The following is a 56,298-nucleotide window of genomic DNA, read 5'->3' on the forward strand; positions in this document are numbered from 1 at the left end:
CGACCGGGGTGACGGTGCTGGTGCCGGCCCTGTTCGCCGTGCTCACGCACGGCTGACCTCAGCCGCCCGGGACCGTCCCGGGACGGGTGGTGGCCCGCGGCGGTGTGCACACGGTGCCCGCCGCCGGCAGCGTGGTGTCGAGCAGCGTGGCCTCCACCGCTGCGTCGACGCAGGGGTCGGTGCCGTACGAGCCGTGCCCGACACCCTCGCGGGTCAGCAGGACCGCCCGGTCCAGGGTGTCGGCCGTCCGCTCCGCCCAGGTGTGGGGCGTGACCGGGTCGAGCCGGCCGCCGACCACCAGCGTCGGCGGGGCGCCCGTGCCGGTCAGCGGCGCGGTGACCCGGTCGGTGTTCGGCGCGGGCCACACCGCACAGGCCAGCGCGCTGTAGGCGGCGCGGGTGCCGATCCGCGGTGCGTGCTCGACCGCCCGCTCGGCGGCCGCGGTGTGCGCGGCGACGTCGGCCGGGGTGCTCCAGTCCGCGCAGCGCACCGCGGTGTGCTGCTCCTGCGTCGCGGTCGGGACACCGAACGGCGAGACCGTCAGGGTGCGGTAGAGCAGGTGGGCGAGGGTGCCGTCGCCCTGCTGCGCGGTCGCCAGCGCCGTCGTCAGCACCGGCCAGAGGGTGCGGTCGCCCGCCGCGCCGCGGGCGGTCTCCAGCAGCATGGCGCCGTCGACGACGCCGGCCGGGGCGAGGCCCTCCACCGCCCGGGCCGGGGCGGGGCGCCGCTCGAGACCGGCGACGAGCGCGTCGAACGCGGCGGCCGGGTCGCCGTCGCCGAACGGGCAGACCGCGGCACCTTCCGTGCGGCAGGTGTCGAACCAGGCATCGAGGGTCCGCTCGCTCGCGACGGCGACCTCGTCGAGGAACTCCAGGGGGTCCCCGGTCCACAGCGTGGTGTCGACGGGCGCGTCGAGGACCATCTGCCGGACCCGGTCCGGGAACAGGGTGGCGTACATCGGGCCGACGACGGTGCCGTAGGAGATGCCGTAGTAGGTGATCGTCTCCTCGCCGAGCGCGGTGCGGAGCCGGTCCAGGTCGCGGGCGACGTTGTCGGTGGACAGGCTCGCCAGGAACGCCGGGGTCCGGTGCGCCGCGCAGCCCTCGGCCAGCGCCCTCGCCTCGGCGAGCAGGGTCGGCAGCGGGGCGCCGCCGGGGACGGCGGGGTCGGCGGCGGTGCTCGCGGCGGCCGTGGCGCGCTCGGCGTCGGTGCGGCAGCGCACCGCCGACGAGGCGCCGACGCCGCGCGGGTCCATCGCGACGACGTCGAAGCGCGCCAGCACCTCCGGCCCGAACGTGCCCGGCGACCCCGGGGTGGCGGGCATCGCGCGCAGCGTGTCGGTCGCGGCGACCCCGGGGCCGCCCGGGTTGAAGAACAGGGTGCCGATCCGGCGCTGGGGATCGGTGGCACGGTGCCGCATCACCGCGAGGGAGACCCGGGGGCCGTCGGCGTCGGTGTACTCCTGGGGGACCTCGAGGGTGCCGCACTCCAGGCCGGGGCCGCACGCGCTCCAGGTGACCGGGTCGGGTGGCGGGACCGCGGGCGCGGACGGCACGGCGGGTGCGGCGGCGGCACAGCCGGTCGGGGTCAGGGCGACCACGGCCGCGAGGACGGCGAGCGGCCGGAGGAGTCGGTGCAGGGCGTGCATGCGGTGGAGTCTGGGGAGGCCGTCCGGCCGTCCGGATCCGTCCGGGGGAGAGTTCTGCCCGGCCGGGGTCCGTCCGAAGGATGAGCGCGTCCGGGTCGTGGGACGGAGGCGTCCGCGCCGGTACGGGTCCTAGCCTCGGCGGCATGACCGATGTCGCGGCGTACCGGCGGTGGGTCGTCGACGGCCTGGTGGTCGTGGTGACGGCCCTGATCGGGCTGCTCATGGCCCGGTTGCGGGTGGTGTCGTCGCCGGGCGGACCCGAGCTGCTGCTGGGTGTCGACGTCGCGGCGGGGATGCTGGCCTGCGTCGCGCTCTGGTGGCGGCGCCGGTACCCGCTGCCGGTGGCCGTGGGCGTCGTCGTGCTGTGCACGTTCTCCGAGGTCGCGTCCGTCCCGGGGCTGGTCGCGCTGTTCGCGGTCGCCGCCCGCTGCCCGGCCCGGGTCTCGGCCGCGGTGTTCCTGGGCAGCTTCGCGTCGTTCGCGGTGTACTACTCCTGGCGGCCCGCGCCGGAGGCCCCGCTGTGGCTGCTGGTCGGGGCGCTGGTGGCGGGACACGCGGCGGTGTTCGGCTGGGGGCTGCTCGTGCGCAGCCGCCGGCTGCTGGTCGAGTCGCTGCGCGAGCGGGCCGCGATGGCCGAGTCCGCCGCGGCGCTGCGGGCCGAGCGCACCGCGCACGAGGCGCGGGAGGCGCTGGCCCGGGAGATGCACGACGTGCTCGGGCACCGGCTGTCGCTGCTCAGCGTGCACGCGGGGGCGCTGGCGTTCCACCGCGACGCGCCGGCGGAGGAGACCGCGCGGGCCGCCGAGGTCGTGCGGGCGAACGCCCACCGCGCCCTGCAGGACCTGCGGGAGGTCATCGGGGTGCTCCGGGCGCCGGTGGGGGAGCTGCCGCTGCCCGGGATCACCGACGTCGGCGAGCTGCTCGAGGAGACCCGCCGGACCGGGACCGCGGTCGTCCTGCACGACGGGCCCGGCGTCACCACCGGGGAGCACCCGGTGCCCGAGACCGCGGGGCGCACCGCCTACCGGCTGGTGCAGGAGGCCCTCACCAACGCGCGCACGTACGCGCCGGGTGCCCCGGTCACGGTGACGGTGACCGGCGGGGCCGGGGACGGGCTCGTCGTCGAGGTGGCGAACCCGGCACCGGCCCGGCCCGCCCGCGCCGACCGGCCGGGGGCCGGGCAGGGGCTGCGGGGGCTGGCCGAGCGGGCGACGCTCGTCGGGGGCCGGCTGGACCACGGCCCGACCCCGGACGGCGGGTGGCGGACCGGGATGCGGCTACCGTGGCCGTCGTGACCGCCTCCGACCCCGTCGCGGTGCTCATCGTCGACGACGACCCGGTCGTCCGCTTCGGACTGTCGATGATGCTGCGCGGCGCCGACGGCCTGACCGTCGTCGCCGAGGCCGGGGACGGGGCCGAGGGGGTCGCGCTGGCCGAGCGGCACCGGCCCGACGTCGTGCTGATGGACATCCGGATGCCGGGCACCGACGGGCTCACCGCCACCGAGACGCTGCGCCGCCGCCCCGGCGCGCCGCAGGTCGTCGTGCTCACCACCTTCGACGCCGACGCCCACGTGCTGCGCGCGCTGAGGGCCGGCGCCGCCGGGTTCCTGCTGAAGGACACCCCGCCCGACGAGCTCGTGCTCGCCGTCCGGCACGCCGCCGCGGGCCGTCCGGTGCTCTCGCCGGAGGTGACCCGCCGGCTCATCGACCGGGTCGCCGAGACCGACCGGGACAGCACCCGGGCCGCGGCCCGGCGACGGCTGGAGCGCCTCGCCGAGCGGGAGCGCACCATCGCCCTCGATCTCGGCGCGGGCCGGTCCAACGCCGAGATCGCCGCCCGTCACCACATCAGCGTGGCGACGGTGAAGACCCATGTCTCGGCGATCCTGACCAAGCTGGACCTGAACAACCGGGTCCAGGTGGCGCTGCTGGTGCACGACGCCGGGTTGTCCCCGCCGGTCTGACCCGGTGTCAGCCGGGCGGCTGCCCGGGGGCCGCCTCCAGCTCGTCGAGGCGGGAGCGCAGCCGGCGGAGCTCGGCGAGGAGTTCGGCCCAGGTGGCCGGGTCGGGGGTGCCCGGCCCGGCGGGGTCGGGCTCGTCGTGGCGGGCGGCCTCGGTACGGGATCGCTGGATCTGCTCGGTGAACCAGCTGGCGATGGTCGCGGTCACGGTGCCCAGCACGGCGATCCCGGCGATCATCAGGCCGGCCGCGACCAGCCTGCCCTCGGTCGTCACCGGGTAGCGGTCGCCGTAGCCGACGGTCGTGATCGTGGTCAGGACCCACCACAGGGCGTCGGCGAAGGTCGTGATCGTTGCGTCGGGCACGTCGCGTTCGGCCTCGTAGACGCTGAGCGCGGCGACGAACCCCAGCAGCGACACGGTGACGACGAGGTAGGCGCTGACCCGGCCGCGCAGGTCGTCCCGCAGCGTCCGGGTCAGCACCGACACCGCGCCGACCAGCCGGACCAGGCGCAGGAACCGCAGGAACGGGGCGAGCAGGACCAGGACGTCGAGGGGGTTGTCGAGCAGGAACCGCCACCGGTCGCGGGCCAGCCACAGCCGGATCGCGACGTCGGCGACGAACACCGCCCACAGCACCCACAGGAGGGTCTCCAGGGCCCGCCACGCCGGCGACCCGGGGCGGGTCAGCAGCACCTCGCAGGCGTAGAGCAGCAGGAACCCGGCGGAGAGCACCGTCAGACCGACATCGGTCCGTGCTTCCCACGCCCGCAGGCGTGGTTCCGGTCGGGGCGCGGCACGCGTCATGGGCGGAGACTACGAGGCCGGGACACCGCGGTGCGGCCCGAAACGGAACGCCGGGTGCGACCGCTCGCGGGTCGCGCGGGCGGCGAACCCGTCCAGGACGTGGTCGACCTCCCGCCAGGCGACCTGCGTGGGCACGGCGTCGTCGCCGAACGGGGCCAGGACGTTCACGCAGTACGCGGCGTCGCGGCCGCGGACGGTGTCGGCGACGGCCGGGGCCCGCCCGGCCCTGCCGCCCAGGTGCCGGATCCCGGTGACGACCATCGGACCGGTGCGGGAGACGACCCGCTCGAGGCCGTCGCGGTCGAGCCCGTCGACCAGCACGTCGTCGCCGAGGTAGGCGTGCGGGAACTCCGGCTCGGCGTACACCCGGGCCGACGCGCGCGGGTCCAGCGGGGCGACGGTGTCGTCGTCCCAGGCGACGGCGGCGCGCAGCGGCGCGAGCAGCGCGTCGGTCCGGCCGGGTCCGCCGGTGCCGACGACCCCGACCCGCAGGACGCGACGTCCGCGCAGGGGGGCGGGCAGGAACGGCAGGTCCGGGTAGGGGACGACGGACACCCCGGAGGTGACGTCGTCGGGCAGGGCCGAGGTCCAGTCCGCCCAGGCGTGCAGTGCGGCCGGGTCGCCGGGGGTGTCCGCGTCGCCGAGGACGCGCACGAGCCCGCCGCCGACCAGGCCGTCGGAGCCGAGCAGCCCGACGACGACCGCGGTGACGACGTCGCCGTCGTCGGGGCCCGTGCCGCGCAGCCGGGCGAAGTAGCGGGGGTCCGACGCCGCGGACACCCGGACGGTGCCGCCGGCGCGGGCGAGCTCGACGGCGTGGACGTGGTCGGCGGCCCAGCCGTCGGCGCGGACGGCGAGGCCGAGCCCGCCGCCGGACAGGTACCCGACGACGCCGACCGACGGTGCGCTGCCGTGCGGCGGGCGCAGGCCGTGCGGCGCGGCCGCGGCGACGACGTCGCCCCAGGTCGCGCCGGCCCCGGCGCGGGCGGTGCGCGCGACCGGGTCGACCGTCACCTCCGCCATCAGCGCGGTGTCGATCAGCAGGCCGCCGTCGCACGGGCGGCGCAGGCCGTGCCCGGTGGCGTGCACGGTGACGGCGAGGCCGTCGTGGCCGGCCCGGGCCAGCGCGGCGACGACGTCGTCCGCGCCGGTGACGGTCACGACGGCCGAGGGGCGGTGGGTGATGCCGGTCTGGAAGCTCCGCGTGCTGGTCATGGCTCCGAGCCTGGGCCCGCCCGCGGCAGAAGTCGAAGAGATGGATCGTCTACCGGTTAGCATCGCTGCTTATGGAACTGCGACACCTGCGCTACCTCGTCGCGGTCGTCGACTCCGGGACCGTCACCGCGGCCGCCGCGGCGCTGCACGTCGCGCAGCCCGGGGTGAGCGCGCAGCTGCGGCAGCTGGAACGCGAGCTCGGCGCGCCCCTGGTCGAACGCGGCCCGCGCGCGGTCACGCCCACCGAGGCCGGGCTGGCGGTGCTGCCGCACGCCCGCGCCGCGCTCGCCGCCGTGGAGGACGCCCGCGACGCCGTCGCCGCGCTGCGCGGGCTGCTGCGCGGCCGGGTCGCGGTCGGCATGGCCACGTCGTTGCCCGACACCGTGCTCGCCGACCCGGTCGGGGCCTTCGCCGCCGCACACCCGCAGCTGGAGGTGACGCTGCGGGAGGGGACCACCGACGAGCTGGTCGACGAGCTGCGGGCCGGGCGGCTCGACGTCGCCGTGCTGGGGTTCCCGCACGCCCCGCCCGACGGCCTCGACGGACGGGTGCTGGTCGAGTCCCCCCTGGTCGCGGCGGTCGCCGCGGACGACCCGTTCGCCGGACAGGCCGCGGTGACCCTGGACGAGCTCGCGGCCCGGCCGCTGATCTGCCTGCCCCGCGGGCACGGTCTGCGCGCCGCGCTGGACGCGGCACTGGCGGCCCGGTCGCTCACCGCCCGGGTGGGGTTCGAGTCCGGCGCGATGACATTGCTGCTGCGCCTGGCCGCGCGCGGGGCGGGGGTGGCGGTGGTCCCGGAACCCGCGCTCGGCGCGGCCGGGGTGGCGGCCCTGGCCCGGCCGCCGGTCGCGGTGCCGATCACCCCGGAGATCCGGACGCGGCTGCACCTGGTCTGGCGCTCGGGCGGGCCCGGCGGACCGGCGGCGCGGGCGCTGCTGGAGTCGCTGCTCCGGTGACGCCCGGCGCGGGCATCAGCGGGGGACCGACACCAGGACCCGGACGGCCTCGGCGACCGCGGCGCGCCGGGCGACCCGCACCGCGGTGGCGATGGGGCGCAGCGCGTCGGAGCGGGCGACGGCCGCCGACGCCGACAGCGCGCCGCCGGGCTCGTCGCCGGAGGCGGCGGACAGGATCGCGTCCACCTCGTCGGCCTGCTGCAGCACCCGCAGCGCCTGCGGGGGCATCCCGCCGGGCCACAGCGCCTGCGGGCGGCGGCGCAGCCAGGCCGCGATCTCCTCGCGCACGCCGGGCCGGTGCCGGGCCACGCCCAGGTCGGTCAGCGCCGCGGCGGCGGCCCGCACCTGGCCGCGCAGCTCCCGTTCGGCCTCGTTCAGCGCCACGTACTCGGGGACCGGGCCGGGGTCGGCGACGGCGTGCGCGGTCCAGCGGACCACCCCGTCGGCGATCGGTGACGGCACGACGCCGAACCCGGCGTCGGCGAAGAGCACGCCCTCGCCCGCGGTGATCGCGGCGTCGGAGAACGGGCCCGGGCCGGGCAGGCCGCGCACGTCCCCGGGGGCCGGCAGCACCAGCCGGGCCTGTCCGCGCGGGGCGCCGCGGCGGACGGCGGCCAGCAGCATCGCCGTCGAGGTCGGCGCCGACCCGGGGCCGGGCAGTCCGGTCGTGGCGGCGGTGACGTCGTCGGCGGCGAGCACGTCGTGCGCCTCCGACCACGGCGCGAGCGCGTCGAGGACGTCGTCGGGTGCGGCGGACCCGGCCAGCCAGGCCGAGGCCCACACGGCGAAGGTCGTGGAGGCACAGGACACGGCGGTCAGGCTAACGGCCCGTCCGGCGTCGCACACCCGGCACGTGGGTGACGCAGCGCTACGAGGGTCACGCTGTGCGTGACCACCGGAGTGTGGGCGTGTCGTGCCGCGGTCACCGACCGGCGTCGACCGATACTGGCTCACCATGAGCCGGACCCACGATTACCGGGGCATGTTCGACACCGCGGGCACCCGTGCGCCGCGGGAGAGCCGGGTGACCGAGGTCGCCGCCGAGCCGGGCCTGGTCGTCGAGGACCCGGCCAGCGGTTTCTGCGGTGCCGTGGTGACCGTCACCGGCTCGGAGGTGACGCTGGAGGACCGCTTCGGCGGCCGGCGGATCTTCCCGCTGCGCCCCGCCGGTTTCCTGTACGAGGGCCGCCCCGCGACGCTGGTGCGTCCGCGGGCCGCCCCCGCGGGCCGCACGTTGTCCGCGTCCGGCTCGGTGCACGTCGCGAACCTGAAGGCGCGCACCGCGCGCGCCGCCCGGATCTGGGTGGAGGGCCTGCACGACGCGACACTGGTCGAGCAGGTGTGGGGGCACGACCTGCGCGTCGAGGGCGTGGTCGTGGAGCCGCTGCACGGCGTCGACGACCTCGCCGCCGCGGTCCGTGACTTCGACCCGGGCCCGCACCGGCGCCTCGGCATCCTCGTCGACCACCTGGTGGAGGGCACCAAGGAGACCCGCCAGGCCCGCGAGGCCTACCGGGCGACCCGCGACGCGCAGCAGCACGTCCTGGTCACCGGCCACCCCTACGTCGACGTCTGGCAGGCCGTGAAGCCCTCGGTCGTCGGGATCCGCGAGTGGCCGGTGATCCCGCGCGGCACCGACTGGAAGACCGGGGTCTGCGCGGCGCTGCGGTGGGGCGAGCCCGCCGACGGTGCCCGCCGGGTGCTCGGCGCGGTCCGCAGCTACCGCGACCTGGAGACCCCGATGATCGGCGCGGTCGAGCGCCTCATCGACTTCGTCACCGCCGAGGGGGCCTGACCCCGACACCGGGGGCGGACTCCGGCACCGACCGGTAACGATCGGGCCAAGCGGTGCGGAGCATACCGACGAAACGCCGACAGGGAATCGGACATTCTGGCACCCTGGGGCGATGGATCCGGCACTGATCTGGCTGCTCATCGGTCTCGTACTGATCGGCAGCGAGGTCGTGTCCGGGGAGCTGTTCCTCGTCATGCTCGGCGGCGGCGCACTCGCCGCGGCGGCCGGGGCCGCACTCGGGTTGACGCTGCTCCCGGCAGCCGGGGTGGGCGGCGCCGTCGCGGTACTGCTGCTGCTGGCCGTGCGACCGGTGGCGAAACGCAGGCTGGCCGAGCACATGGGCACGTTCGAACGCCACCAGGACCGGTTCGTCGGCGCCTCCGCCGAGGTCGTGCAGCGCGTCGACGGCGAGCGCGGGCAGGTGCGGATCGGACACGAGGTGTGGTCGGCGCGGTCGATGGACGGGGTGGAGGTCCTCGAGGCCGGCGCCACCGTCACGATCCTGCAGGTGACCGGGGCGGCCGTGCTCGTCACCGGTCGGGGGGAGCTACCGCCGTCCTGACCGCCACCGCGGCGGGACGGCCACGACGCCCCGGGGACTCCGGGGCGACACGGGCGCCGGTTCTCCGGCGCGCAGGAGGGGAGAGCACATGGGCGCCGAGTTCATCATCGGCATCGTCCTGCTCGTGCTGGTCGTGACGATCGTCGTCAAGTCGGTCGTCATCGTCCCGCAGGAGTGGGCCTACATCATCGAGCGGCTGGGCCGCTACCACAGCATCCGGGAGGGCGGCCCCGCCATCCTGGTGCCGTTCGTCGACCGCACCCGCGAGCGGGTCGACCTGCGTGAGCAGGTCGTGTCGTTCCCGCCGCAGCCGGTCATCACGCAGGACAACCTGACCGTCAACATCGACACGGTCGTGTACTTCAAGGTCAACGACGCCAAGGCGGCGGTCTACGAGATCGCCAACTACATCGCCGGTGTCGAGCAGATCACCACCACGACGCTGCGCAACGTGGTCGGCGGCATGACGCTGGAGCAGACGCTGACCTCGCGCGACCGGATCAACACGGCGCTGCGCGGCGAGCTGGACGAGGCGACCGAGCGCTGGGGCATCCGGGTCGCCCGGGTCGAGATCAAGGCGATCGACCCGCCGCCCTCGATCCAGAACTCGATGGAACAGCAGATGAAGGCCGACCGCGAGAAGCGGGCCATGATCCTCACCGCGGAGGGCCAGCGGGAGTCGGCCATCCGCAGCGCCGAGGGCAACAAGCAGTCCCAGATCCTCACCGCGGAGGGCGCCAAGCAGGCCGCCATCCTCGCCGCCGAGGCCGAGCGGCAGTCGGAGATCCTGCGGGCGCAGGGCCGCCGGGCCGCGCTGTACCTCGAGGCGCAGGGTGAGTCGAAGGCGATCGAGAAGAAGTTCGCCGCGATCAAGGCCGGCAAGCCGACCCCGGAGCTGCTCGCCTACGAGTACCTGCAGACGCTGCCGCAGATGGCCGAGGGCGAGGCCAGCAAGCTGTGGGTCGTCCCGTCCGACTTCGGGAAGGCACTGGAGGGCTTCACCCGGATGCTGGGTGCGCCCGGCGAGGACGGCGTCTTCCGCTACGAGCCCAGCCCCGACGACGGCACCGTCTCCCGGCCCGCCGAGGACGACGGCGTCGAGGACTGGTTCGACACCTCGTCCGACCCGGAGATCGCCAAGCAGGTCGCGGCGGCCACCGCGGCGGCCCAGCAGGAGGTCCCGCCGGTCGGCTCGGATGTCCCGCCGGTCCCCGGCACCGAGGCCGGCAACGGCGGCGGTGCGGCCCCGGCCCAGCTGGAGGCCTCCCGCGAGGTCCCCGGCATCGGATCCCCGGGCGCCGTGCAGGGCCACCCGAACGGCCAGGAACAGCGCGGCTGAGCCACCCCGGCCGCACGTCACCGTCGACGGTGACCGCACCGCCCCAACCGGTTCGCCGGGTGGGGCGGTGCCGTGTACGACGGCGTCCGGCCGGTCGCCCTCGGCGCACCGGCCGTGACCCTGACGGCGGTGCTCGGGCTGCGCCGCCGGGTGGGCCGGGATCAGGCGAGCACGAAGCCGTAGGGCAGCTCCAGGCGGTGCCGGGCGAGCAGCTCGGCGTCGGCCAGCAGGTCGCGGGTCGGCCCGTCGGCGACGACGGTGCCCCCGTCCAGCACGACGCTGCGCGGGCACAGCTGCAGCGCGTACGGCAGGTCGTGGGTGACCATGAGCATGGTCCGGCCCAGCCCCAGCAGCACCTCGGCCAGCTCACGGCGCGCCACCGGGTCCAGGTTCGACGACGGCTCGTCGAGCACCAGGATCTCCGGGTCGCACGCCAGCACCGTGGCCAGCGCGACCCGGCGGCGCTGCCCGCCGGACAGGTGCAGCGGGGAACGGTCGGCGGCGTCGGCCATCCCCACCGCGGCCAGGGCCTCGTCGACCCGCTCGCGCAGCGCGGGCCCGCGCAGCCCGAAGTTCGCCGGGCCGAAGGCCACGTCCTCGGCGACGGTGGGCATGAACAGCTGGTCGTCCGGGTCCTGGAAGACGATCCCGACCCGGCGGCGGATCTCGCGCAGGTGCCGCTTCTCCACCCGGAGCCCGCCGACCTCGACGGTGCCCGCCGCGCCGTCCCCGCCGCCGAGGATCCCGTTGAGGTGCAGCACCAGCGTGGTCTTCCCGGCGCCGTTCGGGCCGAGCAGCGCGACCCGCTCGCCGGGGGCGATCGTCAGGTCGACGCCGAACAGCGCCTGGTGGCCGTCGGGGTAGGCGAAGGCGAGGTCGGTCAGCCGCAGCGACGGCGGGCTCATGCGGCCACCCAGCCGGACCCGGCCAGCAGCACCGCGACCCCGGCGACGGTCAGCCCGGCCAGCCACTGCCGTGAGGTGGTCGGGGCGTCGCCCGACGGCGGCATGGTGCCGGTCCAGCCGCGCGACAGCATCGCCAGGTGCACCCGCTCGCCGCGCTCGTAGGACCGTACGAACAGCGAGCCGATCCCGCGGGCGGTCGCCCCGGCCTGCCACAGGAACCGCGGGTCGTGGCCGCGGGAGATCCGGGACAGCCGCATCCGGCGGGCCTCGCCGGTGATCACGTCGGCGTAGCGCAGCATCAGGGTGGCGATCGTGGTGACGATCGCCGGGGCGTGCAGGCGCTGCAGGCCGACGAGCAGGTCGCGCATCGGCGTCGTCGCCGCGAGGGTCAGCGAGGTCAGGACGCCGAGGGTGCCCTTGACCAGGATGTTCCACGCCCCGAGCAGTCCCGGCTGGGACAGCGTGAGGCCGAGCCAGTCCAGCGTCGGCGCCGGGCCGGTGAACGGCAGCAGCACCGCGAGCACCACGAACGGCAGCTCGATCACCGAGCGCCGCAGGATCCAGCCCGGGCGCACCCCGGCCAGGCCCCACACCGCGGCCAGCAGCAGCGCGAACCCGCCGAACACCGCGAACGCCTCGCGCGGGGTCGCGACCACGCACACCACCACCAGCAGCGCCGAGACGACCTTCACCTCGGGGGGGAGCCGGTGGACGGGGGAGTCGCGGTGCAGGTACAGCGGGTGCGCGTGTCCGGCGCCCATCAGCCGTCCCGGCGGCGCAGCAGCAGGAACACCCCGCCCGCGACGACGACCGTGACCAGCACCCCGGCCACCCCGGCGACGCCGGTGGTGCCCTCGCCGCCCACGACCGAGTACCCGGCGAGCGGGCTCGACGCCATGGCGTGGTCGCTCTCGTGGGTCGCGATGCAGGTGCCCTCCAGCCGCTCCTCGCCGTCCGGGGTCGCGACGGCGGTGCAGCCGTCCCGGGCGACGGTGTCCAGGCCGTCGGGGTCGGGGGAGGCGAAGGACGAGACCAGCCCGGCCACGACCAGGGACACGATCAGGAACCCGGCGAAGAACAGCAGCGGGCGACGGCGGGCGGTGGCGCTCATCGCGCACCCTCCTCGGAGGTCGAGCGGCGGGCCAGCGGGCGCCCGGTGCCGCGCAGCAGGTACACCAGGTCCGGCCGGGCGGCGGCCACCGCGCCCACGGTGGCCGCGGTGATCACGCCCTCACCGATGCCGATCAGCACGTGCAGCCCGCCCATCAGCGCGAACACCGTGCCGAGGGTGGCGCCGCCGGCGCCTCCGATCGCGTACTCCAGGACAAAGCCCATCGACGCGACGACGGTGTTGAGCAGGGCCGCGACGAAGGCGACGGCGACCAGCCCGCCGCGGGAACGCACCGCGAACCGGCGCAGCGAGCGCGCCACCAGCCAGCCGACGACCACCCCGATCACGGCCATGTTCGTGATGTTGAGGCCCAGTGCGGTGATGCCGCCGTCGGCGAACAGCAGCGCCTGCACGACGAGCACGATCGAGATCGCGATCATGCCCACCCACGGGCCGACCAGGATCGCGACGAGCGCCCCGCCCAGCAGGTGCCCACTGGCCCCGGGCAGGATCGGGAAGTTGATCATCTGGACGGCGAAGACGAACGCCGTGACCAGTCCGGCCATCGGCGCGGTGCGGTCGTCGAGGTCCGCGCGGGCGCGCAGGACGGCCACCGTCAGCGCGATCACCGCGACGACGGCGAACAGCAGCGCCGTCGGGCCGTTCACCAGTCCGTCGCTCATGTGCATGGCGACCGCGTGCGTCTGCATCGCGCCCCCTCACCGGTCGGACCGGCCGCCACCCGGCCGGGTGAGGGGATTCAACGCGACAGCCGGGCTGCCGCAAAGGTCTGGCAGTAGATAGGCGACTGCATGTCCCGGATGTCCGGTTTCGGCCCCGCCGATCGGAGAGTCCGGGATGCCGTCCGTCCGGGCGGCGCGCGGTCGGGCGCCCGCGGTCAGCGGGCGTCGGCCGCCGCGGCCTCGTCGCGCTCGGCGATCAGCTTGTCGTCCTTGCGTGCGGCGATGCGCGAGACCTTGAACAGCGCCTTGCGCCGGGCGCGGCCCAGCGGGAGGGCGAGCCGGCCGATCCGCACGTCGATCGGGCGGACGTCGAACACCCCGGAGTCGCCCAGCTCGTCGAACAGCAGCTGCTGCTCCTCGGAGATCTGCTGCTCGAACTCCGAGGAGACCGAGCCGCGGGCGATCCGGAACGCGGCGAGGGTCTCCGGGACGCCGAGGAAGTCGCCGTACTGGAGCAGGCGCATCCAGAGGTCGAGGTCCATGATGAAGCGCCGCTCCGGGCGCCACCCGCCCGCGGTGACGAACTGCTCGCGACGGAACAGGACGTTGCCCGGCTCGCCGATCGGGTTCGCGCCGTTGCGGATGACCCGCCGCGCGACCTCGCTGCCCGAGTGCAGCCCGACCAGGCCGCCGCCGAGGCCGCGGCGCGGGACGATGACCCGGCTCTGCTCGTCGATCATGTGCCGGCGCGAGGCGACCACCGACAGCGACGGGTCGTCGCGCATCGGCGGCACCTGCAGCTCCAGGCAGCGCGGGTGCAGCAGGTCGTCGGCGCAGACCAGCTTCACCAGCGGTGCGCGGCACAGCTCGACGGCGCGGTTCCAGTTGTCGCCCTGCGGCAGGGTCTGCCGGTTGCGCTCGACCCGGATCCGCGGGTCGCGGAACGAGGTCGCGATCTCCCAGCTCGCGTCGGTGCTGCCGTTCTCCAGCACGACGAGCTCGAAGTCCCGCCAGGTCTGCTCCAGCACGCTGCGGATGGTCTCGGCGAGATAGGCCTCGCCGTTGTGGACCGGGATGCAGACGGACACGCTGGGCACAAAGCCGCCGGGCCTCATCGGGTACCTCGCAGGGGTGGAACGGATCGGACGAGCAGGCGGCGAGCCACGCTACCCGCCCCGGTCGGCGGGCCGGACGGCGGCGCGGACGAGCGACGTCCGACCGGGACCATCGGGACGGAACGGATACGCACCGTGATCGTCGGCCGGACGTCCCGCCGCTCGCCGCCCGACGATCACCGCTCGTCGGCCGGGGTCCCGGTGGGCCGGTCCCGCACCGCGGCGGCCCGGACGACGTCCGTAGTATCGGTCGTCGTGTTCGCGTGGTCGTTCCACGCCGCGGCGACGGAGTCCGGAGGCCTTGCGCCGTCCGGGCGACACCCGATGCGGTGCGGGTCACGTAACGCGACCGACGGCGCCGGAGATAAGCCGGATGACCCCCGTTGTGGGGTAACGGATCCGGTCGATGTCGGCATCGTCGTCACGACCGGACACGCACTGCTCGCCAACCGCGCGCCAGGACCGATCGATTCGGGGGAGAGACCGGTGAACAAGCGCCCTGACCACGGACCACGTCGTCCGAACCAACCGAGGGTGTCGGTGATCGTGCCGACCCGCAACGAGGCACGGAACCTCGAGGTGGTCCTGCCGGCCGTCGCGGCCGTGCGTCCCGCCGTGTACGAGGTGATCGTCGTCGACGGCGACTCCAAGGACGGCACCGTCGAGACCGCACGCCGTGTCCTGCCCGGCGTCCGGATCGTCCGCCAGACCCGCAAGGGCAAGGGCAACGCGATGGCCTGCGGTTTCGCCGCGGCCACCGGCGACGCCATCGTCATGTTCGACGCGGACGGCTCGGCCGACCCGCAGGAGATCCCGCGCTTCGTCGCCGCGCTCGTCGAGGGCGCCGACTTCGCGAAGGGCAGCCGGTTCACCAAGGGGGGCGGCAGCGACGACATCACGTTGCTCCGCAAGGGTGGCAACGCCGGTCTGAACCTGATCGCGAACACGCTGTTCGGGACCCGCTACAGCGACCTCTGCTACGGCTACAACGCCTTCTGGGCCGACATCCTGCCGCTGCTGGAGCTGCCCGCGGTCGACATGCCGCCGCACCCGGACGGCGGGATGTACTGGGGCGACGGGTTCGAGATCGAGACGGTCCTGAACTGCCGCGTCGCCGCCGCCGGTCTGTCGATCACCGAGGTCCCCTCGGTGGAGAAGGAGCGGATGTTCGGCGAGACGAACCTGCGCACCTTCGCCGACGGCACCCGCGTCCTGCGGACCCTCGCCGCCGAGCGGCGTCGGGCCGGTCGCGACGACCGGCCCGCCGGCCCCGGCACAGCCGGCCCCGGCACGGCCGTTCCCGGCCCCGCCGCGGTGGTCCCGCCCGCCGGGCACCCGGCGGTGCCCGCCACCCCGGCCACGGCGCCGGTGCCGGACCGTGCCGTCCCGGCGGCGCAGCCGCAGCGCCCGGCCCCGCGGCCGCACGCCGACGCACCGCGCCCGCACCAGCAGCCGTCGCGTCCGGCCCCGCAGCCGCAGCCCGGGGCGGGCCGGCCCGCCCCGCAGCAGCCGGCCCCGTCGCCGGTCGCCCGCGAGCAGCGCCCCGTCGGCGCCGAGCGCGACGGGTCCGCCCGTCCCGAGCGGACCGGTGTGCGGTACGCATGGGGGGAAGAGGCGTCCTGAGCGCCCCGGGACCGGATCGGGCCGGTCCGTGCCCCACCGGCCCACGCCCCACGAGGGGTGTGGCGCCGGGAGAACCACCAGTGAGGAGGAGTGAGCCGCGGTGAGCGTGCAGTCCGCAGCCGAGCTGACCCGCGCGAGGACCGCGCGGCGGTACGTGGCGATCCTGCTCGTCGCCGCCGGCGTCATCGCCTGCGGCCTGAGCATCGCCGGGATCAGCGGGGGCGCGCTGGGGGAGTTCCGCCTGCTGGTCACCATCGGCTTCCTGCTGCTCGGTCCCGGCTGGGCCGCCGCGGGCTTCCTGCGCCGCGCGCCCGCCGCGCACGTCTGGCTGCTGACGCTGGGGGTCGGCACCGCCGTCACCCTGATCGGCGGCCAGCTCATGGTCAGCCTGGGGCTCTGGTACCCGAGCGTCGCCCTGTTCGTCGTCACGCTCCTGTCGGTCCCGTTCCTGCTGCGCCACGCCGTGGTGGCCCAGTGAGCGGGACCTCCCGGTGAGGCCGGTCGGGCCGGCGCGTCCCCGCCCCGCCGCGGGTACGGCCGGTCCCGGCCCCGTCCCCGGACCGCAGGCGGCGGGCGTCGACCCGGACGCCCCGACCCAGCGTCTCGCCACCGCCCACGCCCGGGCGCTCTCGCGCCGCAACGCCGAGCAGCACACCGAGTACCTCCCGCCGCTGGTCGGGCTGCGCGGGCCCGGCGAGAACCCGCCGACCCCGCCGCCCACCCCACCGCCCGGACCGGGCGGCGGAGACGGCGGCGGTGAGGACGGCGAGCAGGTCCCGGACCGCAACGGCGGCATCGGCGACGGCATCGCCCTGACCTTGTGCTCGGGCTTCGGCTCGGTCGCCGGGCTGCTCGGCGTGCTGATCGCGACCCGGATCATGCCGCAGGCCGAGGTCGGCCGGGCCTCGGAGTTCGTGTCGGCCTTTCAGCTGATCGGCGGCGTCGCCCAGCTCAACCTGGGACTGGCGCTGCTGCGCTGGCTCCCCGGGGCCGGCCGCAGGTCGGTCCGGCTCACCTTCGGCTCGCTGCTGCTGATCATGCCGCTGTCCGGGCTGATCGGCCTGATCTACGGCACGCTCGTGCCCCGGGTCGCAGAGGCCGCGGGTGGCGGATCGTTCGGCTGGGGCCTGGTCGTCCTGGTCCTGACCTGCGCCGGCTGGTGCGTGTTCGTCGTCCACGACTTCGTCATGGTCGCCATCGGGCGGCCGTGGGTGGCGGTGTGGCGCAACGGCACCTTCGCCGTGACCCGGATCGTGCTGCTGCTGGCGCTGGGCACCACGCTCGCCTCCGAGGCGCTGGTGCTGTCCTGGGCGATCCCGGTCGTGCTGTGGATCGCCGCGGGCACCGTTCTGCTCTGGTTCATGGTGCGGCGCTTCGCCCGTGCCGGAGGGCCGGGCACGCTGCCGACGCGCCCGGAGATGATCGCGTTCCTGGCGCCGACCGCGCTGGCGCAGTGCGGCAACGCGCTGCTCTACAACCAGGTCCCGCTGTTCGCGAACTTCCGGATGGGCAACGAGATCGGCGCGGTCTTCTTCATCTGCTGGCAGGCGGTGACCGTCATCGACCTGGCCGCGACGTTCTTCACCAACTCGCTGACCGTGCAGACCGCCCGGGAGCCGCACCGCGCCGAGGAGTTCGCCCGCGTCGCCCGGCGCCGGATGCTCCTGCTGTTCGTCCCGGCGCTCGGGCTCGGCGCGGCACTGGGCTACCCGGTGCTGTCGCTGCTCGGCGAGGGCTACGCGCCCGGCGCCCCGGCGCTGGCCGTGCTCATGGGCGGCCTGTTCTTCCGGCTGATCGTCGTGTTCGAGCTCGCCCGCCGCCAGGCCGACGGCGACGGGATGGGCTACGCGAAGATCCAGCTGCTCAACACCGGCCTGGTCGTGGTCTTCGCCGGTCTGGTCCCGCTGCCGGACCCCGGAACCGCATCGGTCAGCATGACCATGCTGCCGGTCGTCCTCGGCTACGTCGGCGCGCAGATCCTCTGCGCACTGGCACTCAGATTCGTCCCGGCGTGGAACCGCCGGAGCACACCGGAGGTGAAGTCGTGACGTCGGAGACCCGCCGGACGGGCGGCCCCGACCCGTCCACCCGCGGCCACCGCGGCGAGGAGCCCGCCGTCGCGCGGACCCGCGTCGCGGAGGAGAGCGCGAGCGAGCGGACCCAGTTCGTCACGCCGCCCGGCCCGGACTCGCCGACCATGGCCGTCCGCGGCCCGGTCCCGCGCCCGCCCGGTGACGGCCCGCCGCCGCCCCCGCCGCCCGCACCCGAGACCGCCGAGCCGCTGTCCCCGTTGTGGGTCTGGGGCGCGCCGGTCCTGGCCGTGCTCGCGGTGCTGCTGCTGCCCGTCGCCGCCGCGACGACCGACCTGTCCGACCTGGACGGCTGGGGCCTGGCCCCGGCGCTGAGCCCGTTCGCGTGGGTCGCGCTGCTGCTCGCCATCGGCGCCTGCCTGCTCGAGCTCTGGTCGCGCCGCCCGCGCATCCCGATGCTGGGTGCCGCGACGGGGGTGCTGCTGCTGTGCTCCACCGGCCTGCCCTCGGTCGTGCAGCCCCAGGCCCGGTTCACCACCGCCTGGCTGATCTCCGGGTTCGTCGACGCGGTCGCCCGTAACAACGGCGTCCCGCCCACCGGCGTGGACGCGCGGTTCTACTGGCCCGCGTTCTTCGCCCAGTGGGCCTGGATCCGCGACGCCGCGGGTGCCGACCAGCTCGACACGATCCTGCGCTGGTACCCGCCCGCGGTCACCGCGGTGTGGGCGATCGGCGTCTACGCCCTGGCCCGCTCGATGCTCGGGGGCACCCGCGCGCCGTGGGTCGCGGCCTGGCTGTTCATCGGCCTGAACTGGATCGAGCAGGACTACTTCTCCCCGCAGGCGACCGCGATCGTGCTGCTGCTGACGGTGCTGACCTTCGCGCTCGGCCCGCTGGCGACCCGCCGCGTCGACAACGCCGGGGTCCCGGGCTGGCCACGGGCCCACCGCGGGGCGCCACCGCTGCCCCGGTGGCGGCGCTGGCTGGTGTCGGCGCTGACCCCGCCGAACACACCGACGCTGCCCGCCCGGCAGCTGCTGCTGATCTACTTCTGCGCAGCGCTGTGCGTCATCGCCGTCGCCCCGGCCCACCAGCTGACCCCGTTCGCCATCATCGGCCAGCTGGCCGTGCTGGCCGTCGTCGGCCGGTTCCGCGGACGCGGGCTGGTGATCGTCGCGATCGCCGCGGTGACGATCTTCGTGCTGATCGGCGCCCGTGACTTCTGGATGAACCAGATCAGCATGATCATCGGTAGCGGCGACGACGGCAGCGCCCTGCAGGCCGGTGTCGCGGACCGCTTCCAGGGCGACACGGGCCAGCTCGTCGGCAAGGGGTTCCGGGTCGCGATGACCGGCCTGACCTACGTCCTCGGCTTCGCCGGTGCCTGGGTCTACTGGCGCCGCCGCCGCGACCTCGTGCCGATCCTGCTGGCGATCATCCCCATGGGGATGGCGGTCGTGCAGAGCTACGGCGGCGAGCTGCTCCTGCGCGTGCTGCTCTACGGCCTGCCGATCCTGTCGATCCTGGCCGTCGACGCGCTGCGGGCCTTCGCCCGCGTCGACCGCAAGCGCGAACGGCTGCTCGCGGTGGGCATGGTGGTCGTCTTCGGTCTGCTGATCTTCATCCGCGGCGGTAACGAGGCCTACACCGACGTCACCACCGAGGACGTCCAGATGACCCGCAAGGCCTACGCCGAGGCGCCGCCCGGGGCGACGGTGCAGCCGTTGTCGACGGTCGGGCCGTACGCCCTGGAGGGCGTCGGCGAGAACAACAACATGGCCTCGGGCGGTCAGGGCTGCGCGGTCCTCGCCGCGGACCCGTTCCGCTGCATCGACCAGGTCCAGCCGCAGACGATCCTGTTCTACCCGGCGATCGAGAAGCAGGGCGTCGTCCTGAACGACCGCGAGCCGGGCTGGACGATCGAGATCCGCAACCAGCTCATCGCGTCGGGCCAGTACCGCGCGACCTACGAGAGCGGCTTCGACGCGATCCTGGTGCGCAACGAGCCGCTCCCGGCGCCGGGCGTCCCGGCACCGGCGACGGCCCCGGCCCCGGCGGCCGGCGGGGAGGTGCCGAACCCGTGAACGGATTCCTCCTGACCTGGCTCGCGTTCGGCCTGATGCTGGCCGTGTTCGCCGCCCGCGCCTGGGTGGTGGAGACCAGCCGTGGCCGGTTGGTCACCAGCGGGTCCGCGCAGCGCGGGCTCACCGCGGCCGCCGTCGCCTCGGTGGCGCTGCTGGTGGTGATGCTGACCCTCAACGGCGGCGTCGAGCTGGTCGAGCTCGTCTCGGGGGGCCGGGCCGACGTGACCCAGCCCGCCGAGCCGGTGCCCGGCCAGGACCCGGCGGTGCCGATCCAGCCGCAGGCCCCGGCCCCGGCGGCACCCGCGGCCCCGGCCAACTGACCGACCCGCGACACACGAGGGCCCCGGCGCCGTACGGCACCGGGGCCCTCGGTCGTGCGTGGGGTCAGCCGCTGTAGCCGATGGCCACGTACTTGGTCTCCAGGAACTCGTCGATGCCGACGGTGCCGCCCTCGCGGCCCAGCCCGGACTCCTTGACGCCGCCGAACGGGGCGGCCGGGTTCGACACCAGACCGGTGTTGAGCCCGATCATGCCGCTGTCGAGGTTCTCGGCGATGTGCAGCGCCCGGTTCAGGTCGCGCGTGTACACGTAGTTGACCAGGCCGAACTCGGTCGCGTTGGCCGCGGCCAGTGCGTCGTCGGCGCTGTCGACGACGGTGATCGGCGCGACCGGGCCGAAGATCTCCTCGTGGTTGAGCCGGGAGTTCACCGGCACGTCGGTGAGCACGGTCGGCGGGTAGAAGTAGCCCGGCCCGTCCTGGGCCCTCCCGCCGATCGCGACCGAGGCACCGGCGGCGACGGCGTCGGCGACCAGGTCGGTGACCTTGTCCAGGCCCTTCGCGTCGATGAGCGGGCCCACGTTCACGCCCTCCTCGGTGCCGCGGCCGACCTTGAGCGCGCCCATCCGCTCGGCGAGCTTCGCGGTGAACTCCTCGGCGACGCCGCGCTGGACGTAGAACCGGTTGGCGGCGGTGCAGGCCTCGCCCATGTTCCGCATCTTGGCGATCATGGCGCCCTCGACGGCGGCGTCGACGTCGGCGTCGTCGAGCACGATGAACGAGGCGTTGCCGCCCAGCTCCAGCGACGACCGCATGACCTTGTCCGAGGCCTGGGACAGCAGCAGCTTCCCGACCGGGGTGGACCCGGTGAACGACATCTTGCGGGCGCGGCCGTCGCGCAGGATCGGCTCCATCACCGCGCCGGCGTCGGTGGCGTTGATGACGTTCAGGGCGCCGTCGGGCAGGCCGGCGTCGGCCAGTACCTGCGCGAACGCGAGCATGGTCAGCGGCGTCTGCGGCGCGGGCTTGATCACCGAGGCACAGCCGGCGGCGACCGCCGGGGCGATCTTGCGGGTGCCCATGGCCAGCGGGAAGTTCCACGGGGTCACGAACACGCAGACCCCGACGGGCTGGCGGATGGTGAGGAAGCGGGTCTGGCCGTTCGGGGCGACCTGGTAGCCGCCGTCGATGCGCACGGCCTCCTCGGAGAACCAGCGCAGGAACTCCGAGGCGTAGACGACCTCGCCCTTGGCCTCGGCGAAGGGCTTGCCCATCTCCAGGGTCATGAGCAGGGCCAGGTCGTCGATCCGCTCGTGGAGCAGGTCGTAGGCGCGGCGCAGGATCTCGCTGCGCTCCCGCGGCGCCATCGCGGCGATCGTGGGCTGCGCGGCGTGCGCGGCGGCGAGGGCGTCCATGCCGTCGGCGGGGGAGGCGTCGGCGACCTCGGTCAGCACCTCTCCGGTGGCCGGGTCCTCCACCTTCGCGGTCGCGCCGTTCTCCGCCGGCCGCCATTGGCCGCCGATGAACAGGCCGGTGGGGACGGCATCCAGCACCCTGCGCTCGTCAGCATTGGTGGTCATGCCCGGAACGTACCCCGGTGAGTCGGCCCATAGACACCGGCGGCGCCGGCGGGGCTGGGTCATGATGAGGCCCGTGGCAGCGACATCGACACCGGCAGCGGCCCTGCCCGAGCTCGTGCCCGACCCGGTCGAGCTCCCCGCCGGGCTGGCGGACCTGCGGGCCGAGGTCCGGTCCTTCCTCGACGACGAGCGCGGCGCCGCCCGCTGGACCCCGCGTGCGGACGTGTGGCTCTCCGGCTGGGACGAGTCGTTCTCGCGGCGGCTGGGGGAGCGCGGCTGGCTCGGGATGACCATCCCCACCGAGTACGGCGGGCACGGCCGGACCGCGCTGGAGCGCTACGTCGTCACCGAGGAGCTGCTCGCCGCGGGCGCACCGGTGGCGGCGCACTGGATCGCCGACCGCCAGATCGGGCCGTCGCTGCTGCGCCACGGCACCGAGGAGCAGCGTCGCGCGTTCCTGCCCGGGATCGCCCGCGGCGAGGTGTACTTCGGCATCGGCATGTCGGAGCCGGACTCGGGCTCCGACCTGGCGTCGGTGCGGACCCGGGCGACCCGCGTCGACGGCGGGTGGCGGCTCTCGGGCACCAAGGTGTGGACCTCCGGGGCGCACCACGCGCACGCGTTCTTCGCGCTGGTGCGCACCGAGCCGCGCGACGACGCGCACCGGCACGCGGGGCTGTCCCAGTTCCTGGTGGAGCTGGACTCGCCCGGGGTGGAGATCCGCCCGATCCCGTTGCTCACCGGGGCGCACCACTTCAACGAGGTCCGCTTCGACGACGTGTTCATCCCCGACGCGCGGGTCTTCGGCGAGCTGGGGAACGGCTGGGCCCAGGTCACCGGCGAGCTCGCGTTCGAGCGCTCCGGACCGGAGCGGTTCCTGTCGACCTACCCGCTGCTGGCGTCGCTGGTCGGCGAGCTCGCCGGTGCCGGCCGTGCCGACGCCGGCACCCGTCGTCGCGTCGGGTCGCTGGTGTCGCGGCTGTGGACGCTGCGGGCCATGTCGCTGGCCGTCGCCGGGGCGCTGGAGTCCGGCCGGGCCCCCGAGCTGGCCGCGGCCCTGGTCAAGGACCTCGGTACCCGCTACGAGAACGAGATCGTCGACGCCGCCCGGCTGCTGGTCGACATCCCGCCGGACCCGGGTGCGGAGTCCGGGTTCGCCCGGCTGCTCGCCGACGCCGTGCTGCACGCGCCCGGGTTCACCCTGCGCGGCGGCACCAACGAGGTCCTGCGCGGCATCGTCGCGCGGGGGATGGGACTGCGCTGATGGCCCGCAACAGCGACCTGGCCGACCTGGCCGCCTCGATCCTCGCCGCCGGCTCCGACGACCGTGACGGGACCGGCCTGGACACGGCGGCCTGGAAGGCGTGTGCCGGGGCCGGGCTGACCTCGCTGACCGACCCGGACACCGGCGGCACCCTCGACGACGCCGCCGTGCTGCTGGAGGTCGCCGGCGCCGACGCGGCCCGCCTGCCGCTGGCCGAGACCGACCTGCTCGCCGGGTGGCTGGCCCGCGCCGCCGGGCTCGCCGTGCCGGACGGGCCGCTGGCCGCCGTCGTCACCGACGCGACCGGCGGGGACCGCCCGGCCGGGACCGCCGGGGGACGGTGACCGGCAGCGGCGGCCCGGCCGGCACGGTGTCGGCGGCCCTGACCCGGGTGCCGTGGGGGCGTTCGCTGGCCGCGGTCGTCGTCCTCGACGGCGACCGGGTCCTCGTGCTCGACACGGGCGCGGCGGCGGTCACCGAGGGCGCCAACCTCGCCGAGGAGCCCCGCGACGGCCTCACCCTCGACGGGGTCACGCCGCTGGCCACCGGCTCCGCCCCGCCGGGGCGGCGGCGGAGCTGACCCTGCGGGCGGCGCTGGCGCGGTCGCTGCTGCTCGCCGGCGCGGCCCGCGGCGCACTGGCCCGCTCGGTCGCCTACGCCGGGGAGCGCACCCAGTTCGGTCGTCCCATCGGCCGCTTCCAGGCCGTGCAGCAGATGCTCGCCGAGGCGGGCGCCGAGGTCGCCGCCGCCTCCGCCGCCTCCGCCGCCGCGACCTCGACCGCGCGGCGCGCGGGGTTCGCCGCCGCGGAGACGGCGTTCGCCGTCGCCGCGGCGAAGGCCCGCTGCTCGGAGGCGGCGACGGCGGTCGCACGGATCGCCCACCAGGTGCACGGGGCCATCGGGTTCACCCGCGAGCACGCGTTGCGGCTGGTCACGACCCGGCTGTGGGCCTGGCGCGACGAGGACGGTGACGAGGCGTTCTGGAACGACCGGGTCGGGGCGGCCGCGCTGGACGCGGGCGCCGACGGGCTCTGGCCGTTGGTGACCGGGCGGCCCTGAACGCCGCCGGTGCGTGCCGGCCGGTCAGGACACCCCGAACTCGCGCAGCTTCCGGTAGAGGGTGTTGCGCCCGATCCCGAGTGTGCGGGCGGCCCGGGTGCGGTTCCCGCCCGCCGCACGCAGGGCGTCGGCCACGGCGTCGCGTTCGGCGGCCTCCAGCAGACCGAGTTCCCGGCGGGCGGTGCGCAGGCGGTCGGGGAGGTCGGCCTCGCCGGCCGTACCGCCGTCGGCGCGGCGGGCCGCCGCCGTGACCACGGTGCGGAGCTCGGCCAGGTCACCGGGCCAGTGCCAGGCCCGGAGCCGGTCCAGGGCCGCGCCGGACAGCCGGGACCCCGACGCGGGCGGGGGCAGCTCCGCGAGCAGCGTCTCCACCAGCGCCGGGAGGTGCTCGCGGCCCGCCGCCAGCGCCGGGAGGCGGACGGTGGTGGCGACCTGGCCGAGGAGGGCGGGGGTGGTGTCGTCGGTGGGGTCGGCGTCGGCGGTGAGGACGAACGGGACGCCGGTCGCGGCCAGGTCCCGCAGGAGCGCCGGGCGCGGCCCCGGTGACAGGTGCACCCGCCGCAGGACGAGCCCGCGACCGGCGGCCAGCGCCGCGCGGGCCGTCTCCCACCACTCGGGCTCCCGGTGCGGCTCGACGACCACGGCGCCGTCGTGGCCCAGGCGGGACAGCACGCGGCGGGCGGTCCGCAGCTTCCCGCTGCCGCCGGGGCCGGTCACGGCGACGGTCTCCCGGTGGGAGACGGCCTCGCGGAGCCGGTGGTCGACCTCCGGGTCGTGGTGGAGCGCGGCTCCCCGGACGGTGGCCGGGGCCGCCACCGCGGGTGCTGCCCGGCGGGGCGCCAGCCGGATGCTGAACGCGGTCCCCCCGGTGCCCTCGACCGGGGCGACGACCGCGTCGTGCGGGCCGTCGGGCATCGGCACCCGCATCCGGCGTGGCCGGTCCGGGCCCCCGTCGCGCAGGAGGTCCCACAGCAGGGTGTGCAGGTCCGGGCCGGCGTGGGCCAGCGCGTGCCGGTCGGCAAGGACGGTGTCGGCGTCGACGACCAGCGCCCCGGTCGTGGCCCGCTCCAGCGCGAGGTAGGCCCGCACCAGCCTGCGACGGTGTTCGCCCGCCTCGTCGAGCAGCCGGGCCTCGATCTGGCGGCCGATGTCGGCGGCCATCACCGCCATGAGCGGGTGCACGTCGCGCACCGCGCAGGCCAGCGAGAGCGAGCCCACCGTCCGGCCGGTCCCGGGCTCGACCAGCGGGGTGCCCGCGCAGGTGAGGTTCTCCAGGAGGGCGTTGTAGTGCTCGGGGCCCCGGACCAGGACCGGGCGTCGTTCGACCAGCACCGTGCCGATGCCGTTGGTGCCCACCGACCGCTCGGAGAAGTCCGAGCCCTCCACCGCGCTCGCCCGGTCCATGAGCGTGCGCTGGCGCCGGACACCGACGTGGCGGCGGACGATGCGCCCGGTCGCGTCGGACAGCACCATGGCCACCGGGACGTCGGCGAAGCTGTCCACGAGCCGCTCCAGCACGGGCGCCGCGGCCCGGCGCAGCGCGGTGTGGTCGTCGCCGGGGTCGGCGTAGCCGATGCGGTCCGGCGCCGTCGGCACCGCCTCGCCGATGCAGCGCCGCCAGCTCTGCTCGATCAGCGGCGGCACGCCCGCGTGGCCGGGCGGCAGCGCCAGCAGCCCCCCGTCGACGAGCGTCTCGCGGCTGCGCCGGATGCGCAGGCGCTGCCCGGCCGACAGGGCCGGCACCGCCGTGTCCTCGTCCCGACGCGTCATCGCCCCGATCCGTCCCTCGCCGCCCGTTGCGGACACGTCCACGGTGCCCCAGGTCACACCATCCTGGCCAGGGGGAGTGGCCGGCGGGCGTTCCAGAACGGAACACCCGCGGTGCCTCCGCGGTGCCCACCATCGACGGCCACGCCACCGCCGGCGCGGCGCCCGCCGTCGCTCCGGCCGACCGGAGGAGGACCGCGATGACGACGGCACCACCGACCCGCCCGACGGGTGCGTCCACGGAGTCCGACGCGCTGCGCGCGCTCTACGCCGACTGGTCCGCCGTCATCGCGGCGACCCCGGACCTGACCACGCGGCTGTTCCGCAGCATCTTCGACGAGTGGCACCAGGCCACCCGTGAACCCGAGGACGTGACCTACCGGGAGGAGTCCCTCGGGGGTGTCCCGGGGATCTGGGCGCTGCCGGTCGGGGCGGATCCCGCGCAGGTCCTGCTCTACACCCACGGCGGCGGGTTCGCCGTCGGCTCGGCGTCGAGCCATCGCAAGCTCGCGGGGCACGTCGCGCGGGCCGTCGGCGCCACGGCGTTCGTGGCGGACTACCGTCGCGCGCCGGAGCACCGGCACCCGGCACAGGTGGAGGACACCGTCGCGGTGTTCGAGGCGCTGCTGGCCCGGGGGACCGCCCCCGCGGACGTGACGACCATCGGTGACTCCGCGGGCGGGAACCTGGCGATCGCCACCGTGCTCGCCCTGCGCGACGCGGGCCGGCCGCTGCCGGGCCGGGTCGTCGCGTTCTCGCCGTGGCTGGACATGGAGAACACCGGCGCCACGCTCGTCACCAACGCCGCCTCGGACGCCCTGGTCACGGTGCCCCTGCTGGAGGGGATGATCGCCGGCGTCCTGGGGGAGGGGCACGTCGACCGGCGGGCACCGCTGGCGAACCCGTTGCACGCCGACCTCACCGGCCTCCCCCGGCTCTACGTCGACGCCGGGGGTGCCGAGGCGCTGCTCGACGACGCCGTCCGGCTCGCCGACCGGGCCCGGGCCGCCGGCGTCGACGTGACGCTGTCGGTCGTCGCGGGCATGCAGCACGTCTTCCCGTTCCTCGCCGGCACCGCGCCCGAGGCGGACGAGGAGCTCGCCGCCCTCGCCGCCTGGTACCGCGGCTGACCCCTCGACACCCACCGGGAGCACACCATGACCACGTCCACCACCCCCGATGTCGACGCCGTCGTCGTCGGCGCCGGGTTCGGCGGGATCTACATGCTGCACACGCTGCGGGACCGGCTCGGCCTGAGCGTCCGCGCCTTCGAGAAGGGCGACGGCGTCGGCGGCACCTGGTACTTCAACCGGTACCCCGGCGCGAAGTCCGACACCGAGGGGTTCGTCTACCGCTACTCGTTCGACCGGGACCTGCTGCAGGAATGGAACTGGAGCACCCGCTACCTGGACCAGCCCGATGTCCTGGCCTACCTCGAGCACGTCGTCGACCGGTACGGGCTGCGCCGGGACATCACGCTGGGCACCGAGGTGACCGCCGCGGTCTACGACGAGGACGCCGGTCTCTGGCGGGTGCGCACCTCCGGCGGCGAGACGGTGCGCTGCCGCTACCTGGTCAACGCCCTGGGGTTGCTGGCCCGCAGCAACATCCCCGCCCTCCCCGGGCTGGACACCTTCGCCGGGCGCACCGTCCACACCAACGCCTGGCCCGACGACCTCGACATCACCGGGCGGCGGGTCGGCGTCGTCGGGACCGGCTCGACCGGCGCCCAGTTCATCGTCGCGGCGGCCCCGCGCGCAGCTCACCTCACCGTCTTCCAGCGCAGCCCGCAGTACAACGTGCCCTCCGGCAACCGACCGGTCACCCAGGACGAGGTCGACCGCACCAAGGAGCACTTCCCCGAGATCTGGGACCAGGTGCGCGGTTCGGTCGTGGCGTTCGGGTTCGAGGAGAGCGCCGTCGAGGCGATGAGCGTGTCCGCACAGGAGCGCGAGCGCGTCTTCCAGGAGAACTGGGACGCCGGCAACGGGTTCCGGTTCATGTTCGGCACGTTCTGCGACATCGCGACCGATCCCGAGGCCAACGCCGCGGCCGCCGCGTTCATCCGGCGCAAGATCTCCGAGATCGTCGTGGACCCGGAGACCGCCCGGAAGCTCACACCGACCGACCTCTACGCCAAGCGCCCGATCTGCAACGAGGGGTACTACGAGACCTTCAACCGCGACGACGTCGAGCTGGTCTCGATCCGGGAGAACCCGATCGCGGAGGTCACCCCGGCCGGGGTGCGCACCGCCGACGGGGTCGTGCACGAGCTCGACGTGCTCGTCCTCGCGACCGGTTTCGACGCCGTCGACGGCAACTACCGGGCGATGGACCTGCGCGGCCGCGGAGGCCGCCACATCGACGACCACTGGACCGACGGGCCGTCGAGCTACCTCGGTGTGTCGAAGGCGGGCTTCCCCAACATGTTCATGATCCTCGGGCCGAACGGGCCGTTCACCAACCTGCCGCCGAGCATCGAGGCCCAGGTTGAGTGGATCGGTGAGCTGATCGGGCACGCCGAGCGCAGCGGCATCGGCACGATCGAGCCGACGGCCGAGGCCGAGCAGGGCTGGTCCCGGCTCTGCCGGGAGATCGCCGACGCCACGCTGTTCCCGAAGGCCGACTCGTGGATCTTCGGGGCGAACATCCCCGGCAAGCCGAACGCGGTGATGTTCTACATGGCCGGGCACAAGGCCTACCGTGAGGAGCTGTCCACCGTGGCCCGCGACGGGTACCGCGGGTTCGCGATGCACGGCTCGGGAGGCTCCCGGTGATCGCCACCGGTGAGGGGTCCGGTGCCGGATCCGGCACCGGACCCCGCACACCCGGTGATCACATCTTGCGGAAGTCCCAGCTGGTGATCTTCTCCGGGCGCAGCCGCAGCCACGCGTGCCGTCCGTCGATCACGACCTGGCCGCCGGTGTAGCGGGCGGCGAAGGCCTGCTCGACCCGCTCCAGCTCCGGGTTCGGCTCGCCGGTGCGGGGCACCTCGCCGACGACCTCGACGGAGCCGCGCAGCTCGACCCCGCGCAGCTCGGCGTAGTCGTGCCCGGCGTCGACGACCACGGCGATCCGCGGGTCGCGCTGCAGGTCCACCCAGCGCTGCGAGCGCGAGAGCGAGGTCAGCCAGAGCGCCTCGCCGTCCCACAGGTACCAGAGCGGGGTGGCGTGCAGGCCGTTCACGCCGTTGGTGGCGACCCGGCAGGTGCGCTCGGCGTCGAGGAAGGCGGTGACCTCCTCCGGGGTCATCGCGATCTTCCGGGCGCGGCGCTGCGGCTTCGGTGCGGTCATCGTCCGAACCTAGATCAGACCCCGGCCGGTGCGGGTGGTGCGGCCGGGGAGAGCATCACCACGTGCACGACCTGAGCCCCGCCCTGGAGCAGCTGCTCGCCACCGACCGTCCCACGCCGTACCTGGCGCTGGACCCCTCCGTCGCCGGCGAGCGGTACCGCGCGCTGGCCGCCGCGTTCGGCGACGCCCGGATCCTCTACGCCGTCAAGGCCTGCCCGGAGCCCGCCGTGCTGCGCGTCCTCGTCGCGGCCGGGGCCGGGTTCGACGTCGCCTCCCAGGCCGAGATCGACCTGTGCCTGGCCGCCGGTGCGGACCCGGCGACGCTGCAGCACGGGAACCCGGTGCGTGGCCCCGGTGCCGCCGCCCGGGCCGCCCGCGACGGCGTCACCCGGTTCGTCACCGACAGCGCCGAGGACGTCGACGCCCTCGCCGCCGAGGTCCCCGGCGCCCGGGTGCAGGTCCGGCTCTCGGTCGACGACACCGGCTCGGCGACGCCGTTCCACGGCAAGTTCGGGGCGCCGCCCGACGCCGCCGTCGCGCTGCTGGGGCGGGTCGCCGACCGCGGCCTGGTCGCCGCCGGGGTCACCTTCCACGCGGGCTCCCAGCAGACCCGCCCCGCCACCTACGCCGGGGCCGTCGCGCTCGCGCTGGCGACCGCCGGGCGGGCCGGGCTGCGCCGTCCCGAGCTCGACCTGGGCGGCGGCTGGCCGGTGGCCTACCGCGCCGCCGTCGCCCCCGCGCAGGACTACGTCGCGGCCGTGCGCGCCGCGGTGGCCACGGCCGTCGACGCCGGGCACGTGGACGGCGCGACGCTGCTGCTGGAACCGGGCCGCGCGCTGGTCGCCCCGGCCGGGGTGCTGCGCGCCCGGGTGCTGCGCGTGTCCCGCCGCCCGGGCGTGGACCACCGCCGCTGGGTGTACCTCGACGTCGGCCGCTACCAGGGACTCGCCGAGACCGAGGGTGAGGCGATCGCCTACCCGCTGCGCGTGCCCGGGCGCAGCGGCCCGCCCGGACCGGTCGTCGTCGCGGGCCCCACCTGTGACGGCGACGACGTCCTCTACCGCCGCACCCCGGTCGCGCTGCCGCTGGACCTGGCCGCGGGCGACGTGGTCGACCTGCTCGGGGCCGGCGCCTACACCTCGAGCTACGCCTCGGTCGGGTTCAACGGGTTCGGCCCGCTCGAGGTGCTCGTCGCGGGGGAGGGGGCGTCACTCCCACATCCCGGTTAACGTGTCCGGACGTGTCATCCTCCACCTCGCCGATCATGTCCGTGCCCGCCGCCGCGGCCGGAGAACTGCATCCGGCCGTCGGGCTCGGGACGGGCGCACCCGCGCTGCCCAGCACGTCGTCACCGGTCGGCAGACACGTCCTGGCCGAGCTCGGTGGCATCGCCCCCGAGATCCTCGACGACTGCGACCGCCTGCGCAGCGACCTGACCGCCGCGCTGACCGAGGCCGGGGCCCAGGTCCGCCAGGTGGTCGTCGAACGGTTCGAGCCGCAGGGGGCGACCGTCGTCGCGGTCCTGGCCGAGTCGCACGCCTCGATCCACACCTGGCCCGAGCACGGCGGCATGCACGTCGACGTGTTCACCTGCGGCGAGAGCGCCGACCCGGTCGACGCCGTGCGCCGCCTCGCCGAGCGTGTCGGCGCGACCGACACCGCGCTGCAGGTCGTGGACCGCGGCGGCGCCCCGCGCACCGTCACCGAGCCCCTCTCGCCCGGCCTGACCCGGCGCTGGGACCTCGGCCGGGTCCACCACGTCGCGTACACCGGGTTCCAGCACGTCGTGGTCGCCGACACCGCGCACGGCGTCACCCTCTTCTGCGACGACGAGCGCCAGTCCACCGAGCACACCCAGCTCACCTACCACGAGGCGCTGGTGTGGCCCGGCGCCCTGCTGGCCCGCGAGCTGGACCGGGTGCTGATCGTCGGCTCCTCCGAGGGTGTCGCGTCGGAGATGGCGGTCGCTGCCGGTGCGAGCCGGGTCGACCACGTCGACATCGACACCGAGGCCGTCCGGATCTGCGCCGAGCACCTGCCCTACGGCTACACCCCCGAGTCCCTCGCCGCGGCCGAGCGCGGCGACGGCCCGGTGCACCTGACCTACGGCGACGGTCGGCAGTTCGTCCTGGAATCCGACGAGCACTGGGACCTGGTGGTCGTCGACCTGCCCGACGAGCGCCCCGACGAGCCCGACGCCCAGATCAACCGGCTCTACGAGGAGGACTTCGTCCGCGCCTGCGCGCAGCGGCTCACCCCCGGCGGGGTCCTGGTGTTCCAGGCGGGCAGCCCGGCGGTGTGGCGGGACGCGACGCTGCGCTCGGCCTGGCAGCGCTTCGCCGCGGTGTTCGGCGAGACCGGCGGGCGCGGGGTCTACATCGGCTGCGAGGAGCACGAGTGGGCCTTCCTCGCCGGTGTCCGCGAGCCGATGGACGACCCCGGCGCGGTCGCCGCCGGGCGGCTCGCGTCGATGCCGTCGCAGCCGGAGCTCTGGGACGCGACCGCGCTGCGGCACCGCCTGGTGGCACCGCTGTCGCTGCGCAGGCTCACCGACTGAGCGAGCCCCCGCCCACGGTGCGTGACGGGCCGGGTCGGACCCGGCCCGTCACGTGCGCCGAACGGGGCGTAACCGGTCGGCGACGATGATCGTTGGTCGGTCAGGACCGGCGTGCCCACGCCGGCGACGTCCGACCGGAGGTCCGAGAGCCCGTGCGCCGTGCCCGTCCGTCCCGGTGGCTCGCCGTGGCGACCATGACCCTGCTGAGCTCGGCGGGGATGAGCGCCCTCGCGCCCGCGCAGGCGGAGGCGCCGACCACGTTCGCCGAGACCACGCTGTCCGCGCGCAACCTCGACACCGCCCCGGTCGGGCGCTTCGTCGCCCTGGGCGACTCCTACGCCGCGGGCCCGCTGGTCCCGGTGCAGCAGGGCACGCCGTCCGGGTGCCTGCGCTCGAACCAGAACTACCCGTCGGTGCTCGCCCGCTCGGCCGGCATCGGCCGCTTCACCGACGTGTCCTGCAGCGGCGCGACGACCGAGGACATGACGGCCCCGCAGCAGGTCCAGGCCGGCCCGAACCCGCCGCAGCTCGACGCCCTCGACGGTTCCGAGTCGCTGGTCACCCTGACCATCGGCGGCAACGACATCGGCTTCTCCGGGATCATCAGCGAGTGCGTGCGCCGCTCCTCGGCGAACCTGTTCGGCGCGGCCTGCAAGGACTTCTACACCGCGGGCGGCACCGACCAGCTCGCCGAGCGGATCGACGGCACCGAGTCCAAGGTGGCCGACGTGCTGGCGACGATCCGCGACCGGTCGCCGGCCGCGCGGGTCGCCGTCGTCGGGTACCCGTCGATCCTCCCGGACACCGGTCCCGGCTGCTACCCGGTCATCCCGTTCAGCCCGGGTGACACCGCCTACCTGCGCGAGACCGAGAAGAAGCTCAACGCGATGCTGGCCGACGCCGCCCGCGACGCCGGTGTCGACTACGTCGACACCTACACCCCGACCATCGGCCACGACGCCTGCACGCTGCCCGGCGTGAAGTGGGTCGAGGGCCTGGTTCCGACCTCGCCCGCCGCGCCGGTGCACCCCAACGCCCAGGGGATGCGCGCGATGGCCGCGGCCGCCGGTGACGTGCTCGGCATCCGGGTCGCCCGGCCCACCTCGCAGCCGGTCCCGGGGGCGACCAACCCGGTGCCGACCGCGTCGCTGCCGCCGCAGGCCCGCACCGCGAACTGAGGTAGGGACCTCCGGGTCGCGGTGCGTGTCAGACTCGCACCGTGACGGGGACGGTCGAGCGGGGACGACGTCTGCCGGTGCCGGCCCGGTGGGGCGAGCTGCGGACGTGGGCGGCCGCGGTCGACCCGGGCCACACCCGGCTGCACCTGGCCTCGGTCGCGACCGCGGCGATGCTGCTGGCCGCGGTCGCCGCGAGCGTGCTGCGCGCCCTGACCGGGCAGCCGGTCACGATCGTGCTGTTCTCCGTGGTGCTGGCGATGATCAGCAACCTGGCGGTGAACGAGAACGACCTGCGGCGACGGCGGGTCACCACCGCCCTGATGGTCGTGCCCGCCGCGGCGTCGGCGACGGTGTCCGCGCTGCTGTCGACGGACCGGGTCGCGGCCGACGTCGTGTTCGTCCTGGTCATGATGGTCGCCGTCGCGGTCCGGCGGTACGGGCCGCGCGGGGTTGCGCTCGGCATGGCGGCGTTCATGCCGTTCTTCTTCGTGCAGTTCCTGCACGCCGGCCCCGGCGAGCTGCCGTTCCTGCTGGCCGGGGCGGTGATCGGCATCGGCAGCACCTTCCTGCTGCGCTGCCTGGTGTTCACCCGCCGCTCCGAGGCCGTGCTGGACGCGCTGTTCCGGGCGTTCGAGGCGCGGCTGCACGCGCTGCTGCTCACCGCGGTCGAGGCGGTGGAGACCACCGCCGGTGAGCCCGACCTCGACCCGCTGGTGCGTGCCCAGGCCCGGCTCAACGAGACCGCGCTGCTGGTGACCGACCGGCTCGACGACACCGACGACGACACCGACGACGGCCCCGACGGCGCGGCCGGCCCCGTCGCGGGCCTGCGGCAGTGGATCATCGACTCCGAGCTCGCCGCCGAACGGGTCGCCATGTCGGTCCGCCGGTCGGTCGAGCACCACGACCCGATCCCCGACGACGACCGCGCCGAACTGGCCGAGGGGCTGCGGGCCCTCGCCGCGGCCACCGCCGTCGGGACGCCCGGCGCGATCGCCGCCCGCCTCTACGACGCCGCACGGTCCGCCGTCGCCGACATCGTGGACCGGCCGGCCGGGGTCGGGCCCGCCGCGCGCGAGCAGCGCATCGGGTTCGCCGTCGTCCGGCTCGCCGACGCGATGCAGACCACCGTAGAGCAGGCCCGTCTGCGGATCGCCGAGCACCACGACACCGACCGGGAGACCGCGGGCGGCGACCCGGCACCCGAGCCCGTCCCCGCACAGCTGCCGCCGCCGGCGGGCCGGGACCGGTTCGGCGGGCTCGCGCTGCACACCCGCCAGGCCGTGCAGGTCGGCGTCGCCACCAGCCTCGCGATCGTCGTCGGCGAGCTGGTCTCCCCGGCGCGCTGGTACTGGGCGGTGATCGCCGCGTTCGTGGTGTTCGCCGGCACCGCCAGCCGCGGCGACGTCCTGAGCCGCGGCTGGGCCCGCGCGGTCGGCACCGCGGGTGGGGTCGTGGCGGGGATGCTGCTGGCGCTGCTGGTGGGCGGCAACGTCGTCGCCAGCCTGGCGCTGCTGTTCGTCTGCGTGTTCCTCGCCCTGTACCTGGTGCGGATCTCGCAGGCGATGATGGCGTTCTGGATCACCGCGGTGCTGGCCCTGCTCTACGGCGTGATCGGCCAGTTCAGCGTGCAGACCCTGGTGCTGCGGGTCGAGGAGACCGTCGTCGGCGGCGCGCTGGGCATGCTCGCCGCCTACCTGGTCCTGCCCACCCGGTCGCGCACGGCCTTCGCCGAGGCCCTCGACGACGCCCTCACCGCCGTCGACGTCTCCCTGCGCACCTCGGTCGACGCGGCGCTGGGCCGCCCCGGCGCCGGTGACCCGCTGGAGAAGGCCCGCGCCGTGGACACCGCGGTGGCCACCGTGCGGACCCGCGCGGTGCCGCTGCAGCACCCCGTCGCCCGCAGGCCGCTGCGCCGCGGGGTGCACCACACCGTGCGGGTCGTCGGCGCCGTCGACCACTACACCCGCCAGCTCGCCGCCCAGGCCGCGACCGCGTCGGTGCCCGGCTGGGCCGCGACCCTGGAGCCCGCGGCCGAGCGGGTCCGCGCCGACCTCGACGGCCTGCGCCGCATCCTCGACGACGCCTGGGGCCCCGCCGACCGGCGTGAGCACCCGAGTGGCGCGGGCCCCGCCGACTACGGCGTCGGCTCCGCGGAGGAGCTGCTCGACGCCGCCGAGGCGGACGCGGCGTCACGGACCGCCGCCGGTCCCGGTACCGAGCGGACGCGCCGGCTGACCGCGGCGCGGCTGCTCCGCCGGATCGACCAGCTCGCCGTCGGCCTGGCCCGGGAGCTGTGCGGGCAGACCTGGAGCGAGCCCGCCCCCGCCGCGCGCGGCGCCGGTCACGCGGACGGGTCCGGGGCCGCGGCGGCGGGTTAGGGTCCGGCCGTGATCTCCGTGAGCACCCACGACGACGTCGGTCTGATCGAGCTGAACCGCCCCGAGCGCCGCAACGCCCTGGACATCGCGACCTGCCGGCAGCTGGTCGACGCCGCGGCCGAGGTCCGCGCGGCCGGCGCGCGGGCGGTGGTCGTCGCCGGGAACGGGCCGGCGTTCTGCTCCGGCGCCGACTTCGGCGAGGTCTACACCGACGAGTTCCTCGACGCGCTCTACACCGGGCTGCACGCGGTCGCCGACCTGCCGATGCCGACCGTGGCCGCGGTGACCGGGCCCGCGATCGGCGGCGGGCTGCAGCTGGCCCTGGCCTGCGACCTGCGGGTCGCCGCCCCGGAGGCGGTGTTCGGGCTGCCGACCGCGCGGCTCGGTCTGGCCGTGGACCCGTGGACGATCGAGCGCCTGGTGCAGATCGCCGGCGGCGGCACGGCCCGCAGCCTGTTGCTGGCCTGCGCCACCGTCGACGCCGTCACCGCCCACGCCCGCGGTCTCGCCGACACCCTCGGCGACCGCGACGCCGCACACGCCCTGGCCCGTGACATCGCGACCATGGCCCCCCTGACCCTGGCCTACAACAAGCGTTCGGTGGACGCGTTCGGCCGTGGCGGCCATACCGACCCGGCGGTGGTCGACGGCCTCACCGCGGAGTTCCGCGGATGCTGGGCCGCGGAGGACATCGCCGAGGGGCGCGCCGCCCGCACCGAGAAGCGCGCACCGGTGTTCCGGGGCCGCTGACCGCGGGACCGGACGACGCAGCGACCGTCCGACGCTTCTCGTGCACCGCCGATCGGCGGTGTCGAACTCGCCCGTTCAGCTCAAGATCATGTTGGGCTACCGTGGGGAACCAGCCGGTCGCACTGTGCTTCCGGTCGGTCCCGACGGGCCGGGGACGTGGGGCGTGCGCCCGGCGGAGGGGCGGACGGATGCGGGCACGGGGACGGAGCCGGACCGCCGGGCTCCTCGCGGTGGGCGTCGCCCTGACCGGGGCCCTGACCGCCGGGCTCCTGGCGGGCCCCGCCCTGGCCGAGCCGTCGGAGCAGCCCGATCCCACCGACCGGCAGGTCGCCACCGGCGAGCTCGTCCCGGGCACACCGTGCACCTCCTCGGCGCGGGCCTGTGTGGATCTGGAGAGCCGCTCCACCTGGCTGTTCGACGCCGGTCGGGTCGTCGCCGGACCGGTCGCGATGCGCCCCGGCGACCCGGAGGCCCCGACGCCGACCGGGACCTTCGCCGTGCAGTGGAAGGCCGAGCAGTGGACCAGCCGGGAGCGGCTGACCCAGATGCCGTGGTCGGTGTTCTTCGCCCAGGGCGGTATCGCCTTCCACCAGGGCGACCTCTCGACCCCGTCGGCCGGCTGCGTGAAGCTCGCCGAGACCGATGCGCGCCAGTGGTTCGACCACCTGCAGGTCGGCGACCAGGTGCAGATCCACTGAGCCGCACCGCGGGTGTGAGCCATCTCCCGCAGGGGTTCTACGCGCAGTAGAAAGGTTCGCGTAGGATGACCTTCGTGACGAGTCTGGGCGAGTTGGAGCGGGCGGTCATGAACGTCCTCTGGGAGACCGACCGGGACATGACCGCCCGTGAGGTGCAGGACCAGCTCGCCGACCGCGACCTGGCCACGACGACCGTGCTCACCGTCCTCGGCCGGCTCGAGCGCAAGCAGCTGGTCCGGCGGATCCGCGACGGCCGCGCCCACCACTACCGCCCGGTGGCCAGCCGGGAGGACCACGTGGCCGAGCTGATGACCGACGCGCTCGACGACGCGTCAGACCGGGGTGCCGCCCTCGCGCGGTTCCTCGGCTCGATGTCGGAGGATGAGCGGTCGCGGTTGCGCGACCTGCTCGGCTGAGCCGCCGGCGTTCCACGAGCCCGTCCGGTCGCGGGGGTGATGCAGCGCCGCGCCGCGCGCTCCGCGACGATGTGAGGCGATGCAGCTGACCGCGCTCGGACTCGGACTGCTCGGCGTACTGCTCGCCGAGCCGGTCAGTCGTGCCCTGGCCCGGGCGCGCTGGCCCGGCCGCGACCCCGTCGGAGCGCTGCTGCTGTGGCAGGCCGTCGGGCTCGGCGGCGGGATCTCGCTGTTCGGTGCGGGGCTGGCCTACGGGCTCGCGCCGATGGGGCACAGCCTGCCCACCGCGGCGGCGGCGCTGTCGGCATCGGTGGCGGCGGGCGAGTGGCCGGACCGGATGGACCCGCTGCACGTGGGTGCCCTGTTGATCGCGCTCGGGGTGCTGGTGCGGCTGCTGTCGGTCCTGGTGATCACCACGGTGCGGACGCTGCGGGCCCGCCGTCGCCACCGCGACCTGCTCGACGTGCTCGCCACGCCGTGGCCGCACGCCTCCGGTACCCGTGTCCTCGACCATCCCGTCCCGGTCGCCTACTGCCTGCCCGGGCGCAGCTCCCGGCTCGTGGTGTCGGCGGGGGTCCTGGACACCCTCGACACCGCCGGGGTCGTCGCGGTGCTGGCCCACGAGCGGGCGCACCTGCGTGAGCGGCACGACCTGGTCGTGCTCCCCTTCGTCGCGTGGGGGGCGACGGCGCCGTTCGTGCGCGGCATGGTGCACGCCCAGCTCGCGGTGGCCCGGCTGATCGAGATGCGGGCCGACGACGTCGCCCGCAGGCTGTGCGACCCCACCGAGCTGGCGACCGCGCTCAAGGCCGTCGGCGGGTCCGCGCCGGCGGCGGCGCTGTCGTCGTTCACCGACGCGCTGGAGGCCCGCATCGACCGGATCACCGCCCCGCCCCCCGCGCTGCCCCGCGTCGTGCACGGGCTGATCCGGCTGGTCGCCCTCGCGCTGGTCGCGGTGCCGGTGTGGCTGCTGGTCGCCCCGTGAGCACTCCGGCGCCCGGCCCGGTCCGTGCGTTCCCCGGGGCGGAGGCGCTGCTGCGGGTGCACGCGGCGTCGCTGCCCCAGCCCGACCAGCTGGCCGGGCCGTTCGTCGCCCGGCTGCTTGTGGCCGCGCTGTCGTCGCTGCCGGCACCGACGGTGGCCGCCTTCGCGCACGCGGCGGGCACCCGGGTGCGGGCCGGCGACGACGTGTCGTCGCGGCCGCCCGGGGCGCCGGCGGACACCGGCTACCTGCGTGGCCTGCCGGTCGCCGCGGACGACGAGCGGGCGGGCACCCCGGTGGCCGGTCTCGGTCGTGCGGTCGAGGAGTTCTCCGGGGAGTCGCTCGCCGCGGTCCCGGCCACGGGGGACTGGACCGCTGCGCGCCTGACCGCGCTGCTCGACGCCGTCACCGCCGTCACCCCCGACGGCCCGGTCGGCGTGCTGGCCGCGCTGCGGACCGGGGAGCTGGTCGCCGCGGCCACCCCGGCCGCCGACCTCGACGCCGGGGGCCGGCCGGGGCCGGACTGGTCGGTCGCGCACGTCGTCGCGCTGTGGGGGCGCCGGGACGGGCCGGGCGGGCCGCTGCTCGCCGTCGCCGACACCTACCCGCAGCTCGGCTCGCCGGACCTCGGGCCGGGGCTGCACCTGCAGCCGACCGACCGGGTCGCGGTCGCGCTGGGCCCCGGCGGCGGCCTGGTCCTGGTCGGGCCGGACCGGCGCCGCGACGCGCTGACCGCGGCCGTCGGGGCCGCCGGGCTGTCCCCGTGCTGGTGGGACGACCCGGCCTGACCTCAGGCGCCGTGCGTCTCGAACAGGGAGGGGCCGCCGCGGTCCTCGGCGAGCAGCGCCCGGGTGGCGGCGACGTTGCGGACCCGCGCGGCCTCCAGCGACGCCGGGCTGCGCCGGACCCACCGGCGCTGCACCGCGACCACCCGCCCCAGGACGGCGACGGCCACCTCCCAGCCGGGGCTGCGCCGCAGGCCCAGCCCGGTGGTCACCGCGGCGCCGTGGAAGCGCCGGGCCAGCGCCTGCAGCAGACGGCGTCCCTGCGGCACGGGCAGACGCAGCGGCTGCACGAGCAGCGCGGCGACGGCCCCGATCAGCGCCCCGGCCAGCGCGCGTGACTCGGATGCCGGCGGTCCGGTGACGGCGGTGACCAGCGCGTCGAGCTCCTCGGCGTCGGCGTGCGAGGCGACGTCGCGGACCAGCTCGGGATCGATGCCGAGCTGGTGGGCCAGCAGCTGCCAGCAGGCGTAGACCTCGGTGGTCTCGGCGGGGGTGAGCCCGAACCCGATCGTCGCCTCGGCCCGCATCGAGACGAGGGTGAAGTCCAGCCAGGTCCGGACCAGGTCGACCTGGTTGACCGGGGTGCCGTGCACGGCCTCGTCGAGGCCGCGGTCGCGGGCGAGCACGCGCATGTGGGCGTGCAGCATGCGGACCTGCAGGGTGCCGACGTAGCCGGGGCTGCCCGGGCGCATGCCGCCGGGCAGGGTGGCGGCGAGCAGCCAGGTGCCGGTCTCGGTGAGGCGGCGCTCGGCGGACTCCACCAGCCGTCCGGTGGTGCCGAGCAGCACCGCGATCGACGGGGAGCCGTAGGTGCGCAGCAGCGCCCCGGCCGACAGGGACAGGGTGTGCACCGCGGGCGGTGCGGTGAACATGGGCCGGATCCCGGTGTCGAGGATCGCGGGGTCGGTGCCCGCGGGCACCGACTCGGCCGAGGTGAGCAGGGCCGCGACGGCGGGGGAGGGCCCGGTCAGCGAGGCGAGCCCGTCGCGGATGCCGCGCTGCAGCGCCGCGGTGAGCGCACGGCCGCCCTCGCGGCCCGCGGCGCGGATCTCGGCGACCACGGCGTCGGCGAGCGGGTCGCCCGCGGTCCGGGCGCGCACCGCGAGGTCTGCCCGCCGGGGCCCGAAACGGGCGGCGAGGGCATCGCGGTCGGGCGCACCGGGGGGTCGGGTGGCGGTCACGGGAACCGGTCCTCCTGGGTCTCGTGCGGGGTCTCCTGCGGGACGGCGCGGTCGTCGTGGGTGGTGAGCCCGGCTCCGGCGAGCAGCCGGGCCATCCGGGCCCGCAGCTCGGGCTCGCCCGGTGGGACGGGGCCGAACACGGCCAGCGCGGACAGCCCGAAGACCCCGGCGAACAGCTCGCGGGCCCGTTCCCGGTTCCCGACGTGGTCCTGGATGAGGTCGACCAGCGCCGCGTCGGGTTCCGCGGCGGCCGGGCCGGTGGCGGTGCCGCCGTGACCCCGGGCGACGCGGACGCGCAGCTCCAGCATCGTCAGGAACACCGGGCGGCGGGGGCCGAGCAGGTCGACCAGGTAGGCGGTGCAGGCGTCGAGCAGCGTCAGGTCCCCGGAGCGGGCCCGGCGGGTCAGCTCGCCCAGCCGTGCGACGGCGTCGTGCTCCAGCTCGACGGCGACCGCCTCCAGCAGCGCGTCGACGGTGCCGAAGTGGTAGGTCGCCGACGCGGCCGAGACACCGGCCCGGTCCGCGACCTGGCGCAGCGTCAGCCGGTCGAAGCCGTGCGCGGTGACGACGTCGACGGCGGCCCGCACCAGCGCACGACGGGTGTCGGCGCCGCGTCGTCGTCGCCCGTCGGGGGTGGGATCGGCCATACCCGACAAACTATCTGTACAACCAGACAGATTCCAGGTCCGGTCCGCGGAACACGGTTCCGCGACGACGCGCTGCAGTCCGGAACCGGGCGTAGCGTGGAGATCGTGCCCGTCACACCTGACCTTCCCCGTACCGTCGGTGCGCTGCGTGCGTCCGGTCATGTACAGCGCCCCGTGAAGCACGAGATCCGCGACAACCTCCTGGTGGCCCTGCGCGAGGGCCGCGACCCCTGGCCCGGCATCGTCGGCTTCGACGACACCGTCGTCCCGCAGCTCGAGCGGGCCCTCATCGCCGGTCACGACCTCGTCCTGCTCGGTGAGCGGGGCCAGGGCAAGACCCGCCTGCTGCGGTCGCTGGCCGGCCTGCTCGACGAGTGGACCCCCGTCATCGAGGGCTCCGAGATCGGCGAGCACCCCTACGAGCCGATCGTGCCCGCCTCGATCCGGCGCGCCGCCGAGCTCGGCGACGACCTGCCGGTCGCCTGGGTGCACCGCGACCACCGCTACACCGAGAAGCTCGCGACGCCCGACACCTCGGTCGCCGACCTGATCGGCGACGTCGACCCGGTCAAGGTCGCCGAGGGCCGCTCGCTGGGCGACCCCGAGACCATCCACTTCGGGCTCGTCCCGCGGTCCCACCGCGGCATCGTCGCCATCAACGAGCTGCCCGACCTGGCCGAACGCATCCAGGTCGCACTGCTCAACGTGATGGAGGAGCGCGACATCCAGGTCCGCGGCTACACGCTGCGGCTGCCACTGGACGTGCTGCTCGTGGCCAGCGCGAACCCCGAGGACTACACCAACCGCGGGCGGATCATCACCCCGCTCAAGGACCGGTTTGGCGCCGAGGTCCGCACCCACTACCCGCTGGAGCTGGCCCCCGAGGTCGAGCTCGTCGCGCAGGAGGCCGACCTCGTCGCCGAGGTGCCGCGGCACCTGCTCGAGGTCGTCGCCCGGTTCACCCGGCACCTGCGCGACTCGTCCGCGGTCGACCAGGGGTCCGGCGTCTCGGCCCGGTTCGCCGTGGCCGCGGCCGAGACCGTCGCCGCCGCGGCGTTGCGCCGTGCCGCGCTGACCGGCGAGGAGACCCCCTACGCCCGGCCCGTCGACCTCGAGTCGGTCCCCGCGGTGCTCCGCGGCAAGATCGAGTTCGCGTCGGGGGAGGAGGGTCGCGAGGACGAGGTGCTCGAGCACCTGCTGCGCCGCGCGACCGCCGACACCGCCCGGTTCGCGCTGCGCGGGGTCGACCTCGACGAGCTGGCCGTCGCGGTCTCGACCCGCCCGGTCCGGACCGGCGAGCGGATCCCGGCGCAGGACGTCGTCGCCGCGCTGCCACAGGTCGACGCCCTCACCGAGATCGCCGCGAAGCTCGGCGCCGCGGGCACCGAGGACCCGGGCCCGATGGCCTCGGCCGCGGAGCTGGCGCTGGAGTACCTGTTCCTGACCCGCAAGCTGGCCAAGGACTCCTCCGACGACGGTGACACGGTGTCGTATGGCTGATCCCAGGCGTCGTCGCCGCCGGTACGCCTACGGCCCCTACGCGGGCGGGCCCGACCCGCTGGCGCCGCCGTACGACATCCGGGCGGCGATGGACCAGATCGGCCGCGACGTCATGGAGGGCTCCTCGCCGCGCCAGGCGCTGCAGGAGCTGCTCCGTCGCGGCCTCGACGGGCGGCGCGGCCTCGACGACCTCACCCGCCGGGTGTGGGAGCGGCGCCGGGACCTGCAGCGCGACAACCGCATCGACGGGACGCTGCAGGAGGTCCGTGAGCTGCTGCAACGGGCGCTGGACGCCGAGCGCGAGGCGCTGGGCAACGAGGACTCCGACGACGCGCGGTTCCGCGAGATGCAGCTCGACGCCCTGCCGCCCGACACCGGCGGCTCGGTGCGGGAGCTGAACTCCTACGACTGGCGGTCCTCCGACGCCCGCGAGGCCTACCAGGAGATCCGCGACCTGCTCGGCCGGGAGCTGCTCGACCAGCGCTTCGAGGGCATGAAGCAGGCCATGCAGAACGCCACGCCGGAGGACGTCGAGCGGATCAACGCCATGCTCGACGACCTCAACGACCTGCTCGACCGGCACGCACGCGGCGAGGACACCACCGAGCAGTTCGCCGAGTTCATGGGCAAGCACGGCGAGCACTTCCCGGAGAACCCACAGAACACCGAGGAGCTGGTCGACGCGCTCGCCGCCCGGTCCGCCGCGGCCCAGCGGATGATGAACTCGATGTCGGCCGAGCAGCGCGCCGAGCTGGCCGAACTGGCCCAGCAGGCGTTCGGCGACCCGCGGCTGTCGCAGTCGCTGGCCCGGCTCGACGCCCAGCTGCAGGGCCTGCGCCCGGGCGAGGACTGGTCGGGGGAGGGCGACTTCCGCGGCGAGAACCCGATGGGCATGGGCGAGGCGACCCGCGCGATGGAGGAGCTGGGGCAGCTCGACGCCCTGGCCGAACAGCTCGCGCAGAGCTACCCCGGCGCGCGGATGGAGGACATCGACCTCGACGCGCTCACCGAGATGCTCGGCCCGGAGTCCGCCGCCGACGCCCGCACCCTCGCCGAGCTGGAACGCGAGCTGCAGCGCCAGGACCTGTTCCGCCGCGCCCCCGACGGCTCGCTGATGCTCTCGCCCAAGGCGCTGCGGACCCTCGGGCAGTCGGTGCTGCGCGACGTCGCCGACCGGATCTCCGGGCGCCAGGGGCAGCGCGACACCCGGCGCTCCGGTGCCGCCGGCGACGCGACCGGGGCGACCCGGCCGTGGGCCTTCGGTGACACCCAGGCCTGGTCGGTGCCGCGGACCCTGCTCAACGCCCAGCTGCGCCGCGCCGGCGGCGACGACCGGGCACTCGACGTGTCCGACGTCGAGATCGTCGAGACCGAGCAGCGCACCCGTGCCGCGGTGACGCTGCTGGTCGACACGTCGTGGTCGATGGTGGCCGAGGGCAGGTGGGTGCCGATGAAGCGCACCGCGCTGGCACTGCACCAGCTCATCTCCACGCGGTTCCGCGGCGACGACCTGTCGCTGATCACCTTCGGGCGGCACGCTCAGACCGTGGACCTGGCCGAGCTGATCGGGCTGGAGGGCGTGTACATGCAGGGCACCAACCTGCACCACGCCCTGCTCCTGGCCCGGGAACGGCTGGCCCGCCAGCCCGACGCGACGCCGGTCGTCCTGGTGGTGACCGACGGCGAGCCGACCGCGCACCTGGAACCCGACGGCGAGGCGTTCTTCGACTACCCGCCCAGCCCGCACACGCTGCGGGCGACGGTGGACGGCCTGGACCGGCTGATCGGGATGGACGCGGCGTTCACGTTCTTCGTGCTCGGCGACGACCCGGGGCTGCTGTCGTTCGTGAACCGGCTCGCGCGCCGCGCCGGGGGACGGGTGGTGCAGCCCGACCTCGACGGCCTCGGCGCGGAGGTGGTCTCGGACTACCTGCGCCGCCGCACCGGCTGACCGCGTGGCGACCCGTCGCGTGCCGTGGCGCCCCCCGCGTGGGTCGCCGCAGCACGCGAGGGGTCGCTGCAGCACGTGACAGGTCGCGGCGGGCCAGGGCGGGACGCTGCTGGTACCCGGCGGGCCGGTGGGATCAGGCGGGGGCGGGGTGCAGGTGCTCCGCGGCCCAGGCGCGCAGCGTCGTGGGGGTCGTCGACACCGCGTCGCGGCGCTGCTCGGGGACGTACCCGGGGGCCGAGAGACCTTCGGCCATCCCGGCGAGCGCGTCGATCTCCGGTGCCGTCATGCCGAGGCCGGCCAGCATCGACCGGAACCCGTCGCGGGGCAGGTGCGCCGCGCGGACCGGGTGGCCGAGTGTCCCGGTGAGCACTGCTGCGGCGTCGTCGAACGTCAGGTCCGCCGGTCCGTGCACGGCCTGCACCAACCGCCCCGACCACACCGGCCCGAGCAGCCGTACCGCGGCGACGGCGGCGATGTCGGCCGGCGCGACCCACGGCAGGGGGTGGTCGAGCGGCCACGGCGTCGACAGCGTCCCGCCGGCGATCTCGTCGGCCGACATCAGCAGGTTCGACATGAAGTAGCCGCACCGCAGGTGCAGCACCGGGGCGCCGGTCGCGTCGAGCGCCTGCTCGGTCGCGGCCAGGCCGTCGATGTCCCCGGCGCCGCGGCGCAGCTCCGCGCCACCGCTGCTCTGCAGCACCGTCGCGCCGATCCCGTTGCGGCGCACGGCCTCCGCGACGACTGCGGCGCAGGCTCCCTGGTGGGCGAGCGGGTCGGTGCCGGGCGGTGCGGGCGGGTTCACCCAGTACAGCCGGTCCGCGCCGAGCGTGGCGCCGACGACGGCGTCGGCATCGGTCTGGTCCGCGACCACCGGCTCGACCAGCCCGGCGAGGTCCGGGGGCAGCCGGGCCGGGTCGCGGAGCAGGGCCACCGGGTGCAGCCCGGCCTGTACGAGCAGGCGCAGCAACCGGGAGCCGACGGTGCCGGTCGGTGTCGTCACCACGATGCGCATGCCCGCACCGTCGCACAGGGGGTCCGACAGCCACACCCGTTCACCGGCGACCACACCTGTCGTACCGGGTGTGGCCGCTGGGCAGGGGGTGTGGACTCAGCCGAGCCAGGGGCGGGCGAGGCGGTTCCAGGTGCCGTCGGTGCGCGCCGTGCGCAGCCAGGTGTTCACCCGCTCGGTGAACGCCGGGTCGCCGGCCGGGGTCAGGTAGGCCTTCTCCGAGTCGGTGAACGGGGCGTCGGGGTGCACCGCGCACAGCACCCCGGGGTGCTGTGCGGCCTGCCAGCGGGTCTCGATCGCGTCGGTGACCATCAGGTCCGCGCGGCCGGCCACTATCTCGTCGAAGATCGTCGAGTTGTCCGGGTGGTCCACGATCGTCGCGCGGGTGAAGGTCGCCCGGGCGAAGCGCTCGTTGGTCCCGCCCGGGTTCACCACGACCCGGACGCCGGGGCGGTCGATGTCGGCGACCGTGCCGTAGCGGGCGACGTCGGGGCAGCGCGCGATCGGCGTCTTGCCGTCGCGCAGGTAGGGCTCGGTGAACACGGCCCGCTCCGCGCGGTCCGGGGTGACCGAGACGCCGCCGACGGCGATGTCGCAGCGCCCGGCGACGACGTCGTCGAGCAGGGTCGCCCAGGTCGTGCGGACCAGCTCCGCGCGAGCACCGAGCTCGGCGGCGAGGTCGCGGGCCATGTCGACGTCGATCCCGGACCAGGTGCCGTCCGCGGCCAGTGCGGTCAGCGGCCGGTAGTCCCCGGTGGAGCAGACCCGCAGCACGTGCGACGACGCGACCCGGTCCAGCGTCGGGGACCCCGGTGCGGCGGGCGAACCGCACCCGGCGACCAGCATCGCGAGCAGCAGGACGATCGGCAGGCGGCGCACGGCCCGGGACCCTAGCCGCCGTTCGGGGGTGTCCACGACTCCGGACGGAGGTCTGCGGTGCGGATGCTGCGGACCAGTGCCTCGGCCGGGTCGCTGTGCCGCCGCCCGTGCGCGAGCACCAGCTCGACCGGGCCCAGCTCGGGCAGCCCGGCACGGTCCCCGACGACCTCCAGCCCGTCGGGGATCAGCGTCGCGGCGTGCGCGAGCACACCCAGCCCGGCGAGGGCGGCGGCCCGCAGGCCGGACAGGCTGCCGCTGGTGCAGGCCATCCGCCACGGCCGCCCGACCGCCTCCAGGGCCCCGACGGCGGCGGTGCGCGACAGGCTCGGCGGGGGATAGGCGACGACCGGTACCGGGTCGCCGGGGCCGAGCGGAAGTCCGGGCGCCCCGACCCAGACGAAGCGGTCGCGGCGGACGACGAGCCGGCCGTCGTCGGGGCCGGGGAGGCGCTTGGCGAACATCAGGTCCAGTTCCCCGGCGTCGAGGCGGTGTTCGAGCCCGCCGGCCAGACCGACGGTCAGCTCCAGGTCGACCTCCGGGTGGCGGCGGCGGAAGTCCGCGAGCACCGCGGGCAGCCGGGTCAGGACCAGGTCCTCCGACACCCCGAACCGCACCCGGCCGTGCACCCGCGACGCCCGGAAGTGCGCCATCGCCCGGTCACCCGCGTCGAGGATGGTGGCGGCGAACTCCAGCATCGCCTCGCCGTCGACGGTGAGCGACACCGAGTGGGTGTCGCGGTCGAGCAGCGGGCGGCCGACCGTCGCCTCCAGGCGCCGCACGTGCTGGCTCACGGTGGACTGGCCGACGCCGAGCGTGGCGGCGGCCCGGGTGAAGCTGCGGGCACGCGCGACGGCGGCGAACGACCGCAGCCGGACGGGGTCGAGCACCCGGTCATCATAGATCGCGGACACAGTCATGGTGATCAGTCGGTTTCCCGATGGGCGGACGGCTTGCAGGATGTAACCCATGCGAGTCCGTCCCGATCCGTTCCTGGCCTTGCTCCTCGTGACCGTCGGCGTCGCGTCGCTCTTCCCCGCGCGCGGCGCGGCGGTCGGGGTCGTCGACGTCGCCGTCACCGCCGCGATCGCCCTGCTGTTCTTCCTCTACGGCGCCCGCCTCTCCGCCGCCGAGGCGCTGGGCGGGCTGCGGAACTGGCGGCTGCACGGCACCGTCCTGGCGGCGACGTTCGTGCTGTTCCCACTGCTCGGCCTGTCGGTGCTGCTGCTGCCGGAGTGGCTGCTGCCCGCGCCGCTCGCCGCCGGCGTCGTGTTCCTGTGCTGTCTGCCGTCGACCGTGCAGTCCTCGATCGCCTTCACCGGCATCGCCCGCGGCAACGTGCCCGCCGCGATCGTCGCGGCGTCGGTGTCGAACGTGCTCGGGGTGGTCCTCACCCCTGTGCTGGCCGCGCTGCTGCTGGCCACCAGCGGCGGGTTCGACGCATCGAGCTTCGGTGACATCGCGCTCCGCCTGCTGGTGCCCTTCCTCGCCGGGCAGGCCGCACGGCCGCTCATCGGCCGGTTCGTGGCCCGGCACAAGAAGCGTCTGTCGCTGGTGGACCGCGGGTCGATCCTGCTCGTCGTCTACGCCGCGTTCAGCGAGGGCGTCGTCGCCGGGATCTGGGGACGGCTCACCCCGGTCTCGCTGCTCGTGCTGCTCGGGATCTGCCTGCTGCTGCTCGCGCTGGCGCTCGTGGTGACCTCGCTCGGGGCCCGCGCGCTCGGTTTCGACGACGCCGACCGCATCGCGATCGTGTTCTGCGGGTCGAAGAAGTCCCTGGCCAGCGGGCTGCCGATCGCCGGTGTGCTGTTCGGCGGCCCCGCCGGGGCGCTGGTGGTGCTGCCGCTGATGCTGTTCCACCAGATCCAGCTGATGGCGTGCGCGATGATCGCCGACCGGGTCGGCCGGCGCCGCGCGGCGCTCGACACCGACCGGGCCGCCGGAGCACCATCGCGGGCGCTACGCCGTCCGCCTGCCGTCTCTGCGGCGCCCCCGGTCCCGACGACGCCGGGGTCGCCGCCGTCGCGGGCTGGGTGACCGACCGCGACGAGCGCGGCCGCGACGGCCGGCTGTGCCCGGCCTGCGCACGCCGGCACGTCCGCGACATCGAGGCCAAGCTCGACGTCGAGTGGTGGTGACCGGCACCCCGTCCCGCACCGGAATCTGCGACGGACGCCGCGCGTTCGCATGCGTGACCGCTTCCGAGAGCTAGGTAGGTTTGACCGCATGGAGACCTGGGCCCCGACCGACGTCCCGGCACTGGAGGGCAGCGGCCCGCCGCTGCGCCTGCACGACACCGCCACCGGCCGGGTCCGGCCCACGGCGCCGGGCCCGGTCGCGACGATGTACGTCTGCGGGATCACCCCCTACGACGCGACCCACCTCGGCCACGCCGCCACCTACCTGACGTTCGACCTGGTCAACCGCTACTGGCGCGACCTCGGCCACGACGTGCACTACGTCCAGAACGTCACCGACATCGACGAGCCGCTGCTGGAGCGCGCCGAGCGCGACCAGGACGACTGGGTCGGGCTGGGCCTGCGCGAGACCGCCCTGTTCCGCGAGGACATGGAGGCGCTGCGCGTTCTGCCGCCCCGCCAGTTCGTCGGTGCCGTCGAGGCGATCCCCGAGATCGCCGAGCTGGTCGAGAAGCTCGTCGCCGCCGGCGCGGCCTACCGGATCGACGACCCGGAGTACCCCGACGTCTACCACGACGTCACCGCCACCGGGCACTTCGGCTACGAGTCGAACTACGACCTCGACACCATGCTGAGGTTCTCCGCCGAGCGCGGCGGCGACCCGGACCGGCCGGGCAAGCGCAACCGGCTCGACCCGCTGCTGTGGCGCACCGCGCGCCCCGGCGAGCCCGCCTGGGACTCCGGCCTCGGCCGCGGCCGCCCCGGCTGGCACGTGGAGTGCGCCGCGATCGGCCTGAACCGGCTCGGCCCGCAGATCGACCTCAACGGCGGCGGCTCGGACCTGATCTTCCCGCACCACGAGTGCGGCGCCCTGCACACCGAGTCCCTCACCGGTGAGCACCCGTTCGCCCGGCACTACGTGCACACCGGCATGATCGGCCTCGACGGCGAGAAGATGTCGAAGTCCAAGGGCAACCTGGTCTTCGTCTCCAAGCTGCGCAACGCCCGCGTCGACCCGAACGTCATCCGGGTCGCCCTGCTCGACGGGCACTACCGCACCGACCGGTCCTGGACCGACGAGGTGCACGCGAAGGGCGACCGGCGGGTGACCCGCTGGCGCGAGGCCGTCGGCCTCGACGCCGGGCCGGACGCGGCCGAGCTGGTCGCGAAGCTGCGGACCCACCTCGCCGACGACCTCGACACCCCCGGTGCGCTCGCCGCCGTCGACGCCTGGGCCGAGGAGGCGCTCACCCGCCGCGGTACCGACACCGCGGCCCCGCAGCAGGTGCGCACCGCGCTGGACGCGCTGCTCGGGGTGACCCTGTAGCCGGTCCGGTACCCGTCCCGACCGGCAGGGCGGGCGCCCGGCCGGGACACTCCGGGGATGGCCCTCAACGTGCTGGGCGGTGAGCTGGAGACCTGCGGGACCGATCCGCTCACCGGCTTCTACCGCAACGGATGCTGCGACACCGGGGGCGAGGACGCGGGCGTGCACACCGTCTGCGCCCGCGTCACCGCGGAGTTCCTCGACTTCTCCCGCGAGCAGGGCAACGACCTGACGACCCCGAACCCGCGCTTCGGGTTCCCCGGCCTGGTGCCGGGGGACCGGTGGTGCCTGTGCGCGAGCCGCTGGGCCGAGGCGCTGCGCGAGGGCGTCGCACCGCCGGTGGTGCTCGAGGCGACGCACGCCCGCACCCTCGAGTGGGTCGACCTCGACGACCTGCGGGCGCACGCCGACGGGTGAGACTCAGGCGCGGCGCGTCCGGTCGACCGCGAGGACGGCCGGCACGCCCGCCGCGAGCAGCGCCGCGGGCGCGAAGAACGCCACCAGCGGGTCCGTGTGGTAGACCGGCGTCAGCGCCACCGGCGATGCGGCCGTCCCGGCGAAGCGCACCGCCTGCACCACCGACACCGCCCCGCCCCCGCCCCCTCCGGCCGGGCCGAGGACCAGTGCGTTCACCCCGACCAGGATCAGCTGGCTGCACACACCGCCCAGCGCCCACAGTGCGACGACCACGCCCAGCACCGGCACCAGTCCGATCAGGGCGACGAGTACGCCGCCCCCGACGGCCCCGGTCAGCACGCAGCGGCGCGGGCCGAGCCGGTCCACCGCGCCGCCGATCAGGCGCGCGGTGAGGATCCCGGCCACCCCCAGCGCGGTCAGCACCAGCCCGCGCGGCCCAGCACCCAGCCCGAACTGCTCCTCCAGGCGCAGGGCGAGCAGGAAGTTCAGCCCGGCCAGACAGCCCCAGCCGATCGCCGCGACCAGCCCGAGCCGCAGCACCGGACCGGTCCACGCCGAGCGCAGCCGGGGGCGGGCGTCGCCGGTGGCGCGGGCCGAGCCGCCGGGGATCCCGACCACGCCGAGCAGCAGCGCGACGCCGGCCGCACCCCAGAAGGCCCACCGCCAGTCGACCTCGGCGGCCAGCCCGCCGAACAGCGGCGCCGAGGTCTGCCCGGCCGCCTGCAGCGACCCGAACCAGCCCAGCGCCCGGCCCAGCCGGTCCGGCTCCACCGCGGCGGCCAGCGCCGCCAGCAGAACCGGGGTGGTGAACGCGTTCGCGACACCCTGCAGCGCCCGCCCGGCCAGGAAGACCGGCCAGGACACCGCAAGCACGCAGGCCAGCGAGGCGACGACGTAGAGCGCGTACCCGGCGACGACGGTGCGCCCCCGTCCCCACCGGTCGCCGAGGGTGCCCGAGACGAGCATGACCCCGGCGAACGGCAGAAGGTACGTGGTGATCGACACCGACGCCGTCGCCGTCGGGACGCCGAAGTCGGCGCCCAGCTCCGGCAGCATCGCCGCGGTCAGGCCACCGCCGAAGGGCCCGAGGAAGGCACCCAGGAACAGCGCCGCCCGGCGCAGCGCCACCACGAGCCGCGGCCCGTCAGGAGTTGGGGCCGCGGCGGCGCAGGTAGCGCTCGAAGTCCGCCGCGATGGAGTCGCCGGAGGTCTCGCGCAGCTCGGTGCGGGCCTCCTCGTCGTCGGACTCCGAGGCCTGCTCCTCCAGCTGGCGCACGTACTCGCGGACCTCGTCGTCGGCGTCGGCCATCTCCGACACGGTCCGCTCCCACTCCTCGGCCTTCTCCGGCAGGACGCCGAGCGGCACCTCGACGTCGAGGGACTCCTCGATCCGGTGCAGCAGCGCGACCGCGGCCTTCGGGACCTGGGCCTGCGAGACGTAGTGCGGCACCTCGGCCCAGTAGGAGACGGCCGGGATGCCGGCCTGCACGCAGGCCTGCTGGAAGACCGCGACGATCCCGGTCGGGCCCTCGTAGTTCGACGGCTCGGTGCCCATCGCCTTCTGCGACTCCGCGTCCCAGGAGGTGCCGTTCACCGGCGTCGGTCGGGTGTGCGGGACCTCGGTGAGCAGGGCTCCCAATGTGATGACCTTCGTCACGCCGAGACGCTCCGCGTGGCCCACCAGTTCCGCGCAGAACGTCTTCCAGCGCAGGTTCGGCTCGATCCCGTTCACCAGGACGACGTGCCGGTCGGTGCCCGGCAGCGTCGCCCACGACAGCCGCGTGGTCTGCCACTCGATCCGCCGGGTGACGCCGTCGGAGAGCTTGACGTGCGGGCGCGTGACCTGGAAGTCGTAGTATTCCTCGGGATCGATCGAGGTCAGAGGCTTCGCGTCCCAGCTGAGCTCGAGGTGCTCCAGCGCGGTGCTCGCGGCCTCACCGGCGTCGTTCCAGCCCTCGAACGCCGCGATGAGGACCGGGTCGACCAGGTGCGGAGTGCTGTCGCCGCCCGTGGTGCTCGGCTCTCGGTCGGTCATCGCCCCAGCCTACGACCCCGCGGGCGCACGGCCGGGTTCCCTCCCCGTCACCAGGTACCGTGGTTGATCGTGTCAGCTACGACGGGAGCGGATCACTCGGTGGGCATCTCTTCGGACGACCACAGCACGACCCGCCCGATCGACCCCGAACGGGTCGATCGAGCGGCCCGGCGGACCGAGCAGCTGACGGAGCTGCTGGGTCGGCGCATCGGCGTCATCGACGGGGCGTGGGGCACCGTCATCCAGGGCCTCGGCCTGACCCCGGAGGACTACTCCGCGGACTGGCTGCACGGCCACCCCAAGGACACCAACGGCGACCCGGACCTGCTCAACCTCACCCGTCCGGACCTGATCCTGCAGGCGCACCGCAACTACTTCGACGCGGGCGCCGACCTGACGACGACCAACACCTTCACCGCGACCACGATCGGCCAGGCGGACTACGGCCTGGAGTCGAAGGTCGACGAGATGAACGTGGCCGCGGCGCGGCTGGCCCGCGAGGCCGCCGACGAGGCCGAGAAGGCCACCGGCGAGCCCAAGTGGGTGGCCGGCTCCATCGGTCCGCTGAACGTCACGCTGTCGCTGTCGCCGAAGGTCGACGACCCCGCCTACCGTGCGGTGTCCTACGAGCAGGTCTACGACTCCTACGCCCAGCAGATCGCCGCGCTGGACTCCGGCGGCGTCGACGTCCTGCTGATCGAGACCATCTTCGACACGTTGAACTCGAAGGCCGCGTTGCAGGCCGCGCACGACGTCGCCCCGCACCTTCCGGTGTGGATCTCGGTGACCATCGTCGACCGCTCCGGTCGCACCCTGTCCGGGCAGACCGTCGACGCGTTCTGGACCTCCGTGCGCCACGCCGCGCCGCTCGTCGTCGGGCTGAACTGCGCGCTGGGCGCCGACGAGATGCGCCCGCACGCCGTCGCGCTCGCCGAGATCAGCGACGCGTTCGTCGCGACCTACCCCAACGCGGGCCTGCCGAACGCCTTCGGCGGCTACGACGAGACCCCCGAGCAGACCGCGGACTTCCTCAAGGAGTTCGCCGAGTCCGGGTTGGTCAACATCGTCGGGGGCTGCTGCGGCACCGGGCCGGAGCACATCCGCCACATCGCCGACCGGGTCAAGGGGCTGCCGCCGCGGGTGCCGGCGCAGGCCCCGCAGCGCACCCGCTTCTCCGGCCTGGAGCGCTTCGAGATCGGCCCCGACACCGGGTTCGTGATGATCGGTGAGCGGACCAACGTCACCGGCTCCAAGCGGTTCCGCAGGCTCATCGAGTCGAAGGACTACAACGGCGCGCTCGACGTCGCGCTGGACATGGTCCGCGGCGGCGCGAACATGCTCGACGTCAACATGGACGCCGACCTGCTCGAGTCCGCCGACGAGATGCGCACCTTCCTCAACCTGCTGGCCACCGAGCCCGAGGTCGCCCGGCTGCCGATCATGATCGACAGCTCGCGGTGGTCGGTGATCGAGGCGGGCCTGCAGTGCGTGCAGGGCAAGGGCGTCGTCAACTCGATCAGCCTCAAGGAGGGCGAGGAGCCCTTCCTGGAGCAGGCCCGCAAGGTCAAGGCCTACGGCGCGGGCGTGGTGGTCATGGCCTTCGACGAGACCGGCCAGGCCGACACCGCGGACCGCAAGGTCGAGATCTGCGGCCGCGCCTACGACCTGCTCGTCGAGAAGGCCGGGCTCGACCCGCACGACATCATCTTCGACCCGAACATCCTCGCCATCGCCACCGGCATGGAGGAGCACAACGACTACGCGAAGGACTTCATCGAGGCCTGCCCGCGGATCAAGGAGCGCTGCCCCGGCGCCCACATCTCCGGTGGTGTCTCGAACCTGTCCTTCGCCTTCCGCGGCAACAACGTCGTCCGCGAGGCCATGGACTCGGCCTTCCTGTTCCACGCCATCAAGGCCGGCCTGGACATGGGGATCGTCAACGCCGGCCAGCTCGCGGTCTACCAGGACATCCCGGCCGACCTGCTCGAGATGGTCGAGGACGTCCTGTTCAACCGCCGCCCCGACGCCACCGACCGGCTCGTGGAGAACGCCGACCGGTTCAAGGGCGAGGGCACCCAGCGCAAGGTCGACCTGTCCTGGCGGGAGGCCGACGTCCGCGCCCGCCTGTCGCACGCGCTCGTGCACGGCATCGTCGACTTCGTCGAGGCCGACACCGAGGAGGCCCGTGCGCAGGCCGCGCGGCCGCTCGACGTCATCGAGGGCCCGCTGATGGACGGCATGAAGGTCGTCGGCGACCTGTTCGGCGACGGCAAGATGTTCCTGCCCCAGGTCGTGAAGTCCGCCCGCGTGATGAAGCGCGCCGTCGCCTACCTCGAGCCCTTCATGGAGAAGGAGAAGGAGGAGGCCAAGGCCCGCGGCGAGATCGACGCCCGCGGGCACGGCAAGGTCGTCATGGCCACGGTCAAGGGCGACGTGCACGACATCGGCAAGAACATCGTCGGGGTCGTGCTGGGCTGCAACAGCTACGAGGTCATCGACCTCGGCGTGATGGTGCCCGCGCAGACCATCCTCGACACCGCCGTCGCCGAGGGCGCCGACGTCGTCGGGCTGTCCGGCCTGATCACCCCCTCGCTCGACGAGATGGTGAGCGTGGCCACCGAGATGGAGCGGCGCGGCCTGAAGCTGCCGCTGCTCATCGGCGGGGCCACGACCTCCCGCCAGCACACCGCGGTGAAGATCGCCCAGCAGTACCAGGGCGACGTCCTGCACGTCCTGGACGCCTCCCGGGTCGTCGGGGTCGTGTCGGACCTGCTCGACGACGACCGCGCCGAGGTCCTGTCCCGGCGCAACGACGCCGACCAGCAGCGGCTGCGCGAGCAGCACGAGGGCCGGCAGGCCACGCCGCTGCTGCCCTTCGCCGACGCCGTCGCCAACCGCGAGAGCATCGACTTCGGTGAGCTGCCCGTCCCCGAGTTCACCGGGGCCCGCCCGTGCGAGCCCACGATCGCCGAACTCCGCGAGCTGATCGACTGGCAGTTCCTGTTCCTGGCCTGGGAGCTGAAGGGCAAGTTCCCGCAGATCCTGAACTCGCCGGTCGCCAAGGAGCTCTACGACGACGCCAACGCGATGCTCGACCAGATCATCGCCGAGGACCGGTTCACCGCCCGCGGCGTCTACGGCTTCTGGCCGGCCCGCGCCGAGGGCGAGGACATCGTGATCTCACCCGACGGCGGTGACGTGCGGCTGCCGATGCTGCGCCAGCAGACCGTCAAGCCGAAGGGGCGGGCCAACCGCAGCCTCGCCGACTACGTGGCGCCCGACGGGGACCACCTCGGCGCGTTCGCGGTGTCCATCCACGGCGCCGAGGACATGGCCGCCGAGTTCGAGACCGCGCTCGACGACTACAAGGCGATCATGGTGAAGGCGCTGGCCGACCGGCTCGCCGAGGCCTTCGCCGAGTACGCCCACCGGCAGGCCCGCCGCGAGTGGTTCGAGCCCGACGCGAACCAGGCCGTCGAGGACCTGCACGCCGAGCGGTTCCGGGGCATCCGTCCCGCGTTCGGCTACCCGGCCTGCCCGGACCACACGCTCAAGCGGCCGCTGTTCGACCTGCTGGGCGCCGAGGAGACCGGCGTGGGGCTCACCGAGTCCTTCGCCATGACCCCGGCGGCCGCGGTCAGCGGCATGATGTTCGCCCACCCGGAGTCGCGGTACTTCACCGTCGGCCGGATCGGGTCCGACCAGGTCGCCGACTACGCCGGCCGGCTCGGTGTGGACGTCGCCGTCGTCGAGAAGTGGCTGCGCCCGAACCTGGGGTACACCCCCGATGCCTGAGCCGACGACCCGGCCCGCGGGCGTGCTGCTGGACATGGACGGCACCCTGATCGACTCGGAGAAGGTGTGGGAGGTCGCCCTCAACGACCTCATGAAGCACCTCGGCGCCCCGGAGCTGAGCCTCGCGGCCCGCCTGGAGTCCGTCGGCGGCTCGCTCGACTCGTCGCTGTGGATCTGCTTCCGGGAGGCCGGGCGCGACCCCGGCACGATCCCCGCCGACGAGTACCGCGAGACCGGCGAGTGGCTCTACGACCGCGCCGGGGAGCTGTTCTCCCACGGCGTGCCGTGGCGCCCCGGTGCCCGGGAGCTGCTCGGTGCCCTGCGCGAGGCGGGCATCCCCGCCGTGCTCGTCACCAACACCATCCGGGTGCTGGTGGAGCGGGCGCTGGACACCCTGGGCCGGGAGCACTTCACCGCCGTCGTGCCCGGCGACGAGGTGCGCGAGCCCAAGCCGCAGCCCGAGCCCTACCGGCGCGGCGCCGAGCTGCTCGGGGTCGAACCGGGCGACTGCGTCGCGGTGGAGGACTCGCCGACGGGTGCGCTGTCGGCCGAGCGGGCCGGCTGCGCGGTGCTGGTGGTGCCCTGCGAGCTCGAGGTGCC

52 protein-coding genes (1 of these 52 only partly in view) are annotated in these 56,298 nt (G+C 75.0%); 33 read left to right on the forward strand and 19 right to left on the reverse strand.

Features of this window, described 5'->3' with window-relative positions; translation table 11 throughout:
- Positions 1 to 58 precede the first annotated feature (58 nt).
- Positions 59 to 1,648, reverse strand: a complete 1,590-nt coding sequence (locus AC0GKK_RS01100) for an alpha/beta hydrolase (RefSeq protein ID WP_489882933.1) — start codon at positions 1,646 to 1,648, stop codon at positions 59 to 61.
- A gap of 143 nt (positions 1,649 to 1,791) precedes the next feature.
- Here AC0GKK_RS01100 and AC0GKK_RS01105 point away from each other — a divergent pair, with 143 nt between their 5' ends.
- The gene (locus AC0GKK_RS01105; protein ID WP_251782449.1) at positions 1,792 to 2,943 is read left to right on the forward strand and encodes a sensor histidine kinase; all 1,152 of its coding nucleotides are present in this window, start codon (positions 1,792 to 1,794) and stop codon (positions 2,941 to 2,943) included.
- Positions 2,944 to 3,008: 65 nt separating this feature from the next.
- On the forward strand, positions 3,009 to 3,614 hold the full coding sequence (locus AC0GKK_RS01110; protein WP_244326416.1) for a response regulator: 606 nt from the start codon (positions 3,009 to 3,011) through the stop codon (positions 3,612 to 3,614).
- 7 nt (positions 3,615 to 3,621) lie between these two features.
- Here AC0GKK_RS01110 and AC0GKK_RS01115 read toward each other — a convergent pair whose 3' ends face one another.
- Complete coding sequence (locus AC0GKK_RS01115) at positions 3,622 to 4,416, reverse strand: potassium channel family protein (protein ID WP_489882934.1); 795 nt, start codon at positions 4,414 to 4,416, stop codon at positions 3,622 to 3,624.
- A gap of 9 nt (positions 4,417 to 4,425) precedes the next feature.
- Positions 4,426 to 5,631 (reverse strand): FAD-binding protein, encoded by a 1,206-nt coding sequence (locus AC0GKK_RS01120; protein ID WP_489882935.1) that lies wholly within the window; start codon positions 5,629 to 5,631, stop codon positions 4,426 to 4,428.
- Positions 5,632 to 5,702: 71 nt separating this feature from the next.
- On the opposite strand from AC0GKK_RS01120, the gene AC0GKK_RS01125 reads away from it, so the two are divergent.
- On the forward strand, positions 5,703 to 6,587 hold the full coding sequence (locus AC0GKK_RS01125) for a LysR family transcriptional regulator (RefSeq protein WP_482637563.1): 885 nt from the start codon (positions 5,703 to 5,705) through the stop codon (positions 6,585 to 6,587).
- Between the two features lie 15 nt (positions 6,588 to 6,602).
- Here the strand turns inward: AC0GKK_RS01125 and AC0GKK_RS01130 are convergent, their stop codons facing one another.
- The gene (locus AC0GKK_RS01130) at positions 6,603 to 7,397 is read right to left on the reverse strand and encodes an Rv1486c family protein (RefSeq protein ID WP_073574789.1); all 795 of its coding nucleotides are present in this window, start codon (positions 7,395 to 7,397) and stop codon (positions 6,603 to 6,605) included.
- 145 nt (positions 7,398 to 7,542) lie between these two features.
- Between AC0GKK_RS01130 and AC0GKK_RS01135 the strand changes: the two genes are divergently transcribed.
- The 3 genes from AC0GKK_RS01135 to AC0GKK_RS01145 all read left to right on the forward strand — a co-directional run bounded on the left by AC0GKK_RS01135 (position 7,543) and on the right by AC0GKK_RS01145 (position 10,283).
- The gene (locus tag AC0GKK_RS01135) at positions 7,543 to 8,382 is read left to right on the forward strand and encodes a DUF3097 domain-containing protein (RefSeq protein ID WP_251782453.1); all 840 of its coding nucleotides are present in this window, start codon (positions 7,543 to 7,545) and stop codon (positions 8,380 to 8,382) included.
- Between the two features lie 112 nt (positions 8,383 to 8,494).
- A complete protein-coding gene (locus AC0GKK_RS01140; protein WP_405416957.1) occupies positions 8,495 to 8,944 on the forward strand; it encodes an NfeD family protein in 450 nt (149 codons plus the stop codon).
- An 88-nt stretch (positions 8,945 to 9,032) separates the two neighbouring features.
- Positions 9,033 to 10,283 carry an SPFH domain-containing protein gene (locus AC0GKK_RS01145; protein ID WP_405416958.1) on the forward strand — a complete coding sequence of 417 codons (1,251 nt, stop codon included), beginning with the start codon at positions 9,033 to 9,035 and terminating at the stop codon, positions 10,281 to 10,283.
- A gap of 161 nt (positions 10,284 to 10,444) precedes the next feature.
- Here AC0GKK_RS01145 and AC0GKK_RS01150 read toward each other — a convergent pair whose 3' ends face one another.
- The 5 genes from AC0GKK_RS01150 to AC0GKK_RS01170 form a co-directional block, all read right to left on the reverse strand.
- A complete protein-coding gene (locus AC0GKK_RS01150) occupies positions 10,445 to 11,188 on the reverse strand; it encodes an energy-coupling factor ABC transporter ATP-binding protein (protein WP_208820854.1) in 744 nt (247 codons plus the stop codon).
- On the reverse strand, positions 11,185 to 11,949 hold the full coding sequence (gene cbiQ / locus AC0GKK_RS01155) for a cobalt ECF transporter T component CbiQ (RefSeq protein WP_489882936.1): 765 nt from the start codon (positions 11,947 to 11,949) through the stop codon (positions 11,185 to 11,187). The genes AC0GKK_RS01150 and cbiQ overlap by 4 nt, the downstream gene beginning before the upstream one ends.
- Positions 11,949 to 12,299, reverse strand: a complete 351-nt coding sequence (locus AC0GKK_RS01160; protein WP_073574795.1) for a PDGLE domain-containing protein — start codon at positions 12,297 to 12,299, stop codon at positions 11,949 to 11,951. The genes cbiQ and AC0GKK_RS01160 overlap by 1 nt, the downstream gene beginning before the upstream one ends.
- Positions 12,296 to 13,009 (reverse strand): energy-coupling factor ABC transporter permease, encoded by a 714-nt coding sequence (locus AC0GKK_RS01165; protein ID WP_174565861.1) that lies wholly within the window; start codon positions 13,007 to 13,009, stop codon positions 12,296 to 12,298. The genes AC0GKK_RS01160 and AC0GKK_RS01165 overlap by 4 nt, the downstream gene beginning before the upstream one ends.
- 188 nt (positions 13,010 to 13,197) lie before the next feature.
- Complete coding sequence (locus AC0GKK_RS01170) at positions 13,198 to 14,079, reverse strand: glycosyltransferase family 2 protein (RefSeq protein ID WP_489882937.1); 882 nt, start codon at positions 14,077 to 14,079, stop codon at positions 13,198 to 13,200.
- A gap of 558 nt (positions 14,080 to 14,637) precedes the next feature.
- Between AC0GKK_RS01170 and AC0GKK_RS01175 the strand changes: the two genes are divergently transcribed.
- The 5 genes from AC0GKK_RS01175 to AC0GKK_RS01195 all read left to right on the forward strand — a co-directional run bounded on the left by AC0GKK_RS01175 (position 14,638) and on the right by AC0GKK_RS01195 (position 20,154).
- Positions 14,638 to 15,720, forward strand: coding sequence for a glycosyltransferase family 2 protein (locus AC0GKK_RS01175; protein WP_489882938.1), 1,083 nt, complete (start codon positions 14,638 to 14,640; stop codon positions 15,718 to 15,720).
- A gap of 100 nt (positions 15,721 to 15,820) precedes the next feature.
- Complete coding sequence (locus AC0GKK_RS01180; RefSeq protein ID WP_062395221.1) at positions 15,821 to 16,198, forward strand: hypothetical protein; 378 nt, start codon at positions 15,821 to 15,823, stop codon at positions 16,196 to 16,198.
- Between the two features lie 13 nt (positions 16,199 to 16,211).
- Complete coding sequence (locus AC0GKK_RS01185; protein ID WP_489882939.1) at positions 16,212 to 17,768, forward strand: lipopolysaccharide biosynthesis protein; 1,557 nt, start codon at positions 16,212 to 16,214, stop codon at positions 17,766 to 17,768.
- Positions 17,765 to 19,834 (forward strand): hypothetical protein, encoded by a 2,070-nt coding sequence (locus AC0GKK_RS01190; protein WP_405416965.1) that lies wholly within the window; start codon positions 17,765 to 17,767, stop codon positions 19,832 to 19,834. Before AC0GKK_RS01185 ends, AC0GKK_RS01190 begins: the two co-directional genes overlap by 4 nt.
- A complete protein-coding gene (locus AC0GKK_RS01195; protein WP_073574800.1) occupies positions 19,831 to 20,154 on the forward strand; it encodes a hypothetical protein in 324 nt (107 codons plus the stop codon). The genes AC0GKK_RS01190 and AC0GKK_RS01195 overlap by 4 nt, the downstream gene beginning before the upstream one ends.
- A 64-nt stretch (positions 20,155 to 20,218) precedes the next feature.
- Here AC0GKK_RS01195 and AC0GKK_RS01200 read toward each other — a convergent pair whose 3' ends face one another.
- Complete coding sequence (locus tag AC0GKK_RS01200) at positions 20,219 to 21,691, reverse strand: NAD-dependent succinate-semialdehyde dehydrogenase (protein WP_489882940.1); 1,473 nt, start codon at positions 21,689 to 21,691, stop codon at positions 20,219 to 20,221.
- A 64-nt stretch (positions 21,692 to 21,755) separates the two neighbouring features.
- Between AC0GKK_RS01200 and AC0GKK_RS01205 the strand changes: the two genes are divergently transcribed.
- The 4 genes from AC0GKK_RS01205 to AC0GKK_RS01220 are packed head-to-tail and all read left to right on the forward strand — an operon-like array spanning position 21,756 to position 24,014.
- Entirely contained in the window at positions 21,756 to 22,955 is a 1,200-nt protein-coding gene (locus tag AC0GKK_RS01205) for an acyl-CoA dehydrogenase family protein (protein WP_073575303.1), read from the forward strand.
- Positions 22,955 to 23,299, forward strand: coding sequence for a hypothetical protein (locus AC0GKK_RS01210; protein ID WP_489882941.1), 345 nt, complete (start codon positions 22,955 to 22,957; stop codon positions 23,297 to 23,299). Before AC0GKK_RS01205 ends, AC0GKK_RS01210 begins: the two co-directional genes overlap by 1 nt.
- Positions 23,296 to 23,535: a hypothetical protein gene (locus AC0GKK_RS01215; RefSeq protein WP_489884084.1), complete on the forward strand. Its 240-nt coding sequence runs from the start codon at positions 23,296 to 23,298 to the stop codon at positions 23,533 to 23,535. The genes AC0GKK_RS01210 and AC0GKK_RS01215 overlap by 4 nt, the downstream gene beginning before the upstream one ends.
- A 56-nt stretch (positions 23,536 to 23,591) precedes the next feature.
- Positions 23,592 to 24,014: an acyl-CoA dehydrogenase family protein gene (locus tag AC0GKK_RS01220; RefSeq protein ID WP_489884075.1), complete on the forward strand. Its 423-nt coding sequence runs from the start codon at positions 23,592 to 23,594 to the stop codon at positions 24,012 to 24,014.
- Positions 24,015 to 24,038: 24 nt separating this feature from the next.
- On the opposite strand, the gene AC0GKK_RS01225 is transcribed toward AC0GKK_RS01220, so the two are convergent.
- Positions 24,039 to 25,784, reverse strand: a complete 1,746-nt coding sequence (locus AC0GKK_RS01225) for a sigma-54-dependent Fis family transcriptional regulator (protein ID WP_489882942.1) — start codon at positions 25,782 to 25,784, stop codon at positions 24,039 to 24,041.
- A 122-nt stretch (positions 25,785 to 25,906) separates the two neighbouring features.
- On the opposite strand from AC0GKK_RS01225, the gene AC0GKK_RS01230 reads away from it, so the two are divergent.
- Both AC0GKK_RS01230 and AC0GKK_RS01235 read left to right on the forward strand, forming a co-directional pair.
- Positions 25,907 to 26,911: an alpha/beta hydrolase gene (locus AC0GKK_RS01230; protein ID WP_476651508.1), complete on the forward strand. Its 1,005-nt coding sequence runs from the start codon at positions 25,907 to 25,909 to the stop codon at positions 26,909 to 26,911.
- Positions 26,912 to 26,938: 27 nt separating this feature from the next.
- Complete coding sequence (locus AC0GKK_RS01235) at positions 26,939 to 28,558, forward strand: flavin-containing monooxygenase (protein ID WP_476651507.1); 1,620 nt, start codon at positions 26,939 to 26,941, stop codon at positions 28,556 to 28,558.
- A 58-nt stretch (positions 28,559 to 28,616) separates the two neighbouring features.
- Here the strand turns inward: AC0GKK_RS01235 and AC0GKK_RS01240 are convergent, their stop codons facing one another.
- Positions 28,617 to 29,075, reverse strand: coding sequence for a pyridoxamine 5'-phosphate oxidase family protein (locus AC0GKK_RS01240; protein ID WP_489882943.1), 459 nt, complete (start codon positions 29,073 to 29,075; stop codon positions 28,617 to 28,619).
- Positions 29,076 to 29,146: 71 nt separating this feature from the next.
- Here AC0GKK_RS01240 and AC0GKK_RS01245 point away from each other — a divergent pair, with 71 nt between their 5' ends.
- From AC0GKK_RS01245 to AC0GKK_RS01285, 9 genes are all read left to right on the forward strand, one after another.
- Entirely contained in the window at positions 29,147 to 30,304 is a 1,158-nt protein-coding gene (locus tag AC0GKK_RS01245) for a type III PLP-dependent enzyme (protein ID WP_489884076.1), read from the forward strand.
- Positions 30,305 to 30,315: 11 nt separating this feature from the next.
- On the forward strand, positions 30,316 to 31,632 hold the full coding sequence (gene speD / locus AC0GKK_RS01250) for an adenosylmethionine decarboxylase (protein ID WP_489882944.1): 1,317 nt from the start codon (positions 30,316 to 30,318) through the stop codon (positions 31,630 to 31,632).
- Between the two features lie 194 nt (positions 31,633 to 31,826).
- Positions 31,827 to 32,810, forward strand: a complete 984-nt coding sequence (locus AC0GKK_RS01255) for an SGNH/GDSL hydrolase family protein (RefSeq protein ID WP_489882945.1) — start codon at positions 31,827 to 31,829, stop codon at positions 32,808 to 32,810.
- Positions 32,811 to 32,851: 41 nt separating this feature from the next.
- Positions 32,852 to 35,191 (forward strand): FUSC family protein, encoded by a 2,340-nt coding sequence (locus tag AC0GKK_RS01260; RefSeq protein ID WP_476651504.1) that lies wholly within the window; start codon positions 32,852 to 32,854, stop codon positions 35,189 to 35,191.
- Positions 35,192 to 35,200: 9 nt separating this feature from the next.
- On the forward strand, positions 35,201 to 35,941 hold the full coding sequence (locus AC0GKK_RS01265) for an enoyl-CoA hydratase (protein WP_482637548.1): 741 nt from the start codon (positions 35,201 to 35,203) through the stop codon (positions 35,939 to 35,941).
- Positions 35,942 to 36,129: 188 nt separating this feature from the next.
- Positions 36,130 to 36,639 (forward strand): L,D-transpeptidase, encoded by a 510-nt coding sequence (locus AC0GKK_RS01270; RefSeq protein WP_482637547.1) that lies wholly within the window; start codon positions 36,130 to 36,132, stop codon positions 36,637 to 36,639.
- Positions 36,640 to 36,713: 74 nt separating this feature from the next.
- The gene (locus AC0GKK_RS01275; RefSeq protein WP_405421806.1) at positions 36,714 to 37,055 is read left to right on the forward strand and encodes a BlaI/MecI/CopY family transcriptional regulator; all 342 of its coding nucleotides are present in this window, start codon (positions 36,714 to 36,716) and stop codon (positions 37,053 to 37,055) included.
- A 79-nt stretch (positions 37,056 to 37,134) separates the two neighbouring features.
- Complete coding sequence (locus AC0GKK_RS01280) at positions 37,135 to 38,040, forward strand: M56 family metallopeptidase (RefSeq protein WP_482637546.1); 906 nt, start codon at positions 37,135 to 37,137, stop codon at positions 38,038 to 38,040.
- Entirely contained in the window at positions 38,037 to 38,825 is a 789-nt protein-coding gene (locus AC0GKK_RS01285) for a DUF6885 family protein (protein ID WP_489882946.1), read from the forward strand. Before AC0GKK_RS01280 ends, AC0GKK_RS01285 begins: the two co-directional genes overlap by 4 nt.
- Before the next feature lie 2 nt (positions 38,826 to 38,827).
- On the opposite strand, the gene AC0GKK_RS01290 is transcribed toward AC0GKK_RS01285, so the two are convergent.
- Entirely contained in the window at positions 38,828 to 40,003 is a 1,176-nt protein-coding gene (locus AC0GKK_RS01290; RefSeq protein WP_489882947.1) for an oxygenase MpaB family protein, read from the reverse strand.
- Positions 40,000 to 40,650, reverse strand: coding sequence for a TetR/AcrR family transcriptional regulator (locus AC0GKK_RS01295; RefSeq protein ID WP_489882948.1), 651 nt, complete (start codon positions 40,648 to 40,650; stop codon positions 40,000 to 40,002). The genes AC0GKK_RS01290 and AC0GKK_RS01295 overlap by 4 nt, the downstream gene beginning before the upstream one ends.
- A gap of 105 nt (positions 40,651 to 40,755) precedes the next feature.
- Between AC0GKK_RS01295 and AC0GKK_RS01300 the strand changes: the two genes are divergently transcribed.
- Positions 40,756 to 42,150, forward strand: a complete 1,395-nt coding sequence (locus AC0GKK_RS01300) for a sigma 54-interacting transcriptional regulator (protein ID WP_482637542.1) — start codon at positions 40,756 to 40,758, stop codon at positions 42,148 to 42,150.
- Positions 42,143 to 44,101 (forward strand): vWA domain-containing protein, encoded by a 1,959-nt coding sequence (locus AC0GKK_RS01305; RefSeq protein ID WP_489882949.1) that lies wholly within the window; start codon positions 42,143 to 42,145, stop codon positions 44,099 to 44,101. Before AC0GKK_RS01300 ends, AC0GKK_RS01305 begins: the two co-directional genes overlap by 8 nt.
- Positions 44,102 to 44,234: 133 nt before the next feature.
- On the opposite strand, the gene AC0GKK_RS01310 is transcribed toward AC0GKK_RS01305, so the two are convergent.
- The 3 genes from AC0GKK_RS01310 to AC0GKK_RS01320 all read right to left on the reverse strand — a co-directional run bounded on the left by AC0GKK_RS01310 (position 44,235) and on the right by AC0GKK_RS01320 (position 46,876).
- Positions 44,235 to 45,113, reverse strand: coding sequence for an NAD(P)H-binding protein (locus AC0GKK_RS01310; protein WP_489882950.1), 879 nt, complete (start codon positions 45,111 to 45,113; stop codon positions 44,235 to 44,237).
- A 96-nt stretch (positions 45,114 to 45,209) separates the two neighbouring features.
- On the reverse strand, positions 45,210 to 45,989 hold the full coding sequence (locus tag AC0GKK_RS01315) for a transporter substrate-binding domain-containing protein (RefSeq protein ID WP_482637541.1): 780 nt from the start codon (positions 45,987 to 45,989) through the stop codon (positions 45,210 to 45,212).
- 11 nt (positions 45,990 to 46,000) lie between these two features.
- A complete protein-coding gene (locus AC0GKK_RS01320) occupies positions 46,001 to 46,876 on the reverse strand; it encodes a LysR family transcriptional regulator (RefSeq protein ID WP_489882951.1) in 876 nt (291 codons plus the stop codon).
- Between the two features lie 79 nt (positions 46,877 to 46,955).
- On the opposite strand from AC0GKK_RS01320, the gene AC0GKK_RS01325 reads away from it, so the two are divergent.
- From AC0GKK_RS01325 to AC0GKK_RS01335, 3 genes are all read left to right on the forward strand, one after another.
- A complete protein-coding gene (locus AC0GKK_RS01325; protein ID WP_476651492.1) occupies positions 46,956 to 48,023 on the forward strand; it encodes a bile acid:sodium symporter family protein in 1,068 nt (355 codons plus the stop codon).
- Between the two features lie 189 nt (positions 48,024 to 48,212).
- Positions 48,213 to 49,451 (forward strand): cysteine--1-D-myo-inosityl 2-amino-2-deoxy-alpha-D-glucopyranoside ligase, encoded by a 1,239-nt coding sequence (mshC, locus tag AC0GKK_RS01330; protein WP_489882952.1) that lies wholly within the window; start codon positions 48,213 to 48,215, stop codon positions 49,449 to 49,451.
- 57 nt (positions 49,452 to 49,508) lie between these two features.
- Positions 49,509 to 49,868, forward strand: a complete 360-nt coding sequence (locus AC0GKK_RS01335) for a DUF2237 family protein (protein WP_208820900.1) — start codon at positions 49,509 to 49,511, stop codon at positions 49,866 to 49,868.
- Positions 49,869 to 49,871: 3 nt separating this feature from the next.
- Here AC0GKK_RS01335 and AC0GKK_RS01340 read toward each other — a convergent pair whose 3' ends face one another.
- Positions 49,872 to 50,999 carry an MFS transporter gene (locus tag AC0GKK_RS01340; protein WP_476651490.1) on the reverse strand — a complete coding sequence of 376 codons (1,128 nt, stop codon included), beginning with the start codon at positions 50,997 to 50,999 and terminating at the stop codon, positions 49,872 to 49,874.
- A gap of 13 nt (positions 51,000 to 51,012) precedes the next feature.
- Positions 51,013 to 51,903, reverse strand: a complete 891-nt coding sequence (locus AC0GKK_RS01345; RefSeq protein ID WP_062395159.1) for a PAC2 family protein — start codon at positions 51,901 to 51,903, stop codon at positions 51,013 to 51,015.
- A 138-nt stretch (positions 51,904 to 52,041) separates the two neighbouring features.
- Here AC0GKK_RS01345 and metH point away from each other — a divergent pair, with 138 nt between their 5' ends.
- On the forward strand, positions 52,042 to 55,698 hold the full coding sequence (gene metH / locus AC0GKK_RS01350; RefSeq protein ID WP_489884077.1) for a methionine synthase: 3,657 nt from the start codon (positions 52,042 to 52,044) through the stop codon (positions 55,696 to 55,698).
- A protein-coding gene (locus AC0GKK_RS01355) for an HAD family hydrolase (protein ID WP_489882953.1) crosses the window boundary here: on the forward strand, positions 55,691 to 56,298 show its 5' portion. Its footprint extends 91 nt past the window's final position; 608 of the gene's 699 nt are visible here — the first part of the coding sequence; the start codon lies at positions 55,691 to 55,693; its stop codon lies beyond the right edge, outside the window. The genes metH and AC0GKK_RS01355 overlap by 8 nt, the downstream gene beginning before the upstream one ends.

The organism is Pseudonocardia sp. P-1, assembly GCF_058111925.1.

Coding starts and splice junctions, on each gene's coding strand:
- AC0GKK_RS01135 (WP_251782453.1), top strand. CDS start 7,543: ATGAGCCGGACCCACGATTACCGGGGCATGTTCGACACCGCGGGCACC.
- AC0GKK_RS01205 (WP_073575303.1), top strand. CDS start 21,756: ATGAGGCCCGTGGCAGCGACATCGACACCGGCAGCGGCCCTGCCCGAG.
- AC0GKK_RS01160 (WP_073574795.1), bottom strand. CDS start 12,299: ATGAGCGCCACCGCCCGCCGTCGCCCGCTGCTGTTCTTCGCCGGGTTC.
- AC0GKK_RS01210 (WP_489882941.1), top strand. CDS start 22,955: ATGGCCCGCAACAGCGACCTGGCCGACCTGGCCGCCTCGATCCTCGCC.
- AC0GKK_RS01295 (WP_489882948.1), bottom strand. CDS start 40,650: ATGGCCGATCCCACCCCCGACGGGCGACGACGACGCGGCGCCGACACC.
- AC0GKK_RS01140 (WP_405416957.1), top strand. CDS start 8,495: ATGGATCCGGCACTGATCTGGCTGCTCATCGGTCTCGTACTGATCGGC.
- cbiQ (WP_489882936.1), bottom strand. CDS start 11,949: ATGGGCGCCGGACACGCGCACCCGCTGTACCTGCACCGCGACTCCCCC.
- AC0GKK_RS01115 (WP_489882934.1), bottom strand. CDS start 4,416: ATGACGCGTGCCGCGCCCCGACCGGAACCACGCCTGCGGGCGTGGGAA.
- AC0GKK_RS01120 (WP_489882935.1), bottom strand. CDS start 5,631: ATGACCAGCACGCGGAGCTTCCAGACCGGCATCACCCACCGCCCCTCG.
- AC0GKK_RS01335 (WP_208820900.1), top strand. CDS start 49,509: ATGGCCCTCAACGTGCTGGGCGGTGAGCTGGAGACCTGCGGGACCGAT.
- AC0GKK_RS01200 (WP_489882940.1), bottom strand. CDS start 21,691: ATGACCACCAATGCTGACGAGCGCAGGGTGCTGGATGCCGTCCCCACC.
- AC0GKK_RS01100 (WP_489882933.1), bottom strand. CDS start 1,648: ATGCACGCCCTGCACCGACTCCTCCGGCCGCTCGCCGTCCTCGCGGCC.
- AC0GKK_RS01240 (WP_489882943.1), bottom strand. CDS start 29,075: ATGACCGCACCGAAGCCGCAGCGCCGCGCCCGGAAGATCGCGATGACC.
- AC0GKK_RS01235 (WP_476651507.1), top strand. CDS start 26,939: ATGACCACGTCCACCACCCCCGATGTCGACGCCGTCGTCGTCGGCGCC.
- AC0GKK_RS01105 (WP_251782449.1), top strand. CDS start 1,792: ATGACCGATGTCGCGGCGTACCGGCGGTGGGTCGTCGACGGCCTGGTG.
- AC0GKK_RS01165 (WP_174565861.1), bottom strand. CDS start 13,009: ATGCAGACGCACGCGGTCGCCATGCACATGAGCGACGGACTGGTGAAC.
- AC0GKK_RS01110 (WP_244326416.1), top strand. CDS start 3,009: ATGATGCTGCGCGGCGCCGACGGCCTGACCGTCGTCGCCGAGGCCGGG.
- AC0GKK_RS01280 (WP_482637546.1), top strand. CDS start 37,135: ATGCAGCTGACCGCGCTCGGACTCGGACTGCTCGGCGTACTGCTCGCC.
- AC0GKK_RS01345 (WP_062395159.1), bottom strand. CDS start 51,903: ATGACCGACCGAGAGCCGAGCACCACGGGCGGCGACAGCACTCCGCAC.
- AC0GKK_RS01310 (WP_489882950.1), bottom strand. CDS start 45,113: ATGCGCATCGTGGTGACGACACCGACCGGCACCGTCGGCTCCCGGTTG.
- AC0GKK_RS01325 (WP_476651492.1), top strand. CDS start 46,956: ATGCGAGTCCGTCCCGATCCGTTCCTGGCCTTGCTCCTCGTGACCGTC.
- AC0GKK_RS01225 (WP_489882942.1), bottom strand. CDS start 25,784: ATGACGCGTCGGGACGAGGACACGGCGGTGCCGGCCCTGTCGGCCGGG.
- AC0GKK_RS01145 (WP_405416958.1), top strand. CDS start 9,033: ATGGGCGCCGAGTTCATCATCGGCATCGTCCTGCTCGTGCTGGTCGTG.
- mshC (WP_489882952.1), top strand. CDS start 48,213: ATGGAGACCTGGGCCCCGACCGACGTCCCGGCACTGGAGGGCAGCGGC.
- AC0GKK_RS01305 (WP_489882949.1), top strand. CDS start 42,143: ATGGCTGATCCCAGGCGTCGTCGCCGCCGGTACGCCTACGGCCCCTAC.
- AC0GKK_RS01255 (WP_489882945.1), top strand. CDS start 31,827: ATGACCCTGCTGAGCTCGGCGGGGATGAGCGCCCTCGCGCCCGCGCAG.
- AC0GKK_RS01125 (WP_482637563.1), top strand. CDS start 5,703: ATGGAACTGCGACACCTGCGCTACCTCGTCGCGGTCGTCGACTCCGGG.
- AC0GKK_RS01150 (WP_208820854.1), bottom strand. CDS start 11,188: ATGAGCCCGCCGTCGCTGCGGCTGACCGACCTCGCCTTCGCCTACCCC.
- AC0GKK_RS01270 (WP_482637547.1), top strand. CDS start 36,130: ATGCGGGCACGGGGACGGAGCCGGACCGCCGGGCTCCTCGCGGTGGGC.